At 58.5% G+C, this 57,671-nt stretch carries 54 protein-coding genes (1 of these 54 running past the window's edge); 18 read left to right on the top strand and 36 right to left on the bottom strand.

Going from position 1 to position 57,671, the window contains the following annotated elements; all coding sequences use genetic code 11:
- The 12 genes from tilS to ruvC all read right to left on the bottom strand — a co-directional run.
- Positions 1 to 88 carry the 5' portion of a tRNA lysidine(34) synthetase TilS gene (gene tilS / locus I9182_RS10445; protein ID WP_209598191.1) on the bottom strand. It extends 1,172 nt beyond the left edge of the window, so the window shows 88 of its 1,260 coding nt (coding positions 1–88); it begins with the start codon at positions 86 to 88; its stop codon lies off the left edge, out of view.
- On the bottom strand, positions 79 to 903 hold the full coding sequence (gene ybgF / locus I9182_RS10450; protein ID WP_209598305.1) for a tol-pal system protein YbgF: 825 nt from the start codon (positions 901 to 903) through the stop codon (positions 79 to 81). The genes tilS and ybgF overlap by 10 nt, the downstream gene beginning before the upstream one ends.
- 4 nt (positions 904 to 907) lie before the next feature.
- Positions 908 to 1,417: a peptidoglycan-associated lipoprotein Pal gene (gene pal / locus I9182_RS10455; RefSeq protein ID WP_209598192.1), complete on the bottom strand. Its 510-nt coding sequence runs from the start codon at positions 1,415 to 1,417 to the stop codon at positions 908 to 910.
- 72 nt (positions 1,418 to 1,489) lie between these two features.
- Entirely contained in the window at positions 1,490 to 2,809 is a 1,320-nt protein-coding gene (tolB, locus tag I9182_RS10460; RefSeq protein WP_209598193.1) for a Tol-Pal system beta propeller repeat protein TolB, read from the bottom strand.
- Positions 2,806 to 3,909 (bottom strand): energy transducer TonB, encoded by a 1,104-nt coding sequence (locus I9182_RS10465; protein WP_209598194.1) that lies wholly within the window; start codon positions 3,907 to 3,909, stop codon positions 2,806 to 2,808. The genes tolB and I9182_RS10465 overlap by 4 nt, the downstream gene beginning before the upstream one ends.
- A 9-nt stretch (positions 3,910 to 3,918) precedes the next feature.
- On the bottom strand, positions 3,919 to 4,395 hold the full coding sequence (tolR, locus tag I9182_RS10470; RefSeq protein WP_209505520.1) for a protein TolR: 477 nt from the start codon (positions 4,393 to 4,395) through the stop codon (positions 3,919 to 3,921).
- A gap of 2 nt (positions 4,396 to 4,397) precedes the next feature.
- Entirely contained in the window at positions 4,398 to 5,093 is a 696-nt protein-coding gene (gene tolQ / locus I9182_RS10475; RefSeq protein ID WP_209505518.1) for a protein TolQ, read from the bottom strand.
- 109 nt (positions 5,094 to 5,202) lie between these two features.
- Positions 5,203 to 5,586, bottom strand: coding sequence for a tol-pal system-associated acyl-CoA thioesterase (ybgC, locus tag I9182_RS10480; protein WP_209505516.1), 384 nt, complete (start codon positions 5,584 to 5,586; stop codon positions 5,203 to 5,205).
- On the bottom strand, positions 5,583 to 6,206 hold the full coding sequence (locus I9182_RS10485; protein ID WP_209598195.1) for a hypothetical protein: 624 nt from the start codon (positions 6,204 to 6,206) through the stop codon (positions 5,583 to 5,585). Before I9182_RS10485 ends, ybgC begins: the two co-directional genes overlap by 4 nt.
- A gap of 65 nt (positions 6,207 to 6,271) precedes the next feature.
- Complete coding sequence (ruvB, locus tag I9182_RS10490; RefSeq protein ID WP_209505511.1) at positions 6,272 to 7,291, bottom strand: Holliday junction branch migration DNA helicase RuvB; 1,020 nt, start codon at positions 7,289 to 7,291, stop codon at positions 6,272 to 6,274.
- Between the two features lie 4 nt (positions 7,292 to 7,295).
- Entirely contained in the window at positions 7,296 to 7,973 is a 678-nt protein-coding gene (ruvA, locus tag I9182_RS10495; RefSeq protein ID WP_209598196.1) for a Holliday junction branch migration protein RuvA, read from the bottom strand.
- Complete coding sequence (gene ruvC, locus I9182_RS10500; RefSeq protein WP_209598197.1) at positions 7,970 to 8,467, bottom strand: crossover junction endodeoxyribonuclease RuvC; 498 nt, start codon at positions 8,465 to 8,467, stop codon at positions 7,970 to 7,972. The genes ruvA and ruvC overlap by 4 nt, the downstream gene beginning before the upstream one ends.
- Positions 8,468 to 8,800: 333 nt before the next feature.
- Here ruvC and I9182_RS10505 point away from each other — a divergent pair, with 333 nt between their 5' ends.
- A complete protein-coding gene (locus I9182_RS10505) occupies positions 8,801 to 9,016 on the top strand; it encodes a DUF1127 domain-containing protein (RefSeq protein ID WP_209505505.1) in 216 nt (71 codons plus the stop codon).
- Positions 9,017 to 9,122: 106 nt separating this feature from the next.
- Here the strand turns inward: I9182_RS10505 and I9182_RS10510 are convergent, their stop codons facing one another.
- From I9182_RS10510 to I9182_RS10525, 4 genes are all read right to left on the bottom strand, one after another.
- A complete protein-coding gene (locus tag I9182_RS10510) occupies positions 9,123 to 9,479 on the bottom strand; it encodes a hypothetical protein (RefSeq protein ID WP_245222586.1) in 357 nt (118 codons plus the stop codon).
- A gap of 90 nt (positions 9,480 to 9,569) precedes the next feature.
- On the bottom strand, positions 9,570 to 10,448 hold the full coding sequence (locus tag I9182_RS10515; protein WP_209598198.1) for a 50S ribosomal protein L11 methyltransferase: 879 nt from the start codon (positions 10,446 to 10,448) through the stop codon (positions 9,570 to 9,572).
- A gap of 66 nt (positions 10,449 to 10,514) precedes the next feature.
- Positions 10,515 to 11,747, bottom strand: coding sequence for an MFS transporter (locus I9182_RS10520; protein WP_209505491.1), 1,233 nt, complete (start codon positions 11,745 to 11,747; stop codon positions 10,515 to 10,517).
- Positions 11,748 to 11,826: 79 nt separating this feature from the next.
- Positions 11,827 to 14,022, bottom strand: coding sequence for a primosomal protein N' (locus I9182_RS10525; protein ID WP_209598199.1), 2,196 nt, complete (start codon positions 14,020 to 14,022; stop codon positions 11,827 to 11,829).
- Positions 14,023 to 14,110: 88 nt separating this feature from the next.
- Between I9182_RS10525 and fsa the strand changes: the two genes are divergently transcribed.
- The 4 genes from fsa to I9182_RS10545 all read left to right on the top strand — a co-directional run bounded on the left by fsa (position 14,111) and on the right by I9182_RS10545 (position 17,351).
- Positions 14,111 to 14,764, top strand: coding sequence for a fructose-6-phosphate aldolase (fsa, locus tag I9182_RS10530; protein WP_209505487.1), 654 nt, complete (start codon positions 14,111 to 14,113; stop codon positions 14,762 to 14,764).
- 197 nt (positions 14,765 to 14,961) lie between these two features.
- Entirely contained in the window at positions 14,962 to 15,669 is a 708-nt protein-coding gene (locus I9182_RS10535; RefSeq protein WP_209505485.1) for a DUF484 family protein, read from the top strand.
- Positions 15,666 to 16,586, top strand: a complete 921-nt coding sequence (locus I9182_RS10540; RefSeq protein WP_209598200.1) for a tyrosine recombinase XerC — start codon at positions 15,666 to 15,668, stop codon at positions 16,584 to 16,586. Before I9182_RS10535 ends, I9182_RS10540 begins: the two co-directional genes overlap by 4 nt.
- A 69-nt stretch (positions 16,587 to 16,655) precedes the next feature.
- Positions 16,656 to 17,351, top strand: coding sequence for a CDP-alcohol phosphatidyltransferase family protein (locus tag I9182_RS10545; protein ID WP_209598201.1), 696 nt, complete (start codon positions 16,656 to 16,658; stop codon positions 17,349 to 17,351).
- Positions 17,352 to 17,373: 22 nt separating this feature from the next.
- Here I9182_RS10545 and I9182_RS10550 read toward each other — a convergent pair whose 3' ends face one another.
- On the bottom strand, positions 17,374 to 17,841 hold the full coding sequence (locus I9182_RS10550) for a hypothetical protein (RefSeq protein WP_209505479.1): 468 nt from the start codon (positions 17,839 to 17,841) through the stop codon (positions 17,374 to 17,376).
- A 76-nt stretch (positions 17,842 to 17,917) separates the two neighbouring features.
- Positions 17,918 to 18,373 carry a methylated-DNA--[protein]-cysteine S-methyltransferase gene (locus I9182_RS10555; RefSeq protein WP_209505477.1) on the bottom strand — a complete coding sequence of 152 codons (456 nt, stop codon included), beginning with the start codon at positions 18,371 to 18,373 and terminating at the stop codon, positions 17,918 to 17,920.
- 134 nt (positions 18,374 to 18,507) lie between these two features.
- Between I9182_RS10555 and I9182_RS10560 the strand changes: the two genes are divergently transcribed.
- Positions 18,508 to 20,523 carry a hypothetical protein gene (locus tag I9182_RS10560; protein ID WP_209598202.1) on the top strand — a complete coding sequence of 672 codons (2,016 nt, stop codon included), beginning with the start codon at positions 18,508 to 18,510 and terminating at the stop codon, positions 20,521 to 20,523.
- A 1-nt stretch (position 20,524) separates the two neighbouring features.
- Here the strand turns inward: I9182_RS10560 and ileS are convergent, their stop codons facing one another.
- The 7 genes from ileS to I9182_RS10595 form a co-directional block, all read right to left on the bottom strand.
- The gene (gene ileS, locus I9182_RS10565; protein WP_209598203.1) at positions 20,525 to 23,437 is read right to left on the bottom strand and encodes an isoleucine--tRNA ligase; all 2,913 of its coding nucleotides are present in this window, start codon (positions 23,435 to 23,437) and stop codon (positions 20,525 to 20,527) included.
- Positions 23,438 to 23,601: 164 nt separating this feature from the next.
- Complete coding sequence (locus tag I9182_RS10570) at positions 23,602 to 26,430, bottom strand: DUF2339 domain-containing protein (protein ID WP_348540395.1); 2,829 nt, start codon at positions 26,428 to 26,430, stop codon at positions 23,602 to 23,604.
- On the bottom strand, positions 26,391 to 26,723 hold the full coding sequence (locus I9182_RS20610; RefSeq protein ID WP_209598204.1) for a DUF2269 family protein: 333 nt from the start codon (positions 26,721 to 26,723) through the stop codon (positions 26,391 to 26,393). Before I9182_RS20610 ends, I9182_RS10570 begins: the two co-directional genes overlap by 40 nt.
- 76 nt (positions 26,724 to 26,799) lie before the next feature.
- The gene (locus I9182_RS10580) at positions 26,800 to 27,510 is read right to left on the bottom strand and encodes a VIT1/CCC1 transporter family protein (RefSeq protein ID WP_209598205.1); all 711 of its coding nucleotides are present in this window, start codon (positions 27,508 to 27,510) and stop codon (positions 26,800 to 26,802) included.
- Positions 27,511 to 27,572: 62 nt separating this feature from the next.
- Positions 27,573 to 28,562, bottom strand: a complete 990-nt coding sequence (locus I9182_RS10585) for a TIGR01620 family protein (RefSeq protein WP_209598206.1) — start codon at positions 28,560 to 28,562, stop codon at positions 27,573 to 27,575.
- On the bottom strand, positions 28,555 to 29,010 hold the full coding sequence (locus I9182_RS10590) for a GNAT family N-acetyltransferase (RefSeq protein WP_209505463.1): 456 nt from the start codon (positions 29,008 to 29,010) through the stop codon (positions 28,555 to 28,557). Before I9182_RS10590 ends, I9182_RS10585 begins: the two co-directional genes overlap by 8 nt.
- Entirely contained in the window at positions 29,007 to 30,422 is a 1,416-nt protein-coding gene (locus tag I9182_RS10595) for a YcjX family protein (protein ID WP_209598207.1), read from the bottom strand. The genes I9182_RS10590 and I9182_RS10595 overlap by 4 nt, the downstream gene beginning before the upstream one ends.
- A gap of 107 nt (positions 30,423 to 30,529) precedes the next feature.
- On the opposite strand from I9182_RS10595, the gene truA reads away from it, so the two are divergent.
- Positions 30,530 to 31,297, top strand: a complete 768-nt coding sequence (gene truA, locus I9182_RS10600; RefSeq protein WP_209598208.1) for a tRNA pseudouridine(38-40) synthase TruA — start codon at positions 30,530 to 30,532, stop codon at positions 31,295 to 31,297.
- Between the two features lies 1 nt (position 31,298).
- Here truA and I9182_RS10605 read toward each other — a convergent pair whose 3' ends face one another.
- Genes I9182_RS10605 through I9182_RS10615 form a run of 3 tightly spaced genes read right to left on the bottom strand, consistent with a single transcriptional unit; the run spans position 31,299 to position 33,720 of the window.
- Positions 31,299 to 32,213 carry a hypothetical protein gene (locus tag I9182_RS10605; RefSeq protein ID WP_209598209.1) on the bottom strand — a complete coding sequence of 305 codons (915 nt, stop codon included), beginning with the start codon at positions 32,211 to 32,213 and terminating at the stop codon, positions 31,299 to 31,301.
- Complete coding sequence (locus tag I9182_RS10610; protein ID WP_348540396.1) at positions 32,198 to 32,872, bottom strand: DUF1007 family protein; 675 nt, start codon at positions 32,870 to 32,872, stop codon at positions 32,198 to 32,200. The genes I9182_RS10605 and I9182_RS10610 overlap by 16 nt, the downstream gene beginning before the upstream one ends.
- Positions 32,873 to 32,916: 44 nt before the next feature.
- On the bottom strand, positions 32,917 to 33,720 hold the full coding sequence (locus I9182_RS10615) for a thioesterase family protein (RefSeq protein WP_209598210.1): 804 nt from the start codon (positions 33,718 to 33,720) through the stop codon (positions 32,917 to 32,919).
- A gap of 231 nt (positions 33,721 to 33,951) precedes the next feature.
- Here I9182_RS10615 and I9182_RS10620 point away from each other — a divergent pair, with 231 nt between their 5' ends.
- The gene (locus tag I9182_RS10620; RefSeq protein ID WP_209598211.1) at positions 33,952 to 34,887 is read left to right on the top strand and encodes a glyoxylate/hydroxypyruvate reductase A; all 936 of its coding nucleotides are present in this window, start codon (positions 33,952 to 33,954) and stop codon (positions 34,885 to 34,887) included.
- Positions 34,888 to 34,902: 15 nt separating this feature from the next.
- On the opposite strand, the gene I9182_RS10625 is transcribed toward I9182_RS10620, so the two are convergent.
- On the bottom strand, positions 34,903 to 35,259 hold the full coding sequence (locus I9182_RS10625) for a hypothetical protein (protein WP_209505457.1): 357 nt from the start codon (positions 35,257 to 35,259) through the stop codon (positions 34,903 to 34,905).
- A 177-nt stretch (positions 35,260 to 35,436) separates the two neighbouring features.
- On the opposite strand from I9182_RS10625, the gene I9182_RS10630 reads away from it, so the two are divergent.
- The 3 genes from I9182_RS10630 to I9182_RS10640 all read left to right on the top strand — a co-directional run bounded on the left by I9182_RS10630 (position 35,437) and on the right by I9182_RS10640 (position 37,746).
- Entirely contained in the window at positions 35,437 to 36,270 is an 834-nt protein-coding gene (locus I9182_RS10630) for a bifunctional allantoicase/(S)-ureidoglycine aminohydrolase (protein ID WP_209505455.1), read from the top strand.
- 112 nt (positions 36,271 to 36,382) lie between these two features.
- On the top strand, positions 36,383 to 36,706 hold the full coding sequence (locus I9182_RS10635) for a hypothetical protein (protein ID WP_209505453.1): 324 nt from the start codon (positions 36,383 to 36,385) through the stop codon (positions 36,704 to 36,706).
- A gap of 53 nt (positions 36,707 to 36,759) precedes the next feature.
- Positions 36,760 to 37,746 carry a glyceraldehyde 3-phosphate dehydrogenase NAD-binding domain-containing protein gene (locus I9182_RS10640; RefSeq protein ID WP_209598212.1) on the top strand — a complete coding sequence of 329 codons (987 nt, stop codon included), beginning with the start codon at positions 36,760 to 36,762 and terminating at the stop codon, positions 37,744 to 37,746.
- 36 nt (positions 37,747 to 37,782) lie between these two features.
- Here the strand turns inward: I9182_RS10640 and I9182_RS10645 are convergent, their stop codons facing one another.
- A complete protein-coding gene (locus tag I9182_RS10645; RefSeq protein ID WP_209598213.1) occupies positions 37,783 to 38,718 on the bottom strand; it encodes a LysR family transcriptional regulator in 936 nt (311 codons plus the stop codon).
- 330 nt (positions 38,719 to 39,048) lie between these two features.
- Between I9182_RS10645 and I9182_RS10650 the strand changes: the two genes are divergently transcribed.
- Both I9182_RS10650 and I9182_RS10655 read left to right on the top strand, forming a co-directional pair.
- Positions 39,049 to 40,854 carry a BamA/TamA family outer membrane protein gene (locus I9182_RS10650; protein WP_209598214.1) on the top strand — a complete coding sequence of 602 codons (1,806 nt, stop codon included), beginning with the start codon at positions 39,049 to 39,051 and terminating at the stop codon, positions 40,852 to 40,854.
- 38 nt (positions 40,855 to 40,892) lie between these two features.
- Positions 40,893 to 44,939 (top strand): translocation/assembly module TamB domain-containing protein, encoded by a 4,047-nt coding sequence (locus tag I9182_RS10655; protein ID WP_209598215.1) that lies wholly within the window; start codon positions 40,893 to 40,895, stop codon positions 44,937 to 44,939.
- A 21-nt stretch (positions 44,940 to 44,960) separates the two neighbouring features.
- Here I9182_RS10655 and I9182_RS10660 read toward each other — a convergent pair whose 3' ends face one another.
- The 6 genes from I9182_RS10660 to ychF all read right to left on the bottom strand — a co-directional run bounded on the left by I9182_RS10660 (position 44,961) and on the right by ychF (position 53,023).
- Complete coding sequence (locus tag I9182_RS10660) at positions 44,961 to 45,482, bottom strand: thioesterase family protein (protein WP_209505443.1); 522 nt, start codon at positions 45,480 to 45,482, stop codon at positions 44,961 to 44,963.
- Positions 45,483 to 45,492: 10 nt separating this feature from the next.
- Positions 45,493 to 46,281, bottom strand: a complete 789-nt coding sequence (locus I9182_RS10665) for a cyclase family protein (RefSeq protein ID WP_209505441.1) — start codon at positions 46,279 to 46,281, stop codon at positions 45,493 to 45,495.
- Between the two features lie 111 nt (positions 46,282 to 46,392).
- Entirely contained in the window at positions 46,393 to 49,176 is a 2,784-nt protein-coding gene (fdhF, locus tag I9182_RS10670) for a formate dehydrogenase subunit alpha (RefSeq protein ID WP_209505439.1), read from the bottom strand.
- Between the two features lie 13 nt (positions 49,177 to 49,189).
- Complete coding sequence (locus I9182_RS10675) at positions 49,190 to 50,893, bottom strand: NAD(P)H-dependent oxidoreductase subunit E (protein ID WP_209505437.1); 1,704 nt, start codon at positions 50,891 to 50,893, stop codon at positions 49,190 to 49,192.
- 85 nt (positions 50,894 to 50,978) lie between these two features.
- Positions 50,979 to 51,860 (bottom strand): LysR family transcriptional regulator, encoded by an 882-nt coding sequence (locus I9182_RS10680; RefSeq protein ID WP_209505434.1) that lies wholly within the window; start codon positions 51,858 to 51,860, stop codon positions 50,979 to 50,981.
- 65 nt (positions 51,861 to 51,925) lie between these two features.
- Positions 51,926 to 53,023: a redox-regulated ATPase YchF gene (gene ychF, locus I9182_RS10685; protein ID WP_209505432.1), complete on the bottom strand. Its 1,098-nt coding sequence runs from the start codon at positions 53,021 to 53,023 to the stop codon at positions 51,926 to 51,928.
- Positions 53,024 to 53,223: 200 nt separating this feature from the next.
- Between ychF and I9182_RS10690 the strand changes: the two genes are divergently transcribed.
- From I9182_RS10690 to pth, 5 genes are all read left to right on the top strand, one after another.
- The gene (locus I9182_RS10690) at positions 53,224 to 53,712 is read left to right on the top strand and encodes an acyloxyacyl hydrolase (RefSeq protein ID WP_245222587.1); all 489 of its coding nucleotides are present in this window, start codon (positions 53,224 to 53,226) and stop codon (positions 53,710 to 53,712) included.
- Positions 53,713 to 53,791: 79 nt separating this feature from the next.
- Positions 53,792 to 54,583: a tryptophan synthase subunit alpha gene (gene trpA, locus I9182_RS10695; RefSeq protein WP_209505421.1), complete on the top strand. Its 792-nt coding sequence runs from the start codon at positions 53,792 to 53,794 to the stop codon at positions 54,581 to 54,583.
- A 145-nt stretch (positions 54,584 to 54,728) separates the two neighbouring features.
- Positions 54,729 to 55,895, top strand: a complete 1,167-nt coding sequence (locus tag I9182_RS10700) for an alpha-hydroxy acid oxidase (RefSeq protein WP_209598216.1) — start codon at positions 54,729 to 54,731, stop codon at positions 55,893 to 55,895.
- A 251-nt stretch (positions 55,896 to 56,146) separates the two neighbouring features.
- Positions 56,147 to 56,794 (top strand): 50S ribosomal protein L25/general stress protein Ctc, encoded by a 648-nt coding sequence (locus I9182_RS10705; RefSeq protein WP_209598217.1) that lies wholly within the window; start codon positions 56,147 to 56,149, stop codon positions 56,792 to 56,794.
- A gap of 141 nt (positions 56,795 to 56,935) precedes the next feature.
- A complete protein-coding gene (gene pth, locus I9182_RS10710; protein ID WP_209505414.1) occupies positions 56,936 to 57,616 on the top strand; it encodes an aminoacyl-tRNA hydrolase in 681 nt (226 codons plus the stop codon).
- Positions 57,617 to 57,671: the final 55 nt, after the last annotated feature.

Raw genomic sequence — 57,671 nt, forward strand, 5'->3', positions numbered from 1 at the left:
CTGCAATCCCCAACTTGCGCGGAAGTGTTTCGGGTAGCCGGGCGCGCAGGTCTGAAAGTAGTTTGCCGGAGTGATGGTTCAAGTACATCCCAACGCGGTCATCTCCTGCGTGGCGCTCGAAAACTCTGGCGCAGAAGGAAAGCGTACTCCGACCTCATTAAGCGTGATGCAGGCCTGATCGGTCTGTCCCAAACGGCCGAGCGCCGCGCCAAGTTCGTACAGCGCCTCGGGTGCAAACGCGCCCTCGGAATCACCCGTGAAGCTGGCCAGAAATGCCCGGGCCGCTTCGCGTGTGTCGCCAATCCCTTCTAGGGCATGACCGCGTTTCAGGTTGGCTTCGGGCGCCAGCGGACTGCCGGGATAGCTTGTTTCAAACTGCGCAAACAACGTGGCAGCAGTCTGGAAATCGCCGTCGGCCAACGCTTGCGAGGCAGCATCAAAATCAGCACGCTCACCTATGGCAAGTTCACCATTATCGGTCGCCGTTGGCGTTTCGATACTTGTTGGTCCGGTTATCACAGTGGCCGTGTCACCACCCAATGTCGAGGTCTCACCCAACGTCGACAAATCGCCGCCTTCCAGTTCAACCAGCCGGAACTCAAGGTCACCGATACGGTTGGTGCCGTCGGTGACAATGTTCTGCACCCGCTGGTTCAATTGCTCGGTCTGGCGGGTCAGGCGCTGCAATTCGGCCTCGATGGCATCCACCCGTTCAAGGACCGAACTGCCGGACAGGTTTGGTGCGGGTGAACCCGTAGTGGAAAACTCGCGCTTCAAACGCTGAATTTCCACATGCAACACCGTCAGTTCCTGACGGATATCCGCAAGGGTCTGTTGATCCTGTGCCTGTGCAACACCAGCCGTCGCTACAACCGCCGCCAAAACCCATCCTGCAATGCGCATCATCTTACCCCAGAGTTGACCCGGTCAGAACCGTTACCGCACGACGGTTCTTGGAATAACATTCCTCGGTGCTGCAAATCTCGATCGGGCGTTCCTTGCCATAGCTCACGGTGTTCAGGCGGCTGCCCGCGACGCCGCGCGAAATCAGGTACTCACGCGCAGCGTTCGCCCGGCGTGCGCCCAGTGCAAGGTTGTATTCCCGCGTGCCCTGCTCATCCGCGTGACCTTCGATCGTTGCTACAAAATCCGGATTGGCCAGCAGCCAGTCCGCCTGCCCTTGCAGCACTGTTTGCGCCTCAGGCGACAGGGTTGACTGGTCAACGGCAAACAGGACACGGTCCCCGACTGTTTGCTGGAAATACGCGGGCGAGCGCGGATCACTCGGTGATCCGGGGACAATGGATCCAATGCCTCCGCTACCACCACCGCTACCCAAGGCTGAGGGGTCATTGTTTGTGCAGGCGGCGATCACACTCAGCGCGCCCAGCGCCAGAACTTTGCTCAATACGTTCATTTCAGGTGCCTCGTGTTATGTTTATTGCCGCCTGTCTACCACAGGGACGATTTGTTGTGAACTTTGCTGCGATCAATTCTGCAATGGGCCCCAGGACGGATCGCTGCCGCCGTCCGGTGTACGTACCGGGCGCAGGTTCCTGCCCGAGATATCCACCGAGTAAAGCGATGCCCTACCACTGGCCCCCTGCGTTTCGCGGGTGAACATGATGACCCGGCCATTGGGCGACCAGGTGGGGCCTTCATCCAGGAAAGAGGCTGTCAGCAAACGTTCTTCTGACCCGTCGATGCGCATCACGCCGATATGGAACCGGCCCTGGTTCTGCTTGGTAAAGGCGATCAGGTCGCCGCGCGGTGACCAGACCGGGGTACCATAGCGGCCTGCGCCAAAGCTAATCCGCGTGGCCTCGCCCCCGTTTGCTGCCATCACGTACAATTGCGGCGTGCCGGAGCGGTCGCTTTCAAAGACGATCCGGCTGCCATCGGGTGAATAGCTGGGGGCAGTTTCAATTGCGGGCGTGTTGGTCAGGCGCGTGCTTTGACCCGAAACGATATCCATCTTCCACAGATCGGTATTGCCGCCCTGAATCAACGAATAGACAATCGACCGGCCATCCGGCGAGAACCGAGGCGAAAAGCTCATCGTCCCGTCCTGCGTCTTCAGTTCCCGCGGTTTCGGGCGCCCGACTTCAGTCACGTAAATGCGCGGGCTGCCGCTTTCATAACTGGTATAAAGCAGCCGGTCACCGGTGGGTGAGAACCGGGGCGCCAGAACGATTGCGGCGCTGTCGGTCATGTACTGCACATTCGCGCCATCGTAATCCATGATCGCCAAACGCTTCAGGCGCTGGTCCTTCGGCCCGCTTTCCGAAACAAAGGCAACGCGGCTGTCAAAATAACCGCCTTCACCTGTGATCCGGCTATAGACCTGATCGGCCACCTTGTGCGCCATGCGCCGCCACCCGTCGGTGGTACCTGCCAGCTGAAGACCATTTCCCAGTTCCTGGCCCGAAAACACATCCCACACCCGGAACCGAACCGTCAGTTTCTGACCGGACACATTGACAGCGCCCGTGATCAGCGCGTCAGCGTTGATCGCCTTCCAATCCGCAAACTGAACCGGAGCTTCGAAGCTGCTGACCCGGCTGATGAACGCATCCGAGGAGATTTCGCGGAACAACCCGGTCCCGGTCAGGTCAGCCGCCACCACGCGCGAGATATCCTGCGCGAACTGTGCTGCGGCCGGACTGTCCGGCACAAAATCCGGAACGGCAAAGGGCAAGGGTTCGATAATCCCCTCATCCAGTTCCAGACGCAAAGGCCCGTTCTGTGCATAAACCGGCGCAGACATCAGTGTCAGGCCGACAAAGAGGCTGGTCAGAAGCTTCATCATTTGATCCGCATCCTCTCGGGGTTAAATGTAATCTCAACATCCTGCCAATGTTCGTATTTGTCAGCAGGCAAATCATATCCTTTGGCTCCGCAGCGCAAAATAGCGCGTCGCGCGGCTTCGTAGGCCTGTTTAACGGCTCCTGCCGAGCCGCCAGAGCTGTCCAGCATCCGAACACTGCCGTCGACGACCGTACCATCGCGGTTCAGTGAGAACGCAACAACAACCACAATGTTCAGCGCATCCGTGGACAAGGAACCCACATTCCAACATCCAGAAACAGCCAGTCGCATCGCGTCTTTCTCTCCGCTGGTCAGCGGTGGGCCAGAAGGTTCGGACCCGCTGCCCAAGGCTTCGGCCAGGGCGTCGTTGATTGCCGTTTCATCGGTTTGTTTTTCGGGTTCCGCGGTCGCCTCAGGCGTTTTGACCACAGCGGGTTCCTGCGGCGGGTTTGGCCGGTTTGGACGCACGCGCGGCCGCGGAGATGTCAGGGGCGACTGTTCCTTGGCTTCCTCTGCCTCGGTCACAATCTCCGGGGCTGCCTCTTGCGGCGCGGTCTGATCCTGCTGTTCCTGCTGAACCTCTGCGCCTTCATCCAGGGATACCGGCGGCGTTTCAAAATCATCAGGCTTTGCCTCGGGCGGTGGCGGAGCTATCGCCTCGGGCGCGACGCGATCTGATGGACGCGGCTGTGCCTCCGGACCGGGCGGCGCAGGCTGTGCAACAGGTTCGACCTGAGGTTCCGTCAGAACCGGAGGCTCGTCAGGAACCTCCGGTTCTGGCGGCGCTTCCACGATGATGGGCTCTGGCTCTGGTTCTGGTTCAGCCGGTGCAACAGGTTCAGGGCGGGGCTGTTCATCAATCTTGGGTTCCGGCGGCTTGGTCACAGCCTCCGGCTCGGGCGGTTGCTGCAACGCGGTCGGTACTTCGGGGAGTTCCGGCGCATCCCGCTGGGCCGTCATGGCCGCGAATTGTTCAGCCGTGATCACTGAGACATCCTGCACAGCCATCGGCAACGGTTCGGACCGGAAGGTACCGCCGAACATCGCCCATCCGATCAGGCTGACATGCGCAATCGCTGAAATCTTGGTGCCGGTATCCACCGTGCGACCTCACTCTCCACCTTCATCCAGCGTCGGCCCGCCGGTATCGGTTACAAGGCCAACGTTGGAAAACCCGCCCGCGTTCAGCGCACCCATGACCTGCATCACCTGTGCGTAAGGGATTGCACCATCGGCCCGCAGGAAAACCCGGTCACTGCTCCGCTCTGCCGCAATGGCACGCAGTTTACCAATCAATTCTTCGCGCAACACATCGGTGGTCTGGATCTGCACGCGGCCGTCTGCGGTCAGGGTCACGGTCAAAGGCTCTTCATTGTCACCGGGCAGCGCGCTGGCTGCGGTCTTGGGCAGATCGACCGGAACGCCAACCGTCAGCAATGGCGCGGCCACCATGAAGATGATCAGCAACACCAGCATGACATCCACGAATGGCGTCACATTGATCTCGGCCATCGGCTGTGCGCGACCGCGACGCCGACCACGTCTGCGCCCTTTGCCGCCCGACGATTGCTGGATCGCAGCGCCCATCGTCAGCTGTCCAACTGGCGCGACAGGATGGTTGCGAATTCATCCGCAAAAGCTTCATAGCCGCCAACGATCCGGTCACTATCAGCGCTGAGTTTGTTATAGAAAATCACCGCCGGGATCGCCGCCAAAAGGCCCAAACCTGTCGCCATCAACGCCTCGGCAATACCAGGGGCCACAACGGCAAGGTTGGTGTTTTGCTGTTCGGCAATCTCGATGAACGCATTCATGATACCCCAAACGGTGCCAAACAGCCCGATAAACGGAGCCGTGGAGCCAACAGTCGCCAGTATGGGAAGCCCTTTTTGCAGGGTTTCCGCCTCTTTCGCGATAGCGACATCCATCGACCGGTCGATCCGCGCGGTTGCCCCGGCAATCAGCCCGCCATCATTGCGATGCGACCTGCGCCATTCGATCATGCCTGATGCAAAGATTTTTTCCGAGCTGCCATCCGGCTGGGTTCCGATCTGCTCGAACAACTCATCCAACGGGTTGCCCGACCAGAAGCTTTCATCAAAAACCTGCGCCTCGCGTCGGGCCGCGCGATAGTTGATCAGCTTCTGAATGATGATCCCCCAGGACCAGATGGATGCGCCGGTAAGTACCAGCATCACCAGTTTGACGATAAAGGTCGCGCGGGCAAACAGCCCCCACATGGAGAAGTCGATCTCCTGCGCCAGCGCCAGCGTTTCAGCTTCCATGAACCTGCTCTTTGTTTTGCCTGATGGCCGTTCGTTTGGCCTTGTTTTGCCAAACGCTATCTCAGTTGGTCATGAAAAGCCAACAGAACCACCCATGGTCCGCAAATTGTTACATCAATGCGCGAATCTCTGCCGGCAAACGGATCGGCTTGCCTGCTTTATTGATGCAAACGGCCGTGACAGATGCACGAAATATTTCGGTCTCACCGCGTCGGACAAGCTGCGCCATGGTCAGACGCACGCCCGAAATTTCGGTGACTTCGGTTTCGACGATCAATTCATCATCGAACCTCGCAGGTGCCAGATACTCGGCCTCGACCCGCCGCACAACCCAAACAATGCCCTCGTCCCGCATGGCGTTTTGGTCATTGCCCAGATTACGCACCCAGTCCGAGCGCGCGCGTTCGATATAGCGCAGGTAGTTCGCGTGATAGACAACCCCACCCATGTCGGTGTCTTCATAATACACGCGGATGGGGTAGGTGTGTTTCATTGCAACGCCTCCAGTCGGGCAAACAGCCTTAACGCGTGCGAGGCATCCTGTGCCGCCCGTGGCAAAACCGGATCATAGGCCGCCCGGATCAAGGCCGCGATGTCGGGACGCAGGATCGTGGCCTTACCTGCGATTGCCAGTGGCGATTGATTGCGAAATGCAGTGTCCGACCAGAGCAAGATGGTCTGCACGACCTGATTGAGCGCAAGGGTTTCCGCCGGAACCTTGCACAATTCCTTGTTCATGCGCAGAAAAACAAACGCTGCGCGGATCGCGCCATCTTCTTCGAACCGGAAAATGCGGTACTGGTTTGCATCTGCCGCGACCAGACGCGCGACCAAAGGTTCCAGATCCGGGATCAATCGATCAAGGTCCGGTACCTCCAGCAGCTCCTGCCAGTCCCGGAAAAAGAAAACCATGCAGTTCGCGCCAAGCTCAGGGTCCGTCTCGGCCATTTGGTGACCAGCCAGCGCGACAACCGCCTCAAAAGCCCCCTTTACGGTGGCCAGCGTCTCGTCTTCGACGCCGAAAACGATCGGAACAATTGGCCGCCCCCAACGCGCAAACAGAAACTCGCCGCTTTCGCGTGTGAACAGCGCTTCAATTTCTTCCGGTGTCACCGCCAGCCCTTCATCTTTTTTAAAAATACTCTCGCCGAAAGGCATAAAATCTAAGCGCGCTGGCTTCAACCGAACAGATCACTTTGCCGCTTGGGCGCGGCCATCCCAAGATGCGTCCACGCCTTCTGCGCCAACATCCGCCCACGCGGAGTACGTTGGATCAGCCCCTGTTGCAGCAAATAGGGCTCAATCACTTCCTCAAGCGAGTCGCGGCTTTCGGACAGCGCGGCAGACAGGGTTTCAATCCCTACCGGGCCGCCCGCATAGTTTTCGGCAATCAGCTTCAGATACCGCCGGTCTGCACCATCAAGACCCAGATTATCGACGCCGAGACGGGTCAAGGCACCATCGGCCAGGTCCCGTGTAATCCGCCCATCCCCTTCGACAATCGCGAAATCCACAACACGCCTCAGCAATCGCCCGGCGATACGCGGCGTTCCGCGCGACCGGCGTGCGATTTCGCGCGCACCATCGTTATCCGCGGGCGCGCCCAGTTTCCGCGCGTTCCGGGTGACGATTTCGTGCAATTCATCGACCGTGTAGAACTGAAGCCGGGTCGGGATACCAAACCGGTCACGCAAGGGCGTTGTCAGCAGACCCATCCGCGTGGTGGCCCCCACCAGCGTGAATGGCTGCAATTCGATCCGAACGGTGCGCGCAGCAGGACCTTCACCAATAACAAGATCCAGCTCGAAATCTTCCATCGCCGGGTACAGCACTTCTTCCACCGCCGGGTTGAGCCTGTGAATCTCGTCGATGAACAGCACGTCACGCGATTCAAGATTGGTCAGGATCGCCGCCAGATCCCCCGCCTTGGCCAGAACCGGGCCTGAGGTCATGCGGAAGTTCACCCCCAACTCACGCGCCATGATCTGCGCGAGGGTCGTCTTACCCAACCCCGGAGGTCCGTGAAACAAGGTGTGGTCCATCGCCTCGCCGCGTTGCCGGGCAGACTGGATAAAGATGCGCAAGTTAGCGCGCGCCTCAGCCTGACCAATGAATTCATCCAGTCCCTGAGGACGCAAAGCGCGGTCATTGTCTTCCGGCAGGGGTTCCGGGCGCAGGGTGGGATCAGCTTCAACCATTCTCTTACCCTTTCGGAGCCAACAGCCTGAGGGCCGCGCGGATCAGATCAGCCTCGTCCGCATCCGGCTGACTGGCAGCCGCTTCAGCCACGGCACCTGCCGCCTCGGACGGCCCATATCCAAGGTTGGCCAACGCCGACAACGCCCCGGCAGACGCGGCCGCTGCACCCGATGGCGGTTTCGAAACACGTCTCGGCGCGGGCGTAGTGTCATTCGGTTCAACAACCTCGAGTTCCGGCCCGTCCATCGCCTGAGCAATCGTGCCGCCCATGGCCATCACGCCAGGTGCCTTATCCTTGAGGTCCAACACGATCCGCTGGGCGGTTTTTGGCCCGACGCCCTTGGCCGCCTTGACCGCGCCCCAGTCCCCAAGGGCAATTGCGCGGCTGACACCGTCGGGCCCCAGTGCACTCAGGATCGCCAGCGACACCTTCGCGCCGACCCCCTGGACCGAGCACAGCAGGCGGTGCCACTCTTTCTCGACAAGCGACAGAAACCCGTAGAGCTGCATCAGGTCTTCGCGGACAACCATGTCGGTGTAGATCGATACCGCCTCGCCCGCCCCCGGCAATGCCGCCAAGGTCCGGTCGGAACAATAGACAAGATAGCCGACGCCCCGGACATCGATCAGCACATGGTCCGCCGCGCGGTAATCCAGCCGCCCCGTCAGTTTGCCGATCATGCCCGCACCTCTTTCACACGCGCCTGTTGCGTCTTTCCGTAATAGGCGTGGCAGATTGCAATCGCCAGTGCATCCGCCGCGTCGGCCCCTTTCGGCAAACAGCCCGGCAATTGCAGTTTGACCATGTGCAAAACCTGCTCTTTCTCGGCATGGCCCACACCCACCACGGTCTTTTTGACCCGGTTGGGGGCATATTCGCCCACCGGCAGACCAGCCTGTGCCAGCGTCAGCAACGCCACGCCACGCGCTTGCCCAAGCTTGAGAGTTCCGGCCCCGTCCTTATTCACGAATGTCTGTTCGATAGCGGCCTGATCGGGCCTGTGATCCGCAATAACTTCGACAATCTGATTGTGCAGCGACAGCAGCCGTTCGCCCAGATCGTCCCCATCCGATTTGCACAATCCATTGGCCACATGGCTCAGGCGGCTGCCATTTGATTCGATGACGCCCCATCCCAGGGTTCTAAGCCCCGGATCGATGCCCAGAATTCGCATATTTTGCCTCGGCCTGCTCGGGTTGTGTGATCTTTTTTCAACGCCTAGCACGAAGCGTGAACATTTTCCAAGCGAATTGACCCCAGGGCCAAAAACGACACGCGTGTCTCAGGCGCGACTTCGAGCGCGTTTTGCGACCCAGTGAAGTCTGAATTCGACACTTTCCCAAAGGCTTTTTCACCAATTGTTAAAGGGGGTTACAGCTTCGTGAAGCCTTGCAGAAAACGCATAGGACACATGCAAAAACTGAACTTGTGCGGACGAAGTTACAGCACTAGATGCCCGGCAGATCGCAGAAATGCAATGTGAACACTAACCAGAAGGAAACAGGATATGGCTGCACTGGACACAACCCGCGTCGCTACCACTGGCTCGTTCGGCCTTGTTGGCCGTATCGGCGCATTTTTCGTATCGGCCGTTAACGCCGCAGTTGAATGGAATGACGCCCGCGTAACCCGCAACGCGCTGACCGGTCTGACCGATCGCGAATTGGATGATATCGGCCTGTGCCGTGGTGACATCGACACCATCGCCGAAGGTCGCCGCTAAGAACCGACCCCAACACTTATTTGCCCCTTCCTCCTCCCTTGAGGGGCACACAAAAACACCGCGCACCGTAAGGGTACGCGGTGTTTTTTTAATCCGAGGGAGCGGATTAGTAGAAAACTTTGTTCAGCTGAGCGGCGAGGGCTTGCGACACAGGATCGATTTGCATCACCCAGACACCGGCTTTTTCGACCGGCGTTCCTTCGTTCAGGCTGTCGATCCGATATTGATAGCCAGTCGGGCCAAGGTGGGACAAAAGAAATGCTTTGAAGGCGAAGAAACCCACAAGCGTAAGCAACAGTACCTTTGCTGGCACCGCCGAGCTCACCCGCTGCGGTTTCATCACCACCAGGCCATCCTTGCGCATCGTCGCGCGATAGCCACGGCTCATTTTTTGGTGTTTCTTGTTCAGGCGACTTACGCGCTGATTGAACTCCAGTTGTTTACCCGTCATGGCAGCCTCCAAAAAACCGCCCCCCTCGACTTCATTCAGAAAACGGTAAAAAGAGATTGCGACAAAAACGTGGCAAAAACCTATAAAACTCCTGCAAATGGCCTAATTCGCGCCCTGTTTGGTTAAAATTAGGGTCGTCCACTCACCAATCTTGGCCCTATAGGTCTGATTGAACCCGTTTTGTGAATAAACGAAAACCACTTCATCGGCCTGTTCGTTAAGGATTCCCGACAGGATCGCGTGCCCACCTGGGCGGAGATTCGCTGCCATTTCCGGTGACAAAGCCACCAAAGGCCCTTTGAGGATATTGGCAAAGATCAGATCGTATGGCGCGTGCGCCTTGAGGTCGGGATGGTCGAAACCTGCGGCTTCAACACATTGAACCGCGCCGGACATACCGTTTGCCTTCAGGTTGGCCTCGGCCACTTCAACGGCCACCTCGTCGATATCGCTGGCAATGAAATCACCGTCCCATACCCGGGCTGCCGCCATGGCCAGAACCGCCGTGCCGCAACCGATATCCGCTACTTTGGAGGCACTGAACCCTTCATCCAACAACCGGTCCAGAGCTTTCAGACATCCCAGCGTGGTGCCATGATGTCCGGTGCCAAAGGCCATTGCCGCCTCGATCAGCAGTGGAATGCGACCGTCGGGCAGCTTGTCGGCATCGTGGCTGCCATAAACAAAAAAGCGGCCCGCCTGAACCGGGGCAAGCTCGCGCCGCACATGGGCCACCCAATCGGTTTCAGGCAATTCCGACACAACAAAAGGTTTGGCTTCAAAGGCAACTGCCAGAACGGCCAATGCGGTCTCGTCCGGGGCTTCGGTGAAATATCCACCCACTTCCCACAGACCCGAGCCGTCTTCGACCTCGAACACACCGACGCCGGTGGGTTCGGGCTCCAACCGCTCCATCGCTTCGCCCAGACCTTCGGCGGCTTTCTTACCTGTCAGCGTGGTCAGCGCAGTGAATGTGGGCATGGGGGCCTCCTGTGTCAGTTGGCACTGCGCGTAGGACGGCGCGCCGCCAACGTCAAGCTTTGCGACCTACTCCGCCAGGGCCGGTGCGTACTTGCTCAGGATGGTCTCATTACCCGGTTCGGGGTGGCGTGGGACCAGCAGGGACAACAGCAGAGAAACGACCGCCATAGCCGCCGCAAGGCCAAACACAGCACCTGGTGACACGACCCAGAGCAAACCCAGCAACGCGGGCAAGAAAACCGCGGCGATATGGTTGATCGTGAACGCGACTGCGGCAGTTGGCGCAATATCCGCCGGATCGGCGATTTTCTGAAAATAGGTTTTCAGTGCAAGCGCCAGCGCGAACAGCACATGGTCGATGACATAGAGTATCGCCGCCAACAGCACGCCCCAGCCGAACCAGTAGATGCCACCATAGGCCGCGAACACGATTGCCAGACCGGTATATTCAAAAATCAATGTACGCCGTTCGCCAAACTTGGCCACCGCTTTACCCAGCAACGGAGCAACCATCATGTTGATCATCAGGTTGATCAGATACAGGCTGGTCAGCTCATGAACTTCAAAGCCGAACTTCTCGACCATCATGAACCCGGCAAACACGACAAAAATCTGTCGCCGCGCACCCGCCATGAATTGCAGCGCGTAATACAACCAGTATCGACGGCGTACGATCAGTTTCTTTGTTTGCGGCGTGGGGGCATCGAATTGCGGGAAGGCAAACAGGCAAAACAGGGCCAGCAAAGCTGTTGCACCGCCAGCAGCCATGAAGACAAAGTTGTACGACAGATCGAACCGCTCCCAGGTCAGAACGATCAGCCCGTACACCACCATCGTTGCAGCCGAGCCCATTGCGACCAGCCATCCCAAAATCTGCGGCGCGCGATCCTTGGGAAGCCATTGCAACTGAAGCGACTGGTTTACAGTCTCATAGTAGTGAAACCCGATTGAACTGAACAAGGTCACGAACAGCAATCCGCCAAGGCTTGGGAACCAGGCTGTCAAAGCCGTTGCGATCCCAAGCATCATCAGCGAGATCATGGCCAGCACCTGCTCGCGAATGAAAATGATGACGGCAATCACGCCGACCGCCAGAAAGCCCGGAATCTCGCGCACCGTGTGCAGCAGGCCGATATCGGCCCCGTCGAATTTCGCTGCCTCAATGACGAAGTTGTTCAACAGCGCGCTCCACGCGTTGAACGCGATGGGCATGGTCAAGGCCATCACGAACAGAAGCGTGACAGGGCGACGCCAGAACGGAAGGCTCTGCGCCTCGGCAAGGGGCATGGGTTTCAGCATGAGAGTCCTCTACGCCCATTTCACTGCTTTGGCGAGAGGGAAGCGGTCTGCGCACAATCACCCTGCACAGATGCAGAGGTCAGTAAAAACTTTGTGGGTCGATATCGACGGTCAGGCGAATATCACCCTTGAGACGCAATGGGGCGATCCAGCGGGCAATGGCATCCTGAATCGGCGCCCCTTTGGGGGCTTTCACCAACAAGCGCACTCTGTGGCGGCCGCGTATACGCGCAATGGGTGCAGGCGCGGGGCCAAAGACCTGAGCATCGATAGCGCGTAAGGGCGCATCGTTGCGGGCCATTGCATTGCCGATATCGAAAACCGGGCCGACCTCGGGCCCCGACAACACGATCCCGGCCATGCGACCATAGGGCGGCACACCGGCCGCTTGCCGACCCGCTGCCTCAGCTTTCCAGAACCCTTCCTCATCACCCGACAGAATCGCCCGGATCACCGGATGTTCCGGCTGAAAAGTCTGCAACAGCGCCTGCCCTGGTTTTTCAGCCCGACCGGCACGCCCCGCAACCTGTCGCATCAGTTGAAATGTTCGTTCAGCGGCCCTCAGGTCTGCGCCATGCAGACTGAGATCCGCATCGATCACCCCCACCAATGTCAGTTTGGGAAAGTTGTGCCCCTTGGCCACCAGCTGCGTTCCGATAACGATATCGGCATCCCCGGCCGCAATCTCTTCGATCTTGGCCTTTAGTGCCCGGGCTGAGCCGAACAGATCAGAACTCAGCATGGCGATCTTGGCCTCGGGGAAGGTCGCCTCGGCCTCTTCGGCCAAACGCTCAATGCCCGGCCCTACCGGGGCCAGCTTGCCCTCGACCCCGCAAGAAGGGCAGATCTCGGGCATCGGCTTGGTCTCACCACATTGGTGGCACATCAGGCGCTTGAGAAACCGATGCTCGACCATGCGCGCGTCGCAATGGTCGCAGGCGATCTGTTCACCGCACGCACGGCACAGGGTAACCGGCGCATAGCCACGGCGGTTTATGAACAGCAGCGACTGTTCGCCTTTCTCGATCCGCTGCTGCACCGCTTGCCCCAAAGCCGGAGATATCCACGTTCCGGCCTGCATCTGTTCGGCCCGCATGTCGATGGGCTTCATCTCGGGCAATACCGCCGCGCCGAAACGCGAAGTCAGGTCGATCCGATCATATTTACCTGCCTCGGCATTCGCCCAGCTTTCCAGCGAGGGGGTTGCGCTGGCCAGAATCACCCGCGCGCCGCAGATGGCCGACCGCAGGACCGCCATGTCTCGCGCGCTGTAATGCACCCCGTCTTCCTGTTTGTACGAGGTGTCGTGTTCCTCATCCACCACGACCAGCCCCAGATCGCGAAATGGCAGAAACAGGGCTGACCGCGCGCCAACAACCAGTTGAGCTTCCCCCTGCCCAACCATCCGCCAGACCCGCCTGCGTTCAGTCATGGTCGCGCCCGAATGCCACTCGGCGGGGCGCGCGCCAAACCGCGCCTCAACGCGGGTCAGGAACTCTGCGGTCAGCGCAATTTCCGGCAAAAGGACAAGCGCCTGCCGCCCCATGCGCAGCGCTTCGGCCACGGCCTCCAGATAGACTTCGGTCTTGCCGGAACCCGTCACGCCTTTCAGAAGCGTCGTGCCGTATTTCCCCGTCCGTTGCCCGGCGCGAAGCTGCGCAACCGCACTTGCCTGATCTTCGGTCAGAACCTTTCCCGGTAAGTCGGGATCAAGACGTGGAAACGGCAGGTCACGCGGGCTGTCTTCTTCGCGAACTGCGCCTTGCTTGACCAAGCTTTTGACAACGGACGAAGTTACCCCGGCCTGTTCCGCCAGTTCCTTTAACGTAAATGCCAGCCCACCATAGTCGCGCAACAAATCAAGTACACGGGTTCTGGCGTCGGTCATCCGGTCTGGCAGGGAGGCTCCCAAACGATAGATCTTGCGCATGGAAGGTGGGTCACCCAGCCCCGGCGCGCGGGTCGCCAATCGCAACATCGCGGGCATTGGTGTCAGAGTGTAGTCGGCAACCTTGCCGAGGAATGCCCGCATTTCCTCGCGCATGGGCGCAACTTCAAGCACACGGATCACCGACCGCGCCTTGTTCAGATCGAATCCACCCTGCCCCGGCCCCCAGACAACCCCCAACACCTTGCGCGGACCAAGTGGCACCTCGACAAACGCACCCAGAAAGCATCCTCCTTCCGGTGCTTTGTAATCCAACGTCCGGTCCAGCGGCTGCGTTGTCAGCACCGCAATCAGCTCTCCCTCGTCGAAAAATCCGTTAGCGCTCACAGCATATCCTTTGCAGGGGGTTCCAGCATGGCTCTCTTTGAGGTAAAGCCATCCGCGACCAAGGCCAACCCATCAAAGGACTGCCCTCATGAAATTCTTCGTAGACACTGCCGAGATCGACGCCATCGCTGAACTGAACGACCTGGGCATGGTGGACGGCGTGACCACCAACCCCTCGCTGATTCTGAAATCAGGCCGCGACATTCTGGAAGTGACCAAAGAGATCTGCGATCTGGTCGACGGTCCCGTTTCCGCCGAAGTTGTCGCCACCGAAGCTGATGACATGATCGCCGAGGGCCGCAAGCTGGCCAAGATTGCCCCGAATATCGCAGTGAAGGTTCCACTGACATGGGCCGGTCTGAAAACCTGCAAAACGCTCAGCGACGAAGGGCAGATGGTCAACGTCACCCTGTGCTTTTCGACCAATCAGGCGATTCTGGCTGCAAAAGCAGGTGCGACCTTCATTTCGCCCTTCATCGGCCGTCTGGACGATATCAACCTGGATGGCATGGATCTGATCGCCGACATCCGTCAGGTCTATGACAATTACGGATTCGAAACCGAAATTCTGGCTGCTTCGATCCGCACCGTGAACCACGTCACCGAAAGTGCCCGCATTGGTGCGGACGTCATCACCGCGCCGCCAGCCGTGATCAAGAAACTGGCCGATCACCCGCTGACCGACAAAGGTCTGGAAACCTTTCTGGCAGACTGGGCCAAAACCGGTCAGAAAATCCTCTGATCTGGTTTGCAACCGCGCGGCGCTATCAGGCGCCGCGCACGGCCCAACGGCCCAAAGCCTGATCTACGATCAGGCGCGGCAGGCGGGAGCCTATCCGCCACAGCATCCGGGGAAATCCACTCTTGCGTGCATTTTTCCCAAGGCAAATCCGGTTCGGCATGTTATAAGCCGCCCAACAAAAAAAGACCGGACAGGACATGAGCAGCAATCCCAAACTCGAGGATAATCTCCGCGCGGCAATTCTGGCCGAGCCCGACGTCGTTCTGGATGACAAGGACCTGATGCAAGCACTTGTGGCCGCGAACGAACGCGCCCGAGGTGACAATGTGATCGATCTGCGTGGCATCGCCATGCAGCGGCTAGAGGCGCGGTTGGACCGGCTGGAAGACACTCACCGCTCGGTCATCGCTGCGGCCTATGAAAACCTTGCAGGCACCAATCAGGTTCACCGCGCGATTTTGCGCCTGCTGGAACCGGTCGAATTCGAGGATTTCCTGCGCGCCCTTGGCACCGATGTCGCAAATATCCTGCGGGTTGACCACATCACGCTGGTTCTGGAAACCACCGTGGTTCAGAACGATCCTGCCGTGGACAGGCTTGGAGGCGTTCTGACGATCGCAGAGCCCGGCTTTATCAACCAATACCTGACCAATGGTCGCGGTGGCCCTGTCCGAGACGTGACCTTGCGCGAAACTCATCAGCCGAACCGACGTGTTTTCGGCGCGCTGGCGGATCAGTTGCGCTCGGAAGCCTGCCTGAAGCTGGACCTCGGTCCGGGTCGCCTGCCGGGCATGATCGTCATGGGGGCCCGTGATCCGCGGCATTTCACACCGCAACTCGGCACCGATCTTTTAACCTTCTTTTCCGGCGTATTCGAACGCTCGATGCGCCACTGGCTGTCGTGAACCTGATCTCACCCGCCTGCCGCGACGCGCTCCAGCACTGGCTGGACACTCTGGGCGCGCTGGCGGGGCGGTCGCAAAACACGCAAACCGCCTATCGCGGCGATGTCACCGAGTTCCTGTCTTTCATGACCCTACATCACGCGGAGCGGCAGGGGCTGAAGGCGCTGGAACGGATCACCGTGGCGGACATGCGCGCCTGGATGGCGGATCAGCGCAACGGGGATATTGGCGCGCGATCCCTGGCGCGCAAGCTTTCTGCTGTCAAAAGCTTCTATCGTTGGCTGGCCGAGCGAGAGGGGTTTGAACCCACCGCCGTTCTGTCGACCCGCGCGCCCAAATTCACCAAGAAACTGCCCCGCCCTCTGGCCGAAGACGCCGCGCGCGCCATGATTGACACGGTCGAGCTGCAATCTGTGTCCGACTGGGTTGCGGCCCGTGATGTTGCGGTTGTCACCCTGCTTTATGGATGCGGCCTGCGGATATCTGAGGCCTTGTCTCTGACCGGTGCAGACGCGCCCTTGCCCGAGACATTGCGCATTGTCGGGAAGGGTGACAAGGAACGGATCGTTCCGGTTCTTCCCGCCGCCCGAGACGCGGTTGACCGATATCTTCAGCTTTGCCCCCACCCGCAAGCGAAGGACGCATCCTTGTTCCGGGGCGCTCGTGGCGGCCCGCTGAACCCGCGCGCGATTCAAGGCGTCATGGCCAAGGCACGGATGCAACTGGGGCTACCTTCAACCGCCACACCTCATGCCATGCGACACAGCTTTGCCACCCATCTGCTGTCCGCAGGAGGAGATCTGCGGGCCATTCAGGAACTGTTAGGGCACGCCTCATTGTCAACCACACAGACCTATACCGCCGTGGATACTGCACGGCTTATGGAAGTCTACAACCGTGCGCATCCAAAGGCGTGACTGACACATCGATCAGAAACCTCGGGCTTTTGGTTTGCATCTCTGGCGTGCATCGGTCATGACCCTAGCATGACACTCAGATTCAAAGCTCTTGCCGTACATCTTTTCACTGCCACTGGCGCCGTCTTCGCAATGCTGGCCATGCTGGCCGCAGTGGAAGAGAAATGGAGCCTCATGTACCTTTGGCTGGTCGTATCCTTCGTTGTTGATGGCATCGATGGCCCGTTGGCGCGGCACTATCACGTCAAGAAAAACGCACCCGAGTTTGACGGCGTCTTGCTGGATCTGATCATCGATTATCTGACCTATGTGTTCATCCCGGCCTTTGCGTTGTTCAAGTCCGGATTGATGGATGGGTGGACCGGCTGGTTCGCAATCATCGTCATCACCTTCGCCAGCGCGATGTATTTCGCGGACACTCGCATGAAAACCAAGGACAATTCCTTTTCAGGCTTTCCCGGATGCTGGAACATGTTCGTTGTCGTGATCTTCGCGCTGGAGCCCAATTTCTGGATCATCCTGCTGCTGGTCACGCTGTTGTCGCTTGCGATGTTTCTGCCTTTGAAATTCGTTCACCCCGTGCGCACCGAGCGTTGGCGCAGTCTGACCTTGCCGGTCGCCCTTGCGTGGACGTTCTTTGCGGGCTGGGCCGCATGGGTCGATTTTCATCCCGAAAGCTGGGCCCACTGGGGTCTGGTCCTCGCCAGTCTGTACCTGACATTTGCAGGTATCGCACAGCAGGTGGTGCCGCAGCGCCGTACCTGATACGAGCGCTGCCGGACCCGGTTCAAAGAACGTCCTGAACCTCAAATTCAGTGCCATTATGGGTAAAGACGTCACCCGCGCGCAGACCAGCCATGGCCAGATAGATCGGGCTTTGCGTCGAGATCCCCATATACGTATCTCCGCCCACTTCGAACCGGGTCGTCGAAACACAGACAACAAAGCTGCGGTTGTTGAACCTGATCACCGATCCCGGCCTAACTGTATCTGTCAGACCAAAATCGGTATTCTCGATCACATCGATCTTGGCATGATGTGCATGAACAGGCGCGTCAAACGCAGCCGCCAAATCGGCATTTTCGCGCGATGCGGCTATGTCATCCTTGTCGTGGCCTTCCCGGTCGTCCAGTTGGGCATCCTTCAGAAACGCATCGTAATGGGCCTGCGCCGTTGCAAGCTCCTCCGCCTCAAGCGACATCAACCGGTCGATAATGGCCTTCTTTTTGGCTGCGCGATCTTTTTCGGTGCTCATTCAATGCGATCCTTCAAATTCAACAACGGTTATAAGTTGTGCTTCCTAGAACCGGATTGCAACCGAATTTCGAGGCTCAGATCAAAAGACCCGCCGCCCGTTCATGCCGCAGAAGTGCAACCTTTGTCTCGATCCCGCCGCACCCGGAAAACCCGCCCAGCCCATTGGCAGCCAGCACCCGGTGGCAGGGAATAATAACGGGAATCGGGTTTGCCCCACAGGCCTGACCGACCGGTTGCGCCGGTTGTCCCAGCGCCTTGGCGATATCCCCGTAGGTGCGCGTTTCCCCAAGGGGAATGGCATACATAAGATCACAGACCTGTCTTTGAAACTGCGATCCATGAATGCGGTAGGGCAGATCGAAACGGGCAAGCCGCCCAGCGTCATAGGCCGCCAACTGCGCCGCCGCCTCGCGCAGCAGAGCGGTCGGCTCGCCGTCGTCCTGACCGTCCCAGACCAACCGCGTGAGGGCGCCATCCGTTTCCTCGATCCCAAGTCTTCCGAACTGAGTATCAACTGCAATCATCGCCATGGGCTGACGGTTTCAGATCAATCCTCCAAGTTCAAGTGGGGAAGCCACGGGGGTCTGCGCGACGCGCGGATTTTGCGAAATGCGGCAATCATGTTAGTTTGGCCGCATTGTCAAAAAGAGATTTGGAGCATGGGATGGGTCGTCATTTGATCCTGACGGTTCACGGAATTGGCGAACAAATACCCGGTGAGACCGTCGATCAGGTGGTCGGGGCCGCGACAACCTGGCTGGATGGCAATCCCGAACCACCGATTGAGGTTCAGCGCGGGATGATCGAGCTGGCCGAAACAACCTTCGACGGCACGCGCCGAAGCGCAAAACTATTCCCGGTCAACCTGCGCAAGGTGACGAAACCGTCAGCACCGCAGGACGAGGCCATGTTTGCCGAGGTTTTCTGGGCCGACCGCTCGCCTGCCCCGAAAGGAGCCATTAAGACAGCATTGGACCTGATCTGGGTTGTTCTCGCGCTGGGTTATCTGGCCATGGACAATGCCGAACAAACGCATAGCCGCGCGGATGTGGCCGCGGACCAAGCCAACGGCAGGAACACTTTGGCCGCCTGGTTGGTTCACCTTTTTACCTGGGTTTTCTTCGGCGCAGTCGCGACTCTGAATGCCTATCTACTGATCGGAGCGGTCGCGGTGATGGTTGATCGCGTTCCCGGGATTTTCTTTCAAAGCACGATCCTGCTGTTCTGGCTCTTGTTCACGCTTTATGCCGGAGGGGCCGCATACGGACTAAGGCGCAGTTTTACAGCCCCGACTTATCTGAGACGCGTATTCTGGCGCGGCATTTTCGGGATGGGGTTCTTGCTGCTGATCTGCCTGATCATAGGTCCGCTTGGTCTGGAAATCCGAGCCTGCACACCCTTGCCGGATAGCCCAGCTTGCCCTTCGGCGCTGGAGCAGTTTGTAGCTTTTCAGGTTTACCTGCTGGCTTTCTTCTGGGCTTCGCTGATCTTCATGACAATCATTTTGTACGTGCTTTCTGCGACCAGGCTTGATGAAAAGGTTCAGTCAGACAATCTGAAAGAACACAGGCGGCTGTACCCCAGCATTTGTGCAGGCATGCTGGTGTTCTGGATGTTCTTTATATCCGGGTTGTGGCTAATGCTGCGGGAAATGCTCGACACGGTTCCGGGGCTGTCGGATGGAAAACTGACCGGTCTGTTTGACAATTTCCTCAGTGACTCCATCGAAACACTCAGTGTTGCCTTTGCGGCAATTGTCCTTCTTGCATTTGTCGGCGTTGGCCTTTTTGCCGGTCGCAGAAGGTTGAAGGCAAACCTGCATATCCGCGACGGGCTGATCAGTCGCGCCATCCTCAATCGTTTTGCACAATGGGTCTTTTTGTTCGGTGCAATCGTACTGGCGATGGTCACTATCCGAGAGATCGCGACGAGCCAGCACGTCGATCCCCTGTGCCAGATCGGAACGGATAATTGCAACCTGATTGGCCGGGTTCTGAACAAACTGGCAAGTTTACAGGGCGAGATCGGCCTGATCGTCCTGGGCGCAACAGCATTGATGTACCGCTTTTCCGATTTCGTCGCAGCAGGGCTGGGCGTGGCAAGAGACATCGTCACCTATGCCATTCGCGACAAGTGTTTACTGAAAGCAGACCTGAAAACGAGGCTGCGCAATTATCCCGATCGCAAGGCGATAGATGAACGGTTTTATCGTGCACTGCATTACGTGGTGGATATCTTTGCCGCGGACCACATCACTGTGATTTCACACTCGCAGGGCACGGTGATTGCCACGCAGATGCTGGCTGATCCACGCGTGCAAAAGCTTATCAATGGGCGCAACGTGACGCTGATTACGATGGGCTGTCCTGTGACCCATATCTATCAGCGCTATTTTCCCGAGATGTTCACAGTCGTTCCCAAAAACCTGAACGCCGCATGGTTCAACATCTTCAGGCAGGATGACTTTGTAGGGACCGAGATCGAAGGCGGGCTGATATCCGCAAACCGCAACATTCCGGTCGAGCCCGGTGGTCACACCGGATATTTCACGGATTATCAAGTTTGGAAGGTCCTGAAGGATCCTGCCATAGGCTTTGACCTGTTCAGCCCGACACCTCAGAAAAAAACAGACATAATCCGGCAAAACGCCCCCTCGAATGTACCCAAGGGGGCGTATTAGTTTACCCCAAAGCCTCATCGCAGCGTCGGCAAACTCCGGTGTGGGTGTGACGGTTCACGTCAGGCAGGATTTTCCAGCAACGCTGACATTTCTCGCCTTCTGCTTTTTCGAACACGACGGCCACGCCTTCGATTTCGGGCACACGGAACGCCTCGGCAGGGGCCGGGTCGCCGGTCACGGTCAGGCCCGAGGTGATGCACATGTCGTCCACGTCGAACGTGGCCAGCAGATCGCGGGTATCGCCATCATCGACATGCACGATCGGGGCCGCTTCGAGGCTTGAGCCGATCACCTTGTCCTGGCGCTGGATTTCCAGCGCGGCAGTTACGGCCCGGCGCACTCGGCGCACCTTTCCCATGTTGGCCTCAAGCTCGGCATCGCGCCAATCGGCAGGTGTGTCCGGGAAGTCGACCAAATGGACCGAGCTATCATCGCCCGAGAAGCGCTCCAACCAGACCTCTTCCATGGTGAAAACCAGAACCGGTGCCAGCCACGTGGTCAGGCGATGGAACAGGATATCCAACACCGTCCGCGCAGCACGACGGCGCGGCGTGTCGCCGTCACAATAAAGAGCATCCTTGCGAACGTCGAAATAGAAGGACGACAGATCAACCGTGGCAAAGGTAAAGACCGCACTGAATACGCCCTGGAAATCAAAAGACGCATAGCCCTTGCGCACCTGCTCATCCAATTCCGCCAGCCGACTGAGCACCCAGCGTTCCAGACGCGGCATATCTTCGGGCGCGACGCGATCGGCCTCGGTGAAATCCGCCAGCGAGCCCAGCATAAACCGCATGGTGTTGCGCAGACGGCGATAGCTGTCGGCGGTGCCTTTCAGGATCTCCGGCCCGATCCGCTGGTCGGCGGTATAGTCGGTCTGTGCCACCCACAGACGCAGGATATCGGCACCATATTGTTTGACGACCTCTTCCGGCACAATCGTGTTACCCAGCGACTTGGACATCTTGTTGCCCTTGGCATCCAGCGTGAAACCATGGGTGACGACGTTCCGATATGGCGCGCGGCCCTTGGTGCCGCAAGCCTGCAGCATCGACGAGTGGAACCAGCCGCGGTGCTGGTCGGTGCCTTCCATATAGACATCGGCGATACCATCCTCGGTCCCGTCCTCGCGATCGCGCAGAACGAACGCGTGGGTCGAACCAGAATCGAACCACACATCCAGAACATCAAAGACCTGTTCGTAATCGTCCGGGTTGTCGATGCCGTCTAGGATCTTCTCTTTGAACCCGTCGGTGTACCAGATATCCGCGCCGTCTTTCTCGAACGCCGCTTTGATGCGCGCGTTGAGCTCGGCGTTGCGCAGCAGGTAATCCGCGTCGGTTGGCAAGGCACCTTTCTTGGTGAAACAGGTCAGCGGCACGCCCCAGGCACGCTGGCGCGAGAGAACCCAGTCCGGGCGCGCTTCGATCATCGAATAGAGGCGATTGCGACCGGTCTGCGGCGTCCACTTCACCAACTCGTCGATCGAGCGCAGCGCACGTTCGCGGATGGTGTCCCCCATCTCACCCATGCCGTCGTCCAGCTTGCGGTCAACGGATGCAAACCACTGCGGCGTGTTGCGATAGATGATCGGCGCCTTCGAGCGCCATGAATGCGGATAGCTGTGCTTGATCTTGCCGCGCGCCAGCAGCCCGCCAACTTCGGCCAGCTTGTCGATGACGGCCTTGTTCGCGTCACCCTCACCGCCTTTGCGGGACAGAATGTATTTGCCACCGAAAAATGGCAGGTCAGCGCGGAAGCTACCGTCATCCATCACGTTATAGGTGATGACCTGCTCCAACATACCCAGATCGCGGTACAGCTCGAATTCCTCCATACCGTGTGACGGCGCACAATGAACGAAACCGGTGCCTTCGGTATCGGTCACGAAGTCAGCCGCGCGGAAGTCGCGGATATCGTCCCATTCGCCATTACCACCTTCGGCACCGGCCAGTGGGTGGGTCAGTTGAACACCTTCAAGTTCATCGGTGGCGACATCACGTACACGGGTCCACTGATCATCGTTCAAACGGGCACGACCCAGCACATCTGCGGCCAAATTGTCAGCCAGCAGGAACCTGTCACCCACATTGGCCCAGCATTCCTCAGGCGCGCCAGTGACTTCGTACAGGCCGTAAGAGATGTCTTTGCCATACACGACCGCTTTGTTCGACGGCATAGTCCAGGGAGTGGTGGTCCAGATTACGACGAACGCATCATCCAGATCACCCGCGTTCACGACCTTGAACTTCACCCAGATGGTAAAGCTTTCCTTGTCGTGATACTCGACCTCGGCCTCGGCCAGCGCTGTCTTCTCGATGGGCGACCACATCACGGGTTTCGAGCCCTGATACAGCGTGCCGTTCATCAGGAATTTCATGAACTCGTCGGCAATTACGGCCTCGGCATGGAAGTCCATCGTGATGTAGGGATCAGGCCAGTTGCCGGTGATGCCCAGGCGCTTGAACTCTTCCCGCTGGATGTCGATCCAGCCTTCGGCGAACTTGCGGCATTCCTGACGGAAATCGACGATGTTCACCTCGTCCTTGTTCTTGCCTTTCTTGCGGTACTGTTCTTCGATCTTCCATTCGATCGGCAGGCCGTGGCAGTCCCAACCGGGCACGTAACGCGCGTCAAAGCCCATCATCTGATGGGAGCGCACGATCATGTCCTTGATCGTCTTGTTCAGTGCGTGGCCGATATGCAGGTGGCCATTCGCATAGGGGGGGCCGTCGTGCAGAGTAAAGGGTTTGCGCCCCGTTTTCTCGCGCAGGCGGTCATAGACACCGATGGTCTCCCACCGCTCCAGCCATGCGGGTTCGCGTGCAGGCAGGCCCGCGCGCATGGGGAAATCGGTTTTGGGCAGGTTCAGCGTGTCTTTATAGTCAGGCGTTTGGGTCGTGTCGGCGCACATTTTGAGCGTCCTTTGGATGATCTGGTCGTACTAGGATCGAAGCGGTCGGTGCGAATTCTCAAACACCTTTGCCCGGCGTCTCAGAGGGTCAGAGCGCCGGGGATATAATTCGAATAATGATGGCTGTCCGGTCATACATGGCCGCGCTTATAAGACGCCTGCCTTCAATGGTCCAGAGGTTCCGGCCCATGCGGCGAATGGCGCAGCTTGGCCCAGCGATTCAACCATGCCAGACCGGCCAACCCAAGCCCCAGCGCCAGCAGTGAGAACACGCGGATCAGCCCGCCCAAACCGGCAATATCGATCAGAAAGACCTTGGCCACCGCCAGCCCGATCACCACCAGCCCCGCCTTGCGCATCACATCCGAACCGCGTGCCAGAGATTGGTAGAACAGCACCGCCCCAACCAGCAGCAGAACAAGGGTATATGTATAAAGCTCGGGCTGCGTGACGCCGTTACCTTCAAACATGCCTGCTGCGCCCTGCCAGACATGGCGGATAGTCAGGCCAAACCACACAGCAATCAACGCACCCGCAATGGCGTAGCTAGCCAGCCTGATCTGCTTTGGCATGTCCTTGATCCGCCAGGCCGAGAATCCAATGGTCAGTGCGGGCACCAGATAGGCAAGGACAAGGGTGTTCAGAACCGGTGGGCCAAGCACCGGGTCGGCGTTGGGGTTCAGAAGCGGGTTTTGGTCGGTCAAAGCCAGGGTCAGACGGAACACGCCATGACCGGCAAAGAACGCCGCCAACACGTACCGTGCATAATTTAGCTTGCCACCCAGCCCAAACCTCTGAACCTGAGCGAAGGCCAGCAGCAGCCAGATGACCGCCAGCAGGCCCAGACCCCAATGGCTGTTGTCGGCCCCGCCTTCACCGAAACCTTCAAGCCACCGCAGTAGCAACAGGGACAGCAGAATGCCGCCCGTCGCCCATGCCGCGCTTTCCAGCAACAGTGCTGCAACCGGCCGCTGCAAGGGACGCAACAGCCACCAGCCAGCCACGAAACCCAACGTGGCCGCACCATAGACCATCGCCATTTCGGGCACCGGGGCCGCATTGGCCCAGTCCAGACCCGGGTCAAGCACCAAGCGCACCGTGACGGTAAAGACACCGGCCCAGATAAACCAACTCATCTGCGGCAAGGTGAACCTGCGATCCAAGGCTGCTGCTGCGACGATGCTGGCCACCAGCGCAATCGTCAGCGCGGCCGAGCTGAGCACGATGACGCAAGCAAAGACCAGACAAGACAACGCGGACAACGTGGCCAGAGCGGCCCGCATCCGGTCGTCGCCATCGGCGCGACCAAAACGCCCGGCCAGAACCACCATCAGAATTGCCAGGACAATCGCGTGCAGGGCCCAGGCGTACGCACCGATAACCTTGGCAGGATGCCAGCCCAATTCCAAGGCGATGGCCAGCGCTGGTGCAAGAATTACAGCGCCCCCGGCCCAGATTGCACTATACTGGTTTGCCCTGAATGACCGCCATGCCATCAAAATCGACATGAGCGCGCCCAAAGCAACCAGCGCGGTGGCTGCCATCGGAAAGTCGGCCTCGGGTGTCTCGGCATAGGTGTCGGTGAAACTGCGCAGAACTGCGCCGTATTCCAGGCCGTGAGAGGCCACAAAAAACACAAGGCCCGTCGCAGGCAGGACGGTCAGATCCTGTAACGCAGGCGCATCCTTGGCCCACAAAAGCAGTGCCAGAAGCAGGACGGACAGCAGGCAGACACCCAACCAGAATTCAGCCGCTGAGTCTGCCCAATGCCAGGACAGGATCGCGGCACTGGCCGCAATCGCTCCGGCGGCGAGCCGAGTTGGAAACTCGGGCCACGGGCGGGTTCTGGGATTGCGGATCACCTGAGACATCATGCGCCCTGCATGATCGGGCCAAACGCGCCGTACCGGAATGGCCGTTGCCAGCAGTGCCAGCACTGTTGTCGCGACCAGATATCCCGGTTCCGTATTCGGAGCCCCACTTATCAAAAGCAGGTTTGCCGCATAAACCCCGACCAACGTCAGAACCGAAATCCACGCCCAACGCCGCACCGTGTCGATACCCAGCCCCAAAACGGCAACCAAAAGAAAATAGGCATAGAGCCACGAGGGATCGTCAGATGCGCCTCCAACCAGAAAGGGTGCGGCAAAAGCTCCGATCAGTCCAACCGCAGCAAGCAGCGGGCCGTGGAACCACCCCAGAACAAGACCAACAAACGCGACAACGACCATCCCTGCCAATGCCGTCTCGGCCCCGATCAAGCCATAGAGCTGCCGCGCAGACAGGATGGCGCCGAACAAGGTAACAAGGCCGGCCCCGGAAAAGACCGATGGCAAATAGGCAGTGGCCACCGCTTCGTCATCCCCGAACCTGCGGCGCAGAACCTCACCCCCGATAATCAAAACCGAGCCGAAGCCAAGCGCGGCAAAAACGCGGGCCGCCGGAGGTAACAATCCGTTCTCAACGCCATATTGCACGAGGAAAATACCGGCCAATGCCAGCGACAGTGCTGAGACCGCGTAAAACCAGTTCTCACGCAGCCACGCGCCCAGCGCGGCAAACCTGTCATGGCGAAATACAATTGCAGGCGTAGCGGCCTCGGTGTTTACATCTTCGGCACTTTCGTCTTCCTGCCGCTTTGGCGCGTCCCACGGCCCCGGGCTGTGAACCTGTTCCTCTGCCATAGGTTGCGGTGCAGGTGCATCCTGTTCCGGTTGCAGCGATGCAAGCGCATCGCCCGACACCAACGCATTGATCTGCGCTTCCAGTTGTTCGACCCGGCGACGCAATCGGGAATGCCCGACCAGAAGTGCAATCAATGTCACCGGGATGGCCAGAACAACCAGGCCAATAAGAACAAGCAACGTTTCCAACCGAGTCTCTCCGATCCGTAATTTCGGCCAAGCTATCTTGTGCTGTCGGTCAGCAACAGTCAGGAAAGCCGTGACAAAGTCTAAAGTACCGAAATCGCCGGACGGGCGATCATCAGCCACAGGATAGTCAAAACCGCCAGAAACGCCGGAACCCCGCAGGCGAACCAGAACCGAAACAAGCGGTGATACTCCGGTGGCAGTTGCGTTCCCCGCTCTGCCGCCATTCGCGCGTCGTCGCGCAACCGGATTTGAATCCAAACCACCGGCAGGACCTTTGCCCCTTGCTCAAGATTGCGCCCCATGCCCTGAACTCTGGCACCTGCGGCTGACAACGCCCGCGTGACGGCGGCGCCAATGAACCCATAAGCACCCAGAACCAATACGCTCTTTCCAGAAAGCTCGTGATCTGCCATCGGCCTTTGCACCCGTTTTGCACTACTCTACCTATCCGGGTAGGTTTGACCAGTCGCGACCACCGAGCTGCGACATTTATGGATGGAACAGAGACCCGACGAGATACGCGATCAGTGCCGCCAGACCACCGATCAACAGCGTTTCGATACCTGACCGCCACCAGGGCGCTAACGACCACCGGCTTTTGAACGCACCAATCGCAAAGAAGACCCCCATGGTCATCCAGACCGACATCTCAAAAGCGTTCTCCACCGACGCAAAAAACGGCAACAGCGGGATCATCCCGGCCACAAGGAACGCGAAAAACGTGGCCAACGCGGCTTTCATCGGATGCGGGTCGACACTGCCCAGCCCATATTCACCCTCGATCATCAGGTTGACCCAATGTTCGTGGCTCGATGTGATCGCGGTGGTAGCTTCGTTCAGAATTTCCCCTGACAACCCTTTTTGTGACAGAATTTCACGGACCTCCTCGCGCTCGCCGTCGGGGTAGAGTGCGATGTGGCGTTCCTCGATCGCCCGAATGCGCCGTATGTTGTCCAGTTCGGCCTTGGTGCCCGAGTAATTCCCGGCAGCCATTGAAAACCCGTCCGCCAGAACGTTTGCCAAACCAAGTGCCACGATAACAAACGGGGAAAGACCCGCCCCCGCGACACCGGCAACAATGGCAAACGTGGTGACGGAACCATCAATGCCGCCATACACAACGTCGCGTAACACACCGCGCCCAGGCGGAGCGTTGATCCGGTCGGCAATTTCCTGCGGACTGTGACCGTGATCCGTCATGGTTTGCTCCTATTTTTCACAGGTAGAGTGCAGAAGGGTGTGGTCCGACGCTTTGCTCTGGATCAACCCTTGGAGAACAGACCCTGCAAGGCCCGTTTAATGATGCCTCGTGTGGAAGGTTTGTGGCGCTTAGAGAACGGTAAGGGGCGGCAGACCTCCATCGCGGCCACACCCACTCGGGCGCTGAGTGCACCGTTAACCAGACCTTCTCCGAACCGTCGGGACAATTTGCTGAGAACAGATCCGCCCAGAACAGGTTCCAGCAGATCGTCACCAACGGCCACCGCGCCTGTTGCGACCAGATGCACAAAGACGGCACGGGTCAGACGCCAGCTTCCCAACGTGCCAGCCCACCCCCCGTAGATTTCCGCAATGCGACGGATCATTCGCAGGGACGCAGCCAGTGCCGTTACAACATCCGCCAGTGCCAGAGGGACCAGGGCGGTCACGGTGGCAACCTGCCGTGCGGCGGCCTCAACCTCACGGCTGGCGGCGGCGTCGAGCGGGGCCAGCAATTCATCCTCGGCAAGGTTCAAAAGCGCCTCGGCATCGAACTGTTCCCCCATCCGTTCGGACAATCGCTCGCGACCCCATCGGGTATCCTCGCGCCCTTTGTAGAATGCAATGATGCGATGTGTGACAGCACGCGCCTGAGCCAGGTCTTCATCAGCCAATGCAATATCCGCTGCACGGCGCATCCCATCAACACGGGACAACCGCCCCAAAGCAGCGAGTTCGCGCAGCGCGATGATCACAACCACCAGAACCAATGCAGCCAACAGTCCGGCAACGATCCAACCCAATACAGGCGTCCGCGCCACCAGAGAGGTTGCAAAATCCCAGGCGGCCACCGATATGGCGGCCCCGACCACCGAAAGCGCAAGCCCCCAGAACCAGCGCGCAAGGGCCGAAGGTTTGCGGGCCGCCAGCCGGGCCGCGCTTTGCATCGCCTGTCCCTGAGGCGGCACAATATCCGGCACCGGTACAGCCTGCGCGACATCAGCAGCGGGTTCATCATCGTCAAGATCGATCAGAACCGGACCTTTAGCCATTTGTCGCATCCTTTCTGTGCCAGACAAACCTAATGTCCGGTAGCTTTTCGTCGTTTTCCGCCCCATCGCTGCGTGCCACTTCGGCAAAGCCGTTTCGCTCATAGAACCGACAGGCACGGGAATTATTCTGAAACGCGTACAAGCCCAGCCGCCGCTGGCATGATTTCGCGTGATCCAGCAATTGCTGACCGATCCCCTGCCCCCGAGCTTGCGCATCCAGATAAAGTGAATGGATTTCACCCCCATTCAGCGCCAGAAACCCGACCACGCCTGTCTCGGCCTCGGCCACAGTGACCCAGTCCTGATCAATCATCCGGCCGCAAAAGGCGATGGTTTCAGCACAGCTGTGCAATTTGGGCATCCAGTCGTTTTCCAAAGCGAAGCCGTGCAAGATCATACCGATTGTACCGGCATCCGTGGTGCGTGCGGGGCGCAGTGTCGCGATCACAATCTGTCTCCGATCAGGAACTGCGCCGCACGATCCAGTCGAATATGCGGGGGGCCGTCACCAGGTTTCAAGGTTAGTTTTGCCGGGGCAAAGGCCATGAACCCATAGTCTTCGTTCAACCAACTCTCCGCCCCTTTTCGCGCCGGACCCAACAGATGCGCCGGATCCTCGGGCAATTCTCCGGGATAAAAAGCGGCCTGTTTGCCGCTGCCTAACAAAGTGCCACGCACGCATGGCAGATCGGTTCCGTCGTGGCTGCGTATCTCTTCGGTTGTTGCACGTAACGAGGCCAGAGACAGGGCCGCAGTCCGGGCTCCGGCGAAACTCGCACGATCGCGCGCCTCGCGTGTCAAAGCCTCGATAATTGCGGTCAGGCGGGGATGCTGCGTGTGGTGCAGGTGGTCCGCTTTTGTCGCAGCAAACAGGATGCGTTCGACTTTTTTACCCAGCAAAAGCTGGCTCAGCCATGCGTTCCGGCCCGGACGAAAAGCCGACAGAATATCCGCCATCGCGCGGCGCATATCTTCAACCGCCTGAGGACCCTTGTGAATTGCGCCCAGCGCGTCAACCAGAACCACCTGCCGGTCAATCCGCGAGAAGTGATCCCGAAAGAATGGTTTGACGACCTGAGATTTATAGGCTTCGAACCGCCGTTCCATCTCGCGCTGAAGGGTCCTGCGCCTCGACGGGCCCGTGATTGCCAACGGTGCAAAGGTCAGAACCGGAGACCCCGCCAGATCGCCCGGCAACAGGAACCGTCCCGGAGTACAGTCATAAAACCCGGCATCGCGCGCTGCGTTGAGATAGGCGGTGAACGACGCGGCCAGAGCTTGTGCGGCAAGTTCATCGTGCCCTGCCGACGGGTCTGTATCTTGGACCAGCGCCAGATATGCGGTTGCCTCTGCGCGGGTCTTAATCAGTGCCAGTGTTTCCTGAGACCAGTCTGCGTAAGATTTGTCCAGCAAGGCCAGATCCTGCAGCCATTCTCCGGGATAATCGACGATATCCAGATGGATCGTGCGCGGCCCCTGCAACCCGGCAAGCAGCCCGGCGGGGCGGGCTTTGAAGGACAAGCGCAATTCAGACACAGCGCGCGTGCTGTCTGGCCAGTGCGGTGTCGGTCCAGTCAGGGCAGACAGGTGCGATTCATAATCGAACCGGGGCACGGTGTCATCCGGTTGGGGTTGCAGAAAGGCGGCATTGATTCGCCCCTCCTGCTGCGCAACCAGCCCGGACATACGGCCCCGATCCAACAGATTGGCAACCAACGAAGTGATGAATACTGTTTTGCCGGACCGCGCCAGCCCGGTGACACCCAAACGGATGACCGGCTCGAAAAATGTCTCGGACACGCTGTCGCCGATGCTTTCGACGCCACGTGCAAGACTGTCTGCCAGTGAAGAGATGACCAATCCGCCGCCCCGCAATTTTCCTTTTACCCAAGATAGGTAGCGGTCGCGACACATACCAGCGCTTTCGCCCCCTTGCCCGATCCTGCGCTGCGCTGTACCAGCGGCACATGCCCAGATATGCGTTGAAAGTTGAATACCAGGGGGAACCGTTTGCCGGATGGCAGCGGCAAAAGGATCAGCCGTCGGTGCAAGGTGCCATCGAACAGGCCTTGTCCCGCATTCAACCGGGTTCGCATACGATTGCTGCAGCGGGGCGCACGGACGCCGGCGTTCACGCTCTGGGGCAGGTTGCCCACTGCGACATGGCAAAGGAATGGGACCCGTTCCGCCTGTCTGAGGCGCTGAACTATCACCTCAAGCCTCTCCCAGTGGCCATCGTAAAGGCCGCCCCCGTGACCAAGGATTGGCACGCGCGGTTTTCAGCGGTTGAACGGCAATATCTGTTCCGCATCCTGATGCGCCGGGCGCCCGCAACCCACGACCGGGGACAGGTCTGGCAGATTAGCCACCAGCTGAATGTCGACGCCATGCAGGAAGGCGCAAACATGCTGCTGGGTCGGCATGATTTCACTACGTTCCGGTCGTCGATCTGTCAGGCGGCCAGCCCGGTCAAAACCCTTGATGAACTGCGCGTTGAATGGGTCGAGGGCTTTTCCGGCCCCGAGGTTCATTTCCACGTGCGCGCTCGGTCGTTTTTGCACAATCAGGTGCGCAGTTTCGTCGGAACCTTGGAACGTGTGGGCGCCGGAGCGTGGACCCCGGAAGATGTGCGTGAGGCTTTAGAAGCCGCCGACCGCGCTGCCTGCGGGCCGGTGTGTCCGCCGCACGGGCTGTATCTGGCGCGGGTCGGATATCCGGAACCGGTGTTCGACTGATCTAAACCGCGCGCAGAAGCAACCCGCCTGCAATCACCGCAATGACAAGTCCCGCCACCAGTTCGATGGAGGGTGCCAGAACCGACGCAAAGCGCGTGGCCGACGCCGAAGCCAGTAGCCCGCCGCGCAGACCAAAAGACGTCCACCCGACCAGCGTAGTCACAGTCGCCGTGCCAAGCGCCATGGCGAAAGCACCCGCGATCCCCACCATGGCGATGCCCATTTGCCACGTCAGGATCAGTACAAACAAGGCACCGGTACAAGGCCGCGCTGCTATGCCTGCGATCAGGATCAGGGCTTCGCGCAACGTGCCCACATTTGCGACCTCGTCCGCGGTTGGACCATGACGATGACCGCACTCCGCACAGGCTCCCTCATCATGATGGTGCTGATGGGTGTGATCGTTAGAGACATGCTTTTTTTGCTGTCGTGCGAAATTGCGCACAGCCCGTACAACCAGCCAAAGCCCAATCAACGCAATGGCCCCGTAGCTGATCGGAGCCATCACCTGTTCGGTCGTCCCAACTAGGCTTTCGCGGGACATCTGAAAGACCAGCACCCCCGCGTAGACCAGCACAACCGCCGTCACCGCCTGACCAAGGCTGGACAATACACTGATCGCCGACAACCGCCAGAAGGCGACACGCCGACCCAAACCGTAGCCCCCTATCAAAACCTTCCCGTGGCCCGGACCCACAGCATGAAAGAACCCGTAGGCGAAACAGATGGTCAGAAGCGTGGCCACCGCCTGAGGCTGTTCCGCGCGCGCGGCACGCAGGGACCGCGCGATCTGGTTCTGAAAGTCCCGCTGCTCTCCGGCAGCCCAACCTGCCAGACTGTCAAACCCACCGCTGCCCCAGAACCAAAGCAGCAAACCAAAGGCCAGAGCGACCGGAACAATCAGGAAACGGGACATGAAACAAGGATCTCAGTCGCAAAGCTCTCACCAACCAAGGGAATATCGTTTTCCTCAAGGTCGTAATCCGCGTCCAGTGTCAACAGAAACGCCTGCATCTGTGCAAGCTGCCCATCTATGTCGGGTTCGTTACGATCCATCTGGCATAAAGCTGGGCCTGTCACAGTTACAGGGCGCGTTATCTCATAGGCCGTATAGAAGGACTCATCAAATGCCTTGGCGGAAAGCCCTGTGGCAAGTATTGCGTCGCCTTCGACCACCCGCAAATGGGTGGTTACAATCCGCCCGTCTTCCGTTGTCGCACTGGGCTCCATTGGACCGGACAGAGCCACCAGTGCGCCGTCTTTGGTGAGCACGAGGTCGCCGTTGTACCCCTCGACCCATTGCATATCGAACCCGCTCAGACGTTTTTCTTCGTTTTCCGTCAGAATGCCGTCAGCATCCTGATCCAGATTCATGTCTTCCAGAACAAGCAGAGAGTAGAATTCGTCATATGCCCACGTCACCCGGATATGGGTCAGGTGACCGGCCTCATCCACGATGAATTCCAGCCCGGTGTCGATAAAGACATGCGGGTGGGATAGTGCCGGGATCGGCAGGCAACAGGTCATGAAGGTGAAGAGCCAGCGCATATGCGCAAGATAGGTCTGACGGGACACGGCGACAACGGCCTTTACACACGCATGCGGAAACTGGCCGACCTTCAGACTGGCGGGAACAGCACCAGTGTTTGCAGGGCGGTTCCTACAGGGCCTTGCGTGTCGAAAAGCACGGACTGAGACATGCCGATTCCCGTAGGTTGCCAATGTGAAACCGAACTGGACGCCAGCCAATCTGACACCGGTTCGCGGTGGATATTCACGGTCAGATCGGTGTTCATGAACCCCATTTCCGACGTCGGAGCATTCCACGAGATTCCATTGCCGCAATCCGCCAACGGGCACAGTGCCTGAATGGGCGACTGATCTTCGCCGCTCAACAGCTTTGGGGTGCGCATCCAGACCGTTTTGGGTCCGGCCCCCTGTTTGCCGTCTTTGGGATAAAGGATGTCACTGTAATGGGCGAACCCTGGCAAATCGTGACGAATCTCGCCGATTGGAAAAGGGCCTTCTACCGCGTCTTCCAACTGTGGCGCGCTGGTTTCGACGTTTGCCACCGCGCCAAGATCGCGCCGCGCCAGATGCATGGTGGTGGCCGTGGCGCAGAGTGTGTCATCCAGATCGTGCACCGCAACCCGTGTGGTCGCCAGCGTCTTGGTATGGCGCGTGGTTTCTGCGGCAACCCGCAACCCGGCCAAGGGCAGAGGGCGCAACAGGTCAACTGTCAGGCGGGTCAGCATCTTTTCGGGGCCAATCTCGGTTTCCGCTGCCCGCACAATCAACCCGCTTACCGGCCCTGCGTGGCAATGATCGGCAGACCATGGACCGCGTGCGGGATCATTTCCGACAAACGCCCCATCCTCGCGCTGACAGAAATAAGTCTGATCCGTGAAGTCGAGCCCTGCCATCAGTCCCCTCTGATCATTCGCTGCGTTGTGTGCCTCGGCTCACTCATACCGGTAACCGATTGCGATGTAACGTGGTTTCCCCGGCGCGCGGTAAGTGGTACCTTCACGAAACTGTCCTTTTCGGGTTTTGAAACCAGGCTGTACTTTTGGGCACGAGGATGGCTTAACTGACCTGATCCTGTCCACCGCTGTGACGGGACGTCACCACATCACATCCAAGTGGGGTCGCATATGGCGTTGTTGATTGAAACCGGGTTGTCGGACTGGATCGGGGATGAGGAAATCGCCGCCACATTACAGGCCTTGGCACCCGGTGCCGACATCCGCACACCCGAAACGCTGGGCGACCCCGGCGACATCACGATGCTGGCCGTGGTCAACATGCAAAGCAATCACCCTGCGAAGTTGCCCAACCTGAAACTGGTCCAGAAGCTGGGGGCTGGGGTTGAGACCATTGTCGGCCATCCTGACCTGCCTCCGCATATCCGTGTGGCGCGATTGAAGCCAGACGCGCCTGCGCAAGGCATCGCCGAGTGGTTTCTGGCCTATATCCTGCGCGCTCAGCGCCACATGGTTTTTCACGAGGCATCCCAGAGTCGCGCCGAGTGGTTGCCGCGCGCGCCCGTTTTCACACCTGATACGGTTGTGGGCGTTCTGGGTCTGGGCCATATCGGGGCCCGCACTGCCCGCATGTTACGTGCCGTCGGGTTTCAGGTCATGGGCTGGAGCCGCTCACCAAAGTCCATCGATGGTGTCACCTGCCTGCATGGGCAAGACGCGCTGCCTCGGCTGTTGGGGCAATGTGATCACGTCTGCGCCATCCTGCCTTCGACGCCGCAAACCGTGGGTCTGTTTGACGCGCAGACGCTGGCCGCGATGAAGCCGGGCAGTCAGTTGCTGAACGCCGGACGCGGAAACCTGATTGACGAGGCCGCACTGATCGCGGCGCTGGATAACGGCTCACCAGGCCATGCCGTGTTGGATGTTACATCACAGGAACCGCTGCCAAAAGACAACCACTTGTGGCGGCACCCTGCCGTTACGATCACACCGCATGTCTCGGGCTGGTATCTGGGTGATGCACTGTCGGATGTGGCCGAGAACTACCACAGGCTCAGGTCCGGCGATCCCCTGTTGCACGAAGTCAGCCGGGATCTGGGGTACTGATAACCAAGTCAGAGATCAGGGCGTCAGGATCCAGTTTCCGTTACCGTCATTGCACCGGCGAGTCCTGATCTCGCGGCTTTGATCGCTGCCTTCAGGCTGGATGACATGCTGAAGGCCGACGCAGTTGCCCTGAACGTTTTGCACCCGGACCGTTCCTTTCGAGCCGGTTTCGTCGTTTTGCCAGGACCGTTCCTGCCCTACAGAGGGCGTGCCATTGTTCAAAAGCGCATTCGAGGTTGCGCTGACCACTTCAAAGTCTGCCGGGGACAGCCCCATCTCAGCTATGATTCGGGAGAGTGACTTGGCGTCGGCGGAACCGGTCATCAATAGGGTGCCGCACGCGGCAATGACGGGTAAAAACTGGGCTTTCATAGCGGCCTCACAGAACTGAAATCATTTGTGACCAAGGATATACCTCTGTTTCAGCAGGGCCAAGCCCCCGGGGTACCGACCTTCAAAATATCCCGAACAAACCTATCGCGCGTCAGGACCTAATAGCGCCGCGCCTTTGTGCCCATAGTGCCATTCAAACGATCCCGAGGCACACAAATGACCCATCCGACCTATTTCGCCCCGACCGGCGGCCATCCCGGCCAGAACCAGTTGCTGACCGACCGCGCCATGTTCACTGACGCGTATGCGGTCATTCCCAAAGGTACGATGCGCGACATCGTCACCAGCTATCTGCCGTTCTGGGAAGGAACACGCCTGTGGGTTCTTTCACGCCCGCTCAGCGGATTTGCCGAAACGTTCTCGCAATACATCATGGAAGTGCAGCCCGGCGGCGGCAGCGATCAGCCAGAGACAGACGCGCAAGCTCAGGCGGTGCTTTTTGTCGTCGAAGGAACAGTCACTTTGACACTGAATTCGGAAAACCATGTGTTGGAGACAGGCGGATATGCCTATATCCCCGCCAGCAGCGACTGGACATTGCGGAACACTGGCCAGACGGCAGCCCGGTTCCACTGGGTCCGCAAAGCCTATGAGGCCGTTCCCGGGTTGCCCGCGCCAGACCCGATCATCACCAACGAACGTGATGTGACGCCTGTAGAAATGCCGGGCACCGACGGCCGATGGTCCACCACGCGGTTCGCTGACCCACAGGACCTGCGCCATGACATGCATGTGAACATCGTCAATTTCGAACCGGGCGGGGTCATTCCCTTCGCCGAAACCCATGTGATGGAACACGGTCTTTATGTTCTGGAAGGGAAAGCGGTCTATCGCCTCAATCAGGACTGGGTCGAAGTTGAGGCCGGAGACTACATGTGGCTACGCGCTTTTTGCCCGCAAGCCTGTTACGCAGGGGGGCCGGGCCGGTTCAGGTATCTGCTTTATAAAGACGTCAACCGGCATATGTCCCTGTCCCTGTCGCACCGCTAAGCGGCGGGTTGGGAAAAAAATCGCAGTGATTATTTGCCCCAGGGCTTCACACAAGGGTCGGAATTTGCTGAAATCCAAGTAATTTCTTGTCTTGAGCATTGGAGATTGGTCCATGAAACTGCGACTTGCCCTGATAGCCGTTGCCGCACTCGCTACCTCTGCAATCCTGCACACCGCACCCGCCATTGCAGGGGAAGAGACCAAATCCGTCTTCGTCATGAGCCGCAACTGGGCTGTGACACAGGTCGCAGACGAACCGGTCGTTTATCGCGCCACACGCGACAACAACAACCTGAACCCGTTCGGTCCGCCCCCACGCCTTCGGACAACGCAAGCAATTGCTGCCATTCAACAAGCGACGGGCTGCAAGGTGATCTTCAACAGCATGTACCAGAATATTTCGGGTCAGTTCTTTTCTCAGGTCAGTTGCAAGTAAGCTGTTGTTGATCAGGCATTGAGGTCGCCCCGACGCCCTGCCATAGCTTGCGCATGAAACTCGCGATTAATGGATTCGGCCGCATTGGCCGCACGATCCTGCGGCAGGTTCTGGCCCTGCCTGAAGGGTCGGATATCGAGCTGGTGGTGATCAATGACATCGCGCCGCTGGAGACCTGTGCTTACCTGTTCAAATACGACAGCACCTTCGGCCCCTATCCCGGCGATGTGTCACAGGGCGATGCCGCGCTGATCGTAGACGGACGCACTGTTCCTATGACGCACAGTGCCGATCTGACACGCGTTGATTTATCCGGCGTAGACGTGATGCTGGATTGTACCGGGGTCGCGCGCGCATCCGACGTGGCGCGTCGCGGATTGTCTGCGGGCGCCAGCAAGGTCCTGATCTCGGGTCCTTCGCCTGCGGCCGACTTAACCGTCGTTCTGGGGGCGAACGAGGATCAGTTGGGCAGCGCCCGGATCGTATCGAACGCCTCCTGCACAACGAATGGGCTGGCACCGCTGGTCAAAGTGCTGGACCACATTGGCGGTATTTTGTCGGGCCATATGACAACCATCCATTGCTATACCAACAGCCAACCCATGGTTGACGCCCCGCGCGGCGACCTTGCCCGGTCGCGGGCCGGTGCGCTGTCCATGGTTCCGACAACGTCCAGCGCCACACACCTGATCGACGTGGTCCTTCCACATCTGGCCGGGCGCATCTCGGGTGCCGCAGTTCGCGTCCCGACAGCCAGCGTTTCGGCGGTCGACCTCGTGGTCACGCTGGAACGCGGTATGCGGGCCGAGGATTTCGATCATGCTTTGCGTCAGGCTGTTGTCGCGTCACCGGTTTTGGGTTGGACGGATATGCCGCTGGTCTCTTCCGATTTGCGGGCGCGCCCGGATTCGCTGGTCATTGCCGGGCCGGAAACCCGCATGGTCGGAGAAAATCAGGTGCGCGTTTTCGGCTGGTACGACAATGAATGGGGCTTTTCGGCTCGCATGCTGGACGTGGCCCGTCTGATGGCCGCGTCGTGACCGGACTAACCTTCGTACACAGCGTCGGGTCGGCAACTATGGTTTAGGCCCCGCGACAGGGTATTCTGTAACGCGAACCACCTTACTGATCCGTTCAATCATGAAATCCATGAACAGGCGTGCCTTTGGATCCTGGTGGCGCCGATGCGTGTATAGGCAGGCCATCTGAACTGAAACAGGCGGAGTTTCCGTTGCAACCGGCACGAGGCGGCCGGATTTCAGATGCTCGGCCACCTCGAAAACCGGCTTCATTGCAATGCCTTGACCGGACAACGCCCAATCCGTCAGAACATCCCCATCATCACATTCGAACCGCCCGGACACGGCAAATCGTTTCGGACCATCGGGTGTGACCAGCATCCACTGAAACTCGGTCGCACCCGGAAAGCGCAGATTCAGGCATTCATGCTTGTCGGCAATCAGGTCAGCCCCGGTCTTAGGCATACCGCGCCGCGCCACATAGTCCGGCGCAGTGCACAGTACACGCTGGCAGTCGGCAATCTTGCGAATACGCAACGTGCTGTCCTCGGGCTGGCCAATGAAAAACGCCAGATCCAGACCTTCCGTCGTCAGATCAACCGAGCGATCCGTCAGGCGCAAGCGGACATCAATCTCGGGGTATTCCGCAAGAAACTCGGGCACATGTGGAGCCAGCAGTCGCCGCCCCACCCCCAGTGGAGACGCCACGAACAACGACCCGCGCGGTGCCTCGGTCAGATGTGTGACCTGAGCCTCGGCCTCGTCCACCGCATCCAGAACCGCCACCGCACCGGGATAGAATGCCTTTCCTTGCTCTGTCGGGGACAGGTTGCGTGTGGTGCGCTGGAACAGACGTACACCCAGATGGTCCTCAAGCTGCGATATTCGCGCCGATGTCACCGCTGGCGAAATCCTAAGATCCCGCCCGGCCGCAGACATGCTGCCCAGATCGTAAACCCTGACAAAGGTTCGGATGTTGTCGAGATAGGACATTTTTTCGGTTTTTTTGATACCCGTTGACAATATACTGGGAATACCGAAGAACCGCCCGTTTGCCTAGTGAATTGCACTGGGCCAAGACCAAAGGCCGGCCCGGACATTTGTTGCATACGGTTGGCTATCGCCTGCAACGCGGCAATTCCAGTCTGCCAATCTAGATGCGCAATACGATTGTGTCGGCACAGACCGGGACAATTTGACCAAAATTACCCGATCCCGCGTTTATCTCTTTTCCCAATAGCATTCAGATGTTCTAACCTGACACTATAAGACCGTCCGTGACACGGTAGCTGAGATTTGGAACTGGGACAGTTGGGGCAATTCATGCAAGGGCGCACGCCGCAAGGCCGTTTGAAGTTCTGGCTGAGTGCCATTGTCATGGCACTGACCCCGAACGCTCTGATGGCGCTGGAAACCTCTCTGACGGCGCCGGGCGCTTCGAAGGAACTGGTTGAACGCCTGAAAAAGACATCATCGGTTACAACAGCGAAAGAGCGGGGCTTGGACACGCCACTTGAGATCCTGTCTGCCGCCTTGTCGGATTACCGCACGCTTGTACAGATCTTGTATGATGAAGGGTATTTCAGCCCGGTTGTCAGCATCAAGCTTGACGGGCAGGAAGCCGCTGAGTTGAGCTCTTTGACTGTGCCAACACAGATCAATAGGGCCGCAATTACTGTTGAAACCGGGCCAAGCTTCAAATTCGGCACGGCCATTGTTCAGCCCTTGGCGTCTGGTACCGTGCTGCCCGAAGGTTTCGCCCCCGGCAAACTGGCAACGACCGGAGCCATTCAAAATGCAGGCTCGGACGGTGTGCAGGGATGGCGGAATGCGGGCCATGCAAAGGCAAAAATTGAGGATCAGACCATTATCGCCCGCCACGCGCAGGCCCGTCTGGATGCGCAGATTGATTTGGACCCGGGGCGCAGGTTGACGTTTGGCAGAATGTTTATCAGGGGCGACACGGATGTGCGCCACCGGTCCATCGAAAAAATCGCCGGTTTCCCAAGTGGAGAAGTTTACTCACCAGAAAAAATCCAGAAGGTTGGAACGCGTTTGCGCCGAACCGGCACATTCAACGTCGTCTCATTGCAGGAACATGAGACAGCAAACCCCGACGGGACACTGGATTTCGACGCCACATTTGAAGACCTGCCAAAGCGCCAACTGACCTTTGGGCTCGAGCTGGCCTCGCGCGACGGTATCGATGTGACCGCGACCTGGATGCATCGCAACATGTTCAAACGCGCGGAACGCCTGCGTTTTGAGGCCGCGATACGAAATATCGGTGGTTCCGAAGATCTTGATGGGCGGATCGGATTGCGTCTGGATCAGCCCGATCGTCTGGGTCCGGACGACAATACATTCTGGAACGCGTTGCTGGAGCGCCGCAATACCGAAAACTACAATGTCTCGGTTGCGTCTGTGGCGTATGGTGCGCGCCGTACATTCTCGGACACGCTCTATGCTGAAGCCTCGGCTGGGTTACAGTGGTCAGATGCTGACGACGCCTACGGAAACGGCCGCAAGTTCAGGTACTTTATCCTGCCCTTCCGCTCGGAATGGGATGAGCGCGACAGTAAAGTTAGTGCCACACGCGGTTTCTATCTGGATTCTCAGATAATGCCGTTTGTCGGTTTTTCTGGCACCGATACGGGACTTCGCATGTTCTTCGACGGTCGGGCTTATACCAGCCTTGGCACGGGAGGAAGGATAGTGCTGGCCGGGCGGGCGCAGCTTGGATCGGTCATTGGCCCGCCTGCGAGTGGCGTTACACCTGATTTTCTGTTCTTTTCCGGTGGCGCGGGAACCGTGCGCGGGCAACCCTATGAAAGCCTTGGCATCCCTGTCGGGACCGGTGTCGCAGGCGGCAAGTCCTTTCTTGGACTTTCAGGTGAAATCCGGGGCAAGGTGACAGATTCCCTGTCGCTGGTCGGGTTTTACGACTACGGTGTCGTCGATACCTCTTCCTTTATAGGAAGTGGCGCGGAAGATCATGCAGGGGCTGGTATCGGCGTAAGATATGATCTGGGCGGTTTCGGACCCCTGCGGTTTGACCTGGCCTTCCCGGTAAGCGGCTCCAGCGGCGACGGTCTGCAGTTCTATATCGGGATCGGGCAAGCGTTTTGAGACGGCACCTTTCATACCCACTGCTGATTGGCACGCTAATGCTTGTGCCAGTAGCCGGCCCCGCGCAGGAGGACGAAGGCGGCAGCATGATCGAGCGGTTCCTACAGGACACGCTGTCGGGCGACGATCAGAATGTTACCGTCAAAGGCCTGCAAGGCGCGCTGAGTTCACGCGCCACCATTGCCGAGATCACGGTGGCTGATGATGAAGGGGTCTGGCTGACCATCCGGGAAGCGGAACTGGATTGGAACCGGTTGGCGCTGATCCGCGGGCGGTTCTCGGTCAACGCGCTGACCGCGCAGGAAATCGACGTCGCCCGCGCACCGGGCACCACGACCAAGGACACACCGTCCCCTTCTGCCGAGACTCAGGCTTTTCAACTGCCTGAACTGCCCGTGGCCATCGAAATCGGCGAAATCCGTATTGGCGAACTGGCATTGGGCAAACCTTTGATCGGTGTCGCGGCGGAACTGGCCGTCAATGGCAACCTGTCGCTGGCCGACGGCACGTTGGACACCAAACTGGACATCACTCGACTGGATCGGACCGGTGATGAAATCTCCTTGGCTGCGGGTTTTCGGAACTCCGACAGCCAGATCGATCTTGACCTTCAGGTCGTCGAAGCTGCAGAGGGTCTGATCTCGACCGCCTTGAAAATGCCGGACAGCTCTCCGATCGGATTGACCGCAAAAGGGTCCGGGCCGGTGACAGATTTTACGGCCGATATCGGCCTGAGCAGTGATGGGCAGCCACGAGTGACCGGGCAGGTTCGTTTGCGTTCTGCCCCAACAGCCGCGGCTAGCGCGGAGGAGGGCATCGCCTTTACCGCAGATCTGGGCGGTGACCTGACGCCCTTTGTCGCTGAGAATATGGATACGTTTTTCGGCCCCAAAACGCAGTTGATCGTGGATGGGCGTACCCTGCCTGAAGGAGCGTTGGATATCAGTGATCTGGAACTCAGTTCTCAGGCACTGAACCTGAAAGGGGCGCTGCAACTGGCGCCGGGCGGTCGGCTGCAACTGGCGGCCCTGCAAGGACGCATTACGCCGCCAGAGGGGCAAAGCGTCGTCCTTCCGTTATCAGGTGGCGACACATCGATAGAGGCTGCTCAGGTCTCTGCGTTGTTTGATGAGAAAAACGGCAATCTCTGGGATCTGAGCCTGACCGCAAACGCCATAAAATCCGACACCCTGAACCTGCAACGCGCGCAGATTACGGCGCAAGGGACCTTGGAACAGGGTGACGTTTTGCGGATCGACGGTGATTTGCAGGCAGCTTTGGATGGTATCGACCTGGCTGACGATGCCCTGAACACCGCCGTTGGCGACCGCATTACGCTGGACGGTACGTTCCAGTATGGCAGGGATCAGACGTTGAACCTGTCCGGGGTCGAGATGGTCGGCTCGGACTACGAACTGGGCGTTGACGCCGAGATCAGCGGCTTGTCCAGTGGTTTGGCCGTCAATGGTGCCGCGACATTGCAGGCGACCGATCTGGCACGGTTCTCGGGCCTGGCGCAAATGGAGTTGGGCGGTCAGGCCTCTGCCCGGCTGACGGGCCAGGGTTCACCGCTTGAAGGCAGCTTCGATGGCAAGCTTGAGGTCGAGGGGCGCGATCTTTCCACAGGGCGCGACGACATTGACCCGGTGATCCGGGGCAACACAACAATCGCGCTGGACGCCAAACGCGGAGCTGATGGCGTAACAATCCGTGATTTTACTCTGATCGGCGACACTCTGCGCGCGCAGGCTGACGGCAGGGTTACCACCCCTGATGGCAACGTGACGATTGACGGGCAAGCAACAGTCAACGCGCGTGATCTTTCCGTGTTCTCGGGCCTCGCCAAACGTGAGCTTGGCGGTGCGGTACAGGCGAAACTGGACGGCAAAGGCGCTGTTCAGACGCTCGAATTTGATGGCACCGCCAGCGTGATGAGCCGGGATATCAAAACGGGCCTGCCCGAGATTGACCCGCTGTTGGTCGGTCGGACCGAGATCACATTCGATGGCGCGCTGAGCCAGAAGCAGATTGAAATCCGCGACGCGGTGATCAAAGGTCCAGCCCTTGTGGCAAGCGCCACTGCAACAATTGACGATCCGACGGATGCACTGGCCGTGAACGGAAAGGTTAGTCTGAACGTCCCGGACCTGTCACCTTTTTCAGCCCTTGCCGGGCGAGATCTTGCAGGCTCGGTCATAGCGGACGTCGCTGGCAAAGGTACGGTTGGCAGCAGGGTATTTGACGTCAAAGGCAACTTGGCTGCTGATGACATCAAGTCCGGCATCAACGCGGTTGACACCCTGATCCCGGGGCGAACGAACCTGACCGTGGATGCGGTGAATGACGAGGCCGGTCTGAACATTCGCACATTCCAACTGATCGGCACCGCCCTTTCTGCGGATGCATCCGGCAAACTGGATCGCGATGCGGGCGGAGTGACCTTTTCCGCAGCACTGGATGATCTGGGGCGGCTGTCAAAAACACTCTCCGGGCCTCTGAAACTGGACGGCAACGTCGCTCCGACACAGTCCGGGCTCGAAGGAACCGCTCACTTGCTTGGGCCAGAGAGTTCTTATGCCAAAGTGGCCGGTACGGTGGACACAAATGGATCCGCCGATCTGGACTTTGATGCCAAGTTCAACCGCATCGAAAGGTTTGTGCCAGAGTTTCCCGGCACCCTTACCGCTGCGGGGAATGCAAAGCGGGACAGTGGCGTTTGGACCATCGACGCCAAGGCACAAGGTCCCGCGGACATCGTCAGCACGGTTGCAGGGACATTTGATGAAACCAGCAGCAATGCTGATATTTCTGCGCAGGGTGGCGTAAACTTGGGGATTGCGAATGCCTTTATTACACCCAGAAAAATTGAAGGATCCGCGCGTTTTGATCTGGCCCTCAAAGGCCCGGCTGATCTGGCGTCCCTAAGCGGATCGATTACCACCTCGGGAACATCCCTAGCACTTCCCGGCGCGGGTCAGACCATCACCGGGATCAACGGACAGGTGGATCTGGCGCAAAGCCGTGCAACCATCAAACTGAACGGCGGTGTGCGGGCCGGTGGTGGCTTTACCGTCAATGGACCTGTCGATCTAACACCCCCGTTCAACGCGCAGATCACGACAACAATCGACAACCTCGTCCTGACCGATCGGCTTTTGTATGAGACGACTTTGAATGGCCAGATTGCCATGACCGGCGCCTTAGCCGGGAACAGTTCGCTGGCCGGGCAGATCACCTTTGGTGAGACCAATATCAACCTCGCTGCGGCTTCGGGGGCTGTAGGTGCTGCACCAATCCCCGAGATACAGCATGTCAACGAAAGCGGTGCCAGTTTCATCACGCGCGAGCGCGCAGGTCTGGTGGCTACCGAAGACAAGGGCCAACGCACATCCAGAATAGCGCTGGACATCAACTTGCTGGCGCCCAAAGCCGTGTTCGTACGGGGGCGCGGTGTAAATGCCGAGCTGGGTGGCCGGATTTCAATTGGTGGCACCACGACCTCAGTTGTCCCATCAGGTCAGGTTGAATTGATCCGTGGTAATTTCGATATTCTGGGCCGCAGGCTGGCCCTCACCAAAGGTATCGTGACCCTGCAGGGTGACTTGACGCCCTACATCGAGTTTGAATCCTCCGCCAGCACCTCGGACGGAACCGCGACCATCGAAATCGCAGGGCCGCTGGATTCACCTGAGGTCAACGTGTTTTCCGATCCCGAGCGCCCGGCTGAAGAGGCACTGGCGATGCTGCTCTTTGGGAACAGGTTCTCGGAAATCTCGCCGTTCCTGATTGCACAGATGGCCGCATCGCTGGCGCAACTCAGCGGTGCTGGCGGGGACGCGACCAAGGGACTACGTGATTCTACCGGTGTTGATACGATTGATGTCGGTGCGTCAGAAGGTGGTGCGGGCCGACTAGGTGCTGGGGCCTATCTGGGTGAAAACCTCTACACCGACTTCACCGTCAATACCGAAGGCAATACCGAGGTGAACCTGAACCTTGATGTCACCGACAATTTCTCGGTCAAGGGCACGGTTGACGGTCGTGGAGAAACAGGCATCGGAGTGTTCTTTTCAAAGGACTACTAGAATCGCGTCCGACCCCGGAAACTAATTTCGGCGAATTCCTATCGGCTGGCCGATCTGCGAAGCCGGTTCCAGAGATTTGTGATCATCCACCATTTGCGCAAGACGTGCCGCTGCCCAATCCGGATAGGGCTCGGAGCGCCCGGTGCAGTGGCTGACATTCATGAAAAGCGCCTCTTGCGTCGCGCAAATCTCGTCAGTTTCTGACAAAAGCATCTGCGCGAAATAATGTCCTCTCTTGCTGTCAGCATCCAACATTCGGAACCTGAAATAAAACGATGAACCGTCTTTGACTTCCTGCACGAAATGCAGATGAGACTGCAGGATGTAAGGTCCCTGCCCCAACGCCTTGACCTGCACCTCGCCCAAACCGAGATGGTCAACCATCAGCTTTTCCAAAGCCATGTCAAAGGCGACACCGTAAAACCCAACATTCATATGGCCGTTATAGTCGATCCATTCGGGCCGTACTTCAAAGCCGCGAATTTCCACCGGCGCGGCATATGGGCCATCATGCCCGCCAAGAGGTGTCATAGTCGGCTGCATCTGGCCCCCTTTACTGTGCGTCTTGTTCGTCAAATATTGCAACGGCCCGGACAAATCCGGCAGAGGCCCCTTTTATCTTGAAAGGGAAACAGGAAATCTCGAACCCTGTGGGCGGCAAATCTTCCAGATTGGTCAGTTTTTCCAAGTGGCAATAGCCGATATCCATCGACGCACGGTGGCCTTCCCAGATTATAGATGGATCTCGGGTCTCAGCGTATTCCTGAGCGGTGAGCGGAAACGGTGCATCCCAGCTCCAGGCGTCGGTGCCGGTAACACGCACGCCACGTTCAGTCAGAAAAAGCGTCGCCTCGCGCCCCATTCCACATCCTCTGACCAGATAATCCGGCGCGCCATAACGTGTCCCTGCAGCAGTGTTGACCACAACAATATCCAAGGGGCAAAGCTTGTGGCCGATGCGCTTCAATTCGGCTTCGACATCTGCCGCGGTAACGACATACCCATCCTCGAAGTGTCGAAAGTCCAGCTTGACGCCAGAGTTCATGCACCATTCCAACGGCACTTCGTCGATGGTTATCGCCCGTTCACCTTTGTTCATCGTGGAATGATGGTGATACGGCGCATCCAGATGCGTGCCGTTGTGGGTCGCGATCTGCAACCGTTCGATTGCCCATCCTTCACCGTTCGGCAAGTCTTGCCGTTCCAGGCCCGGAAAGAATGACATGACCTGTTCTGCCGTCTGGTCATGGGTCAGATATTCGATTTGCGGCAACATGATTGGCGGGTCAGACACGATCCCGGTTTCCAACGGAACGGACAGATCGACGAAACGACGTGCCATAAAAAATTCCTCCACCATATTCCCAAACAAGGTTGGTCGAGCACAAGCGTCTGTCAAGAAAAGAAAAAGGCGACCTGTCTGGCCGCCTTCTTTGCTTGATATGTGTTGATCTTACTCAGCCGCAACTGCGCTTTCGATCTTTTCGACGCGAATGGCCGAGAATTTGAACTCGGGGATTTTGCCATAAGGGTCGATGGCCGAATTGGTCAGGATGTTCGCCGCCGCCTCAACATAGGCAAACGGGATGAACACCATATCCTCGGCAATCGCCCGGTCCGCGCGGACCATGATCTCAATCGAACCACGGCGTGTGGTCAGGCGGATCATGTCGCCTGGTTCGATTCCCATCAGCTTGAGCGTACGTGGATTCATCGAACAATTCGCCTCGGGCTCAACCGCGTCCAGAACATTGGACCGGCGGGTCATCGAGCCAGTGTGCCAATGTTCCAGCTGACGGCCAGTGGTGGCGATCATCGGGTATTCGTCGTCCGGAGCCTCATCCGGCGGAATGACGCTGGCGGGGGTGAACTTCGCCTTGCCCCCCGAGCGGGGGAAACCATCCCCGAACACGATGGCCTGACCCGGATCGGTTTCGCTGAGCGACGGGTAGGTAATCGTCTCGGTCTCCAGACGCTCCCACGTGATGTTGTCAAGCGACGCCATGGTCAGTTTCATCTCGGCAAAGACCTGCGACACATCGGTGTAGTCCCAGTTCAACCCGATGCGCTGTGCCAGCTCGACTGTGATCTTCCAATCTTCGCGCGCTTCACCCGGGGGGGTAACGGCAGGCCGTACACGCTGTACCTGGCGGTTGGTGTTCGACACAGTGCCGTTCTTTTCATAGAGCGCCGAGGCAGGCAGGATGATGTCAGCGTAGTTCGCCGTCTCGGTCAGAAAGATGTCCTGTACGATCATCAGATCCAGTTTGGCCAGCGCCGCGCGGGCGTGGTTCACATCCGGGTCGGACATGGCAGGGTTTTCACCCTGAATATACATGCCCTTGATGTTGCCCGCATATGCCTGATCGATGATCTCAGTAACGGTCAGACCTTTCTCGTTCGAGAAGTCATCCGAATGCCATACATCATTGAATCTGGCGCGAACGCGGTCGTCTGTCACCGACTGATAGTCTGGTAGGAACATCGGGATCAGCCCGGCGTCTGATGCACCCTGCACGTTGTTTTGCCCCCGCAGCGGGTGCAGACCCGCGCCCGGTTTGCCGACATTGCCGGTCATAAGGGCCAGCGAGATCAGGCAGCGCGAGTTGTCGGTGCCGTGGATGTGCTGGCTGACGCCCATGCCCCAGAAGATCAGGCCCGCTTTGGCCTGCGCAAAGGTGCGGGCGACCCGGCGCAGCTGATCCGGTTCAATACCACAGATCGGGGCCATCGCCTCGGGCGTGAAGGCGCGCAGGTGCTCTTTCTCGGCCTCCCAGTTCTCGGTCCAGCGATGGATGTACTGGCTGTCATACAGCTCTTCCTGGACGATAACGTTCATGATCGCGTTCAGCATCGAGACATCCGCCCCCGGACGGAACTGAAGCATTTCGTCGGCAAACTTGCGCATACCAACGCCGCGGGGGTCCATCACGATCAGCTTGCCTCCGCGCTTGGCGAACTGCTTGAAATAGGTCGCCGCGACAGGGTGGTTCTCGATCGGGTTCGAGCCGATGATGATCGCCACATCGGCGTTCACAATCTCGTTGAAGGTCGCAGTCACCGCGCCCGAACCTACATTCTCGATCAGCGCCGCAACGGATGAAGCGTGGCACAGACGGGTGCAGTGATCGACGTTGTTGTGCTTGAAGCCCTGACGGATGAACTTCTGGAACAGGTACGCCTCTTCGTTGGTGCACTTGGCCGAACCGAAGCCCGCAACCGAACGTGGGTCTTCGGCACGCAGGGCCATCAGCTTGGTCGCGGCCAAGTCCATCGCCTCTTCCCAGGTCGCCTCGCGGAAATGGCTCGACAGGTTGCCCGGATCAACGTTCAGCCCCTTGGCGGGCGCATCCTCGCGCCGGATCAAAGGTTTGGTCAGGCGGTGCGGGTGGTGGATGTAGTCAAAGCCAAAGCGACCTTTGACACACAAACGACCTTCGTTTGCGGGGCCATTGATGCCCTCGACATATTTCACCTTGCCGTCCTTGACCTTCAGTGACACCTTGCAGCCCACGCCGCAGAAGGGGCAAACGCTTTCGGTTTCGCTGTCGTAGTCCTTGCTGTCCCCCTGCTGCTGGTCGTCCAGCACGGTGGCCGGCATCAGCGCACCGGTCGGGCAGGCCTGAACACATTCACCACAGGCCACGCAAGTTGACGCGCCCATCGGGTCGTTCTGGTCGAACACCACCTGCGCGGTATGACCGCGACCAGCCATGCCGATCACGTCATTCACCTGCACTTCGCGGCAGGCCCGAACACAAAGATTGCAGTTGATGCAGGCATCCAGATTGACCCGCATCGCCACATGGCTGTCATCCAGCAGCGGGATTTTCTCGGCCTCTTTCGCAGGAAATCGGCTGTCGCTGACATCGTTCAGCTTGGCCATATCCCAGAAATGGCTGGATACGTCATGCGGCTGCTCGGGCTGGTCAGCCACGAGCAATTCCATCACCATAGCGCGCGATTTTTCGGCACGGTCGGTATCGGTCTTGACCACCATCCCGTCAGCCGCCGGGCGGATGCATGAGGCGACCAGCGTGCGCTCGCCCTCCACCTCGACCATGCAGGCGCGGCAGTTGCCATCGGGGCGGTATCCCGGCGCAGGCTTGTGGCACAGGTGCGGGATCACCAGGCCCCGGCCATTGGCTGCTTCCCAGATCGTGGTGCCCTCGGGCACAGTGACGTCATCGCCGTTCAGGTTGAAGGTGACGGTCTTGGTTGGGCTTGCGTCAAGCATGGCTCTGTCTCCCTCAGATTTCGTCAGCGAAATGTTTCATGACCAAGCGGATCGGATTCGGGGCCGCCTGCCCCAGACCGCAGATCGATGCATCGCCCATTACCTGACACAGATCCTCCAACAGATCGGTGTCCCACTTGTCGGCCTGCATCAGCTTGACCGCCTTTTCGCAACCTGCCCGGCAGGGTGTGCACTGACCACAGCTTTCATCCTCGAAGAACCGCAGCATGTTCAGCGCGGCATCGCGGGCGGTGTCCTGATCGGACAGAACCACAACGGCGGCAGACCCGATGAAGGTGCCAAGCGGCTGAAGCGTGTCGAAGTCGAGCGGGACGCCGTCAATGCTTGAGGGGAGAAGACCAGACGACGGCCCGCCCGGTTGATACGCCTTGAACACATGGCCATCAGCCATGCCGCCGGCGGCATCAATCACATCAAGAATGGTCGAACCTGCGGGCAGCAGGTAAACGCCTGGCTTCGCCACACGCCCCGAGACCGAATAGCTGCGCAGGCCCTTGCGGCCGTTCTTTTCAACAGAGTTCAGAATCTGCGGCCCTTCGCGGCAAATTTTTGAGACCCAATACAGCGTCTCGACATTGTGCACCAAGGTCGGACGGTTGAAGACCCCAACCTGCGCCACGAACGGAGGACGGTGGCGTGGCAGGCCCTTCTTGCCTTCGATCGATTCGATCATCGCGGATTCTTCACCGCAGATATAAGCGCCAGCACCCCGGCGCAGGTCGATATAGCCTTCTTCGACAATACCCGCCTGTTCCAGAGCCGCAATCTCACGACGCAGAATACCCAGCACTGCTGGGTATTCGTCGCGCATGTAAATGAAGCAGGTTTCGGCCTCGACCGCCCATGCAGCGATCAGCATGCCTTCAAGGAAGACATGCGGCGTGCGCTCCAGGTAATAGCGGTCTTTGAACGTGCCGGGTTCACCCTCGTCGCCGTTGACAGCCAAATAGCGCGGGCCTTCGTTCATGCGAACAAAACCCCATTTCTTTCCCGACGGGAAGCCAGCGCCACCCAGACCACGCAGGCCCGAGGCCAAGACAGTTTCCTGTACTTCTTCCCAGTTTCCGCCGTTGCGCAGATTTTTCAGCGTGGCGTAGCCGCCGTTGGCCTCATAGGCCGCAAAGGTCTCATAGTCGGGCAGATGCGCATGGGTGTCCCCTGCTGCAATCGCCGACTGCACCTTTTCGGGGGTCGCATGATCAATGTGATTGTGGCCAATCTCCAATACCGGGGCGGTATCGCAACGCCCCATGCAGGGCGCGCGAACAACGCGAACTTCGGCAGGGTCCAAACCGCCTTCCAGTGCCTGCTGCAACTGCTGGGCACCGGCCATTTCGCAGGAGAGGGAATCACAAACCCGGATGGTCAAAGCGGGAGGAGGTGTCTCGCCTTCTTTCACCACATCGAAATGGGCATAGAAAGTCGCGGTCTCGTAGATCTCGGCCTGACCGATCCGCATCTCGACGGCCAATGCCGCGATATGGTCGGCGCTGATATGGCCGTGTTCGTCCTGAATCAAATGCAGGAATTCGATCAACAGATCACGGCGGCGCGGGCGATCGCCCAGCAGGCGTGTGATTTCAGCCTGCGCCTCATCCGTGAACTGACGGCCCTTGGGTGTGTGCCGCCCCTTGCCTTTACCTGACTTCCAGACGCCCTTGGGTGTGCCTGATGGCTTGGTATCTAATGGTGCCATGATGCCCTCCGATTGAGGTTCCGTCTCTCATCAGGCAAACATATCGTCAAATCGCTTTTGGCAATCGCACGATAACGACACCTTATCACCGCAAAGAGGTCACCACATCCCGCAAAGCCTTGACCGTCGGCAATTCGGGGTCCCGGTTAAGGGTCGCCAGACAAATCGGTTTGCTGACAACAGGTTCGATCAGCGGCAACACTTTCGTTCCCTTCAAATCGCCCAGCGCGCGCACCAGAACCCGAGGGACAACCGTCGCCGCCAGCCCCTCCCGCACCATGACCATCGAAGCCGTGAAACCGCTGGTTTCGGCCACGATATCAGGGTGCAGCCCCTGTTCGGCAAACACCCGGTCCAGAATACGCCGGTTCTGCATCTGCGGTTCCAAAAGGCTGAGCGGAAATTCTGCGACCTGCGCCCACGGAATCGGGCCGTTCTGGTCCGTCAGATGCGTGGGCACCAACAACACATAGGTTTCCTCGTAAAGGGGCTGAACCTGCCGGAAATCGGTGCCGATACTGTCACCATAAGTCACCCCGGCATCAAGGCTGCCTTCGTCCAGCCGATGCTGAATTGCAGTGGCTGACATGGTTTCAATGCGTGTGACGATACGGGGATGCGCGTCACGCAGCCTTTTGACCAACCGTCCCGTGAAAGCGATTGCCGTCGGGATCACGCCGAGGATCAGTGTGCCCGTTATTTCGCCCTTTGCAGCAAGCACCTGCTGTTCCAGCGCCTTGGTGTCGTCCAGAATACGCCGCGCCCGCTGGACGATCATCTCGCCCTCTTCGGTCAGGCCCTGAAACCGGTTGGCGCGGCGGACGATGGAGACACCCAAACGATCCTCAAGATTGCGGATGCGCATAGAAAACGCAGGCTGTGAAATTCCGCACTCCTCGGCCGCCTTGGCAAAATGCCGATGCCGCGCCAAAGCGCTGAGCAGTTGCAGGTCGCGGATTTCGATCAAGGAAAGCTCCAATGCTGCGGATAAGGCAGGATACCCCGCTCACCCGACAGGAACAGCCCAATTGATCAGGTATTAAACAAAAAGTGCATCACATCGCCGTCCTTGACGATATAGCCCTTACCCTCTGCCCGCATCTTACCCGCCTCTTTCGCGCCCTGCTCGCCATTTGCGGCGACATAGTCGTCATAGGCGATGGTCTCGGCGCGAATGAAACCCTTTTCGAAATCGCCATGGATCACACCGGCGGCCTGCGGAGCGGCGGTGCCAGTGCGGATGGTCCAGGCGCGGGCCTCTTTCGGGCCAACGGTGAAATAGGTTTCCAGCTTCAGTAGATCGTAACCAGCGCGGATCAGACGGTCGAGGCCGGGCTCTTCCAATCCCATCTCCTCAAGGAACATCTGGGCTTCGTCCTCATCCAGCAGGCTTATCTCTTCTTCGATCTTGGCACTGATGATGACATGGGCATTACCCTGCGCGGCGGCCATATCGGCCACGCGGGCAGAGTATTCGTTGCCTTGTGCGGCGTCTTCCTCGGACACGTTGCAGACGTAGAGAACCGGTTTGGTGGTCAGCAGTTGCAACATCTTCCAAGCCTTGGCGTCCTCGTCGCTGACTTCGACCAGACGTGCGGGCTTGCCGCTTTCCAGCATCGCCTGCGCCTCGGCCAGCAAACGGTCCTGCTGCTGCGCCTCTTTGTCATTGCCTTTCAGCTTGCGCACCAGATTGGCGCGGCGCTTTTCGATGCTTTCCAGATCGGCCAGCATCAGTTCGGTCTCGATCGTGTCAGCGTCCGCAACCGGATCAACGCGACCATCGACATGTGTCACGTCGCCATCTTCGAAACAGCGCAGCACATGGGCAATCGCATCCGTTTCGCGAATATTCGCCAGAAACTGGTTGCCCAGCCCTTCGCCCTTTGACGCGCCTTTCACCAAACCCGCGATATCCACAAAAGTCATACGCGTTGGGATAATCTGTTTTGAGGACGCAATCGCCGCCAGCCTGTCGAGACGGGCGTCGGGAACCGCAACATCCCCGACATTGGGTTCAATGGTGCAGAACGGGAAGTTCGCGGCCTGCGCAGCTGCGGTTTTGGTCAACGCATTGAACAGGGTCGACTTGCCGACATTCGGTAGACCCACGATTCCCATCTTAAAGCCCATCACGGCCTCCTGCATATAATACGATCGCAGCTTCTATGCAGGTCCGCCTAGATGCGCAAGGGATTGCTGGCGGCACCTTTGCCGAGTCCATTTCGCCACATCACAAAATTGTTTGGAAAATGTGTTCTTGTCTAAATTGAAAAACGGCGCCTACGATAACCAGTTAATATCGCACGATCACTTTTTGTTAGCGGAACCCGATGAAACACTTTTTTTTTGTAACCGTAATGGCGGCAACAGCCTGCGTGTCAGCCCAGGCACAGACCATTGTTTTTGGCGCTGGATACGCAGATTATTCCGAAGACACGTCCGAGGATCAGGGCCTGATCTCGATTGAATACCACCATGCACCATTTCATCAGGCCACGCGGTTTCGCGCCGGTTGGGGTGCGGCCCTAACTGTAGATGAAGATGGTGACACGCATATCGGCGCGGGCCTGATCGGGCAGTATGCGCTGAGCGATCGCTGGTTCGTGGAAGGCAGTGTAATGCCCGGCTACTATAATGCCAGCAACGACCTGAATGATCTTGGGGGCGATTTTCAGATTCGCAGCCTTTTGGGTCTTGGCTATAACCTGAACAATGGCAACAGCGTGTCTGTCGCGCTTACCCATAAATCCAACGCCAGTACCAATGACGAAAACCCGGGCGTGAATGCCCTGCTGGTACGCTATCATCTGGGCTTCTGATCCATTCCTGTCTGGGCGGGATTGATTTTCGGTCAAAGTTTCTGCACATCAGGTCGAAACCCGAGTGCAAGGACATCCGATGACCCGTATCGACGCCAAGTTCGCCGCCCTGAAAGCTGAAGGCAAGAAGGCCTTTGTCGCCTATGTCATGGCCGGGGATCCCGACTATGACACTTCGCTTGAAGTGGTCAAAGGCCTGCCAGGCGCTGGCGTGGATGTTATCGAGCTGGGCCTGCCCTTTACCGACCCGATGGCCGATGGCCCTACTATTCAGGCTGCGGGCCAACGTGCGCTTGAGCAGGGCATGACCTTGCAACGCACATTGGATCTGGCACGAACGTTTCGGGAAACAGACGATACAACCCCCATTGTCCTGATGGGGTATTACAACCCGATCTACAGCCGCGGTGTCGACGCGTTTCTGGCCGATGCAAAAGCGGCTGGTATTGACGGGTTGATCGTGGTGGACCTCCCCCCCGAAGAGGACGCAGAACTCTGCCTGCCCGCGCAAGCGGCAGGTCTGAATTTCATTCGCCTGGCGACCCCAACTACGGATGACAAACGCCTGCCTCGTGTTCTGCAAAACACTTCGGGCTTTGTTTATTACGTTTCGATCACCGGGATAACAGGCGCAGCCGAGGCAGAGGCAACAGATGTTGGCCCCGAGGTTGCCCGCATCAAGGCCGCGACCAATCTGCCGGTGATCGTGGGGTTCGGGATCAACACGCCCGAGAAATCGCGCAATATCGCCTCGGTGTCGGACGGCGCGGTGGTCGGGTCAGCGATCGTCAGTCAGATCGGCGCAGGTAAACCTGTGGCCGACGTGCTGACCTTTGTAAAATCTCTTTCGGATGGCGCGCACAGCGCCTGATTTCGCAGCCAACATGCGAGAATTGTAACCCGTCGCGGGTACCGCGGCGGGTATTTCGTGACTCATTGTTGTAGCGTCAAAACATTGCAGCCTTGGGAATGAATTGGTAAAGAAAACTAACCAATGAACGCGGAGCCCTGTTTTCATGCCTGTGATCACCAATATCGAAGACCTCAAACGCATATATGAACGCCGCGTGCCCCGTATGTTCTATGACTACGCCGAAAGCGGCAGCTGGACAGAACAGACTTTTCGCGAAAACACGACCGATTTTGAAAAAATACGCCTTCGCCAAAGGGTTGCGGTCGATATGTCCGGTCGGTCGACATCTTCGCAAATGATTGGCGAAGACGTTTCAATGCCTGTGGCGCTTGCCCCGGTCGGGTTGACGGGGATGCAACATGCAGACGGAGAGATGAAGGCCGCCAAAGCCGCCGAGGAATTTGGTGTACCCTTTACGCTGTCCACAATGTCCATCAACTCGATCGAAGATGTGGCCGGGTATACCGACAAGCCCTTCTGGTTTCAGCTATATACGATGAAGGACACGGACTACATCAATCGCCTGATCCAGCGGGCAAAAGACGCAAAATGCTCCGCGTTGGTGGTTACACTCGACCTGCAAATTCTGGGCCAACGGCACAAAGATCTGAAAAACGGTCTGTCGGCCCCGCCCAAATTGACGGCAAAAACCATCGCCAACCTGATGACCAAATGGGCCTGGGGCATTGAAATGCTGCAGGCCAAGCGGCGCGAGTTCGGCAATATCGTGGGGCATGTGCATGGTATTTCGGACGCGTCTTCATTGGGGGCCTGGACCGCAGAACAGTTTGACCCCAGCCTGGACTGGTCCAAGGTTGAAAAACTGATGGAGCAATGGGGCGGGAAAGTCATCCTCAAGGGCATCCTTGATGCGGATGACGCGAGGATGGCCGCCAAGCTGGGTGCCGATGCGATTGTTGTGTCAAATCATGGAGGGCGTCAGCTTGACGGCGCGCTGAGCTCAATTCGTGTCCTGCCCGAGATCATGGATGCGGTTGGGGGCGATATCGAGGTGCATCTGGATAGTGGTATCCGATCCGGGCAAGACGTGCTCAAGGCGTTGGCGCTTGGGGCCAAAGGGACCTATGTTGGCCGCGCGTTTGTATATGGTCTGGGTGCCATGGGTCAGAAAGGTGTCACTACGGCGCTTGAGCTGATCCAGAGGGAGCTTGATACGACAATGGCGCTTTGTGGTGAGAAAAACGTGGCAGCGTTGGGGCGTCACAATCTGCTGATACCTGAAAACTTCGGGGGCCGCTGGCAAGCGTAAGCGATGTTTCACAAGGGGGCTCTGCCCCCGACGCCCGTTCCGGGCGCCTCCCCCGGGATATTTTTGGCCAGATGAAGCTGGGGATCCTTCAGTCGTTCGCCAGATAAATACTCCAGGACAGGCGATAGAACCCAACCGAACGGCATGGCAAGAAATACCTCTTTCCAAATCGGGTGAATCAAGCTAAGGACGCGGCTTCACGCGGGTATACAGCCTTGGAGGATGCCCGCCCTAACATTGGAGAATATATCATGGCTGGTGAGATTCCTGATCTCGTAGCTCTGGAACGGACGGGGACAGGCAAGGGCGCCGCTCGTCAGGCACGCCGCGACGGCATGGTTCCGGGCATCGTATTTGGTGGCGACAAAGATCCGCTGCCAATCCAGATTCCGTTCAACGTCCTGTTCAAGCGCCTGAAAGCGGGCCGGTTCAAGTCGACTTTGTGGAACCTCAAGGTTGAAGGTCACGAAGATGTCCGCGTTATCTGCCGCGACGTTCAGCGCGACGTTGTCAAAGACCTGCCGACCCATCTGGACCTGATGCGTCTGCGTCGGACCACCAAGATCGCGCTGTTCATTCCTGTTGAGTTCATCAATGAGGATGCAGCCCCTGGCATTAAGAAGGGTGGCGTTCTGACGGTTGTCCGCCCGGAAGTCGAACTGATGTGCACCGCCGGCGACATTCCCGAGAAGATCACGGTTGATCTGACCGGTCTGAACATCAACGACGTTGTGACCATTTCGTCGGTTGATCTGCCTGAGGGCACCAAACCGACCATCGACCGTGACTTTGTGATTGCCAACATCTCGGCGCCGACTGGCCTGTCCACAAGCGACGAAGATGAAGAAGTTGAAGTTGCAGCCGATGAAGTCGAAGTTGTCGGCAAAGAAGAAGAATAAGTTAGGAATAGAATTTCCGACTTTGAAACGGGGCTCGGGTGAGCCCCGTTTTTTTTGGGACCCGACATTCACGCGCGACTGGATTTCCTGACGTTTTCCGGGCATGAAATGTCTTTGAAGTGACAAAGGCAGAACAGAAACATGAAGCTGTTTGTTGGATTGGGAAACCCGGGTCAGAAATATGCCCGGAACCGGCACAATATCGGGTTCATGGCCCTGGACCGGATCGCTGCAGATCACGGGTTTGGCCCCTGGAAGTCGAAGTTTCAGGCCGAGATATCGGAAGGTCGGCTTGGCACTGAGAAAGTCCTTTTGTTGAAACCGCAGACCTACATGAACCGATCGGGTCAATCCGTGGGTGAGGCGATGCGGTTTTACAAGCTGGAGTCCACCGACGTTGTTGTATTTCATGACGAATTGGACCTTGCCCCGGGCAAATTGCGCGTCAAGGCAGGGGGCGGGCACGCCGGGCATAACGGACTGCGCTCGATCCATGAGCATATCGGGGCGGCATATGACCGTGTACGCCTTGGGATCGGGCATCCGGGCCGCAAGGAAATGGTTTCGGGGTACGTGCTCAGTGATTTCGCGAAATCCGAAACCAGTTGGCTGGACGACGTTCTTCGGGGTGTTTCGGACGGGGCACCCTACCTGGCACAGGACGAGGGCGGCAAGTTCATGAATGCAGTTGCATTGCGCACTGCCCCGCCGCGATCATCAAAAACCGCTGCACCTAAAGCCGACACACCTTCAACGCCCGCACCCGACACCGAGGATGACGACCGGTCTGCCATGCAGAAGCTTTTGGACAAATTCAGGTAGCACCCCGGCCTCTTTCCGTTACGTAGAGGTTGCAGAATGCAACCTCCCGCGTTCC

Source organism: Ruegeria sp. HKCCSP351, assembly GCF_017872535.1.
GTDB lineage: Bacteria > Pseudomonadota > Alphaproteobacteria > Rhodobacterales > Rhodobacteraceae > Ruegeria.

Excerpts from the sequence above, each read along its gene's own strand:
- ybgF (WP_209598305.1), bottom strand. The coding sequence starts at position 903 with ATGCGCATTGCAGGATGGGTTTTGGCGGCGGTTGTAGCGACGGCTGGT.
- pal (WP_209598192.1), bottom strand. The coding sequence starts at position 1,417 with ATGAACGTATTGAGCAAAGTTCTGGCGCTGGGCGCGCTGAGTGTGATC.
- tolB (WP_209598193.1), bottom strand. The coding sequence starts at position 2,809 with ATGATGAAGCTTCTGACCAGCCTCTTTGTCGGCCTGACACTGATGTCT.
- tolR (WP_209505520.1), bottom strand. The coding sequence starts at position 4,395 with ATGGGCGCTGCGATCCAGCAATCGTCGGGCGGCAAAGGGCGCAGACGT.
- tolQ (WP_209505518.1), bottom strand. The coding sequence starts at position 5,093 with ATGGAAGCTGAAACGCTGGCGCTGGCGCAGGAGATCGACTTCTCCATG.
- ybgC (WP_209505516.1), bottom strand. The coding sequence starts at position 5,586 with ATGAAACACACCTACCCCATCCGCGTGTATTATGAAGACACCGACATG.
- ruvB (WP_209505511.1), bottom strand. The coding sequence starts at position 7,291 with ATGGTTGAAGCTGATCCCACCCTGCGCCCGGAACCCCTGCCGGAAGAC.
- ruvA (WP_209598196.1), bottom strand. The coding sequence starts at position 7,973 with ATGATCGGCAAACTGACGGGGCGGCTGGATTACCGCGCGGCGGACCAT.
- ruvC (WP_209598197.1), bottom strand. The coding sequence starts at position 8,467 with ATGCGAATTCTGGGCATCGATCCGGGGCTTAGAACCCTGGGATGGGGC.
- I9182_RS10505 (WP_209505505.1), top strand. The coding sequence starts at position 8,801 with ATGGCTGCACTGGACACAACCCGCGTCGCTACCACTGGCTCGTTCGGC.
- I9182_RS10515 (WP_209598198.1), bottom strand. The coding sequence starts at position 10,448 with ATGCCCACATTCACTGCGCTGACCACGCTGACAGGTAAGAAAGCCGCC.
- I9182_RS10520 (WP_209505491.1), bottom strand. The coding sequence starts at position 11,747 with ATGCTGAAACCCATGCCCCTTGCCGAGGCGCAGAGCCTTCCGTTCTGG.
- fsa (WP_209505487.1), top strand. The coding sequence starts at position 14,111 with ATGAAATTCTTCGTAGACACTGCCGAGATCGACGCCATCGCTGAACTG.
- I9182_RS10535 (WP_209505485.1), top strand. The coding sequence starts at position 14,962 with ATGAGCAGCAATCCCAAACTCGAGGATAATCTCCGCGCGGCAATTCTG.
- I9182_RS10545 (WP_209598201.1), top strand. The coding sequence starts at position 16,656 with ATGACACTCAGATTCAAAGCTCTTGCCGTACATCTTTTCACTGCCACT.
- I9182_RS10550 (WP_209505479.1), bottom strand. The coding sequence starts at position 17,841 with ATGAGCACCGAAAAAGATCGCGCAGCCAAAAAGAAGGCCATTATCGAC.
- I9182_RS10555 (WP_209505477.1), bottom strand. The coding sequence starts at position 18,373 with ATGGCGATGATTGCAGTTGATACTCAGTTCGGAAGACTTGGGATCGAG.
- I9182_RS10560 (WP_209598202.1), top strand. The coding sequence starts at position 18,508 with ATGGGTCGTCATTTGATCCTGACGGTTCACGGAATTGGCGAACAAATA.
- ileS (WP_209598203.1), bottom strand. The coding sequence starts at position 23,437 with ATGTGCGCCGACACGACCCAAACGCCTGACTATAAAGACACGCTGAAC.
- I9182_RS20610 (WP_209598204.1), bottom strand. The coding sequence starts at position 26,723 with ATGGCAGATCACGAGCTTTCTGGAAAGAGCGTATTGGTTCTGGGTGCT.
- I9182_RS10580 (WP_209598205.1), bottom strand. The coding sequence starts at position 27,510 with ATGACGGATCACGGTCACAGTCCGCAGGAAATTGCCGACCGGATCAAC.
- I9182_RS10585 (WP_209598206.1), bottom strand. The coding sequence starts at position 28,562 with ATGGCTAAAGGTCCGGTTCTGATCGATCTTGACGATGATGAACCCGCT.
- truA (WP_209598208.1), top strand. The coding sequence starts at position 30,530 with ATGCCCAGATATGCGTTGAAAGTTGAATACCAGGGGGAACCGTTTGCC.
- I9182_RS10605 (WP_209598209.1), bottom strand. The coding sequence starts at position 32,213 with ATGTCCCGTTTCCTGATTGTTCCGGTCGCTCTGGCCTTTGGTTTGCTG.
- I9182_RS10615 (WP_209598210.1), bottom strand. The coding sequence starts at position 33,720 with ATGGCAGGGCTCGACTTCACGGATCAGACTTATTTCTGTCAGCGCGAG.
- I9182_RS10620 (WP_209598211.1), top strand. The coding sequence starts at position 33,952 with ATGGCGTTGTTGATTGAAACCGGGTTGTCGGACTGGATCGGGGATGAG.
- I9182_RS10625 (WP_209505457.1), bottom strand. The coding sequence starts at position 35,259 with ATGAAAGCCCAGTTTTTACCCGTCATTGCCGCGTGCGGCACCCTATTG.
- I9182_RS10630 (WP_209505455.1), top strand. The coding sequence starts at position 35,437 with ATGACCCATCCGACCTATTTCGCCCCGACCGGCGGCCATCCCGGCCAG.
- I9182_RS10635 (WP_209505453.1), top strand. The coding sequence starts at position 36,383 with ATGAAACTGCGACTTGCCCTGATAGCCGTTGCCGCACTCGCTACCTCT.
- I9182_RS10640 (WP_209598212.1), top strand. The coding sequence starts at position 36,760 with ATGAAACTCGCGATTAATGGATTCGGCCGCATTGGCCGCACGATCCTG.
- I9182_RS10645 (WP_209598213.1), bottom strand. The coding sequence starts at position 38,718 with ATGTCCTATCTCGACAACATCCGAACCTTTGTCAGGGTTTACGATCTG.
- I9182_RS10650 (WP_209598214.1), top strand. The coding sequence starts at position 39,049 with ATGCAAGGGCGCACGCCGCAAGGCCGTTTGAAGTTCTGGCTGAGTGCC.
- I9182_RS10655 (WP_209598215.1), top strand. The coding sequence starts at position 40,893 with ATGCTTGTGCCAGTAGCCGGCCCCGCGCAGGAGGACGAAGGCGGCAGC.
- I9182_RS10660 (WP_209505443.1), bottom strand. The coding sequence starts at position 45,482 with ATGCAGCCGACTATGACACCTCTTGGCGGGCATGATGGCCCATATGCC.
- I9182_RS10665 (WP_209505441.1), bottom strand. The coding sequence starts at position 46,281 with ATGGCACGTCGTTTCGTCGATCTGTCCGTTCCGTTGGAAACCGGGATC.
- fdhF (WP_209505439.1), bottom strand. The coding sequence starts at position 49,176 with ATGCTTGACGCAAGCCCAACCAAGACCGTCACCTTCAACCTGAACGGC.
- I9182_RS10675 (WP_209505437.1), bottom strand. The coding sequence starts at position 50,893 with ATGGCACCATTAGATACCAAGCCATCAGGCACACCCAAGGGCGTCTGG.
- ychF (WP_209505432.1), bottom strand. The coding sequence starts at position 53,023 with ATGGGCTTTAAGATGGGAATCGTGGGTCTACCGAATGTCGGCAAGTCG.
- I9182_RS10690 (WP_245222587.1), top strand. The coding sequence starts at position 53,224 with ATGAAACACTTTTTTTTTGTAACCGTAATGGCGGCAACAGCCTGCGTG.
- trpA (WP_209505421.1), top strand. The coding sequence starts at position 53,792 with ATGACCCGTATCGACGCCAAGTTCGCCGCCCTGAAAGCTGAAGGCAAG.
- I9182_RS10700 (WP_209598216.1), top strand. The coding sequence starts at position 54,729 with ATGCCTGTGATCACCAATATCGAAGACCTCAAACGCATATATGAACGC.
- I9182_RS10705 (WP_209598217.1), top strand. The coding sequence starts at position 56,147 with ATGGCTGGTGAGATTCCTGATCTCGTAGCTCTGGAACGGACGGGGACA.
- pth (WP_209505414.1), top strand. The coding sequence starts at position 56,936 with ATGAAGCTGTTTGTTGGATTGGGAAACCCGGGTCAGAAATATGCCCGG.